57 protein-coding genes, 1 tRNA gene and 1 CRISPR repeat array (2 of these 59 running past the window's edge) are annotated in these 56473 nt (G+C 62.3%); of the genes, 47 read left to right on the forward strand and 11 right to left on the reverse strand.

Annotated elements, in window-relative coordinates:
• The 9 genes from secY to ACZ415_RS05885 all read left to right on the forward strand — a co-directional run.
• On the forward strand, positions 1-1157 hold the 3' portion of the coding sequence (gene secY / locus ACZ415_RS05845; protein WP_344704921.1) for a preprotein translocase subunit SecY. It extends 175 nt beyond the left edge of the window; only the last 1157 of its 1332 coding nucleotides appear in the window; its start codon lies beyond the left edge, outside the window; the stop codon is at positions 1155-1157.
• A 47-nt stretch (positions 1158-1204) separates the two neighbouring features.
• Positions 1205-1318, forward strand: coding sequence for a 50S ribosomal protein L36 (gene rpmJ / locus ACZ415_RS05850; protein WP_008959154.1), 114 nt, complete (start codon positions 1205-1207; stop codon positions 1316-1318).
• A gap of 134 nt (positions 1319-1452) precedes the next feature.
• The gene (gene rpsM / locus ACZ415_RS05855; RefSeq protein WP_344704922.1) at positions 1453-1809 is read left to right on the forward strand and encodes a 30S ribosomal protein S13; all 357 of its coding nucleotides are present in this window, start codon (positions 1453-1455) and stop codon (positions 1807-1809) included.
• A gap of 39 nt (positions 1810-1848) precedes the next feature.
• A complete protein-coding gene (gene rpsK / locus ACZ415_RS05860) occupies positions 1849-2235 on the forward strand; it encodes a 30S ribosomal protein S11 (RefSeq protein ID WP_344704923.1) in 387 nt (128 codons plus the stop codon).
• Positions 2236-2247: 12 nt separating this feature from the next.
• Entirely contained in the window at positions 2248-2868 is a 621-nt protein-coding gene (rpsD, locus tag ACZ415_RS05865; RefSeq protein ID WP_344704924.1) for a 30S ribosomal protein S4, read from the forward strand.
• A 97-nt stretch (positions 2869-2965) separates the two neighbouring features.
• Entirely contained in the window at positions 2966-3961 is a 996-nt protein-coding gene (locus ACZ415_RS05870) for a DNA-directed RNA polymerase subunit alpha (protein ID WP_344704925.1), read from the forward strand.
• A 39-nt stretch (positions 3962-4000) separates the two neighbouring features.
• A complete protein-coding gene (rplQ, locus tag ACZ415_RS05875) occupies positions 4001-4387 on the forward strand; it encodes a 50S ribosomal protein L17 (protein ID WP_344704926.1) in 387 nt (128 codons plus the stop codon).
• Between the two features lie 198 nt (positions 4388-4585).
• Positions 4586-5809: a serine hydrolase gene (locus ACZ415_RS05880; protein WP_344704941.1), complete on the forward strand. Its 1224-nt coding sequence runs from the start codon at positions 4586-4588 to the stop codon at positions 5807-5809.
• A 13-nt stretch (positions 5810-5822) separates the two neighbouring features.
• On the forward strand, positions 5823-6695 hold the full coding sequence (locus tag ACZ415_RS05885) for a DMT family transporter (protein WP_344704927.1): 873 nt from the start codon (positions 5823-5825) through the stop codon (positions 6693-6695).
• Between the two features lie 36 nt (positions 6696-6731).
• Here the strand turns inward: ACZ415_RS05885 and thiE are convergent, their stop codons facing one another.
• Positions 6732-7388 (reverse strand): thiamine phosphate synthase, encoded by a 657-nt coding sequence (thiE, locus tag ACZ415_RS05890; RefSeq protein WP_344704928.1) that lies wholly within the window; start codon positions 7386-7388, stop codon positions 6732-6734.
• The gene (gene thiM, locus ACZ415_RS05895) at positions 7378-8196 is read right to left on the reverse strand and encodes a hydroxyethylthiazole kinase (protein ID WP_344704929.1); all 819 of its coding nucleotides are present in this window, start codon (positions 8194-8196) and stop codon (positions 7378-7380) included. Before thiM ends, thiE begins: the two co-directional genes overlap by 11 nt.
• 119 nt (positions 8197-8315) lie before the next feature.
• Here thiM and gloA point away from each other — a divergent pair, with 119 nt between their 5' ends.
• The gene (gene gloA / locus ACZ415_RS05900; protein WP_344704930.1) at positions 8316-8849 is read left to right on the forward strand and encodes a lactoylglutathione lyase; all 534 of its coding nucleotides are present in this window, start codon (positions 8316-8318) and stop codon (positions 8847-8849) included.
• An 8-nt stretch (positions 8850-8857) separates the two neighbouring features.
• Here the strand turns inward: gloA and ACZ415_RS05905 are convergent, their stop codons facing one another.
• From ACZ415_RS05905 to ACZ415_RS05920, 4 genes are read right to left on the reverse strand one after another with little or no spacing between them, the layout of a single operon-like run.
• The gene (locus ACZ415_RS05905; RefSeq protein ID WP_344704931.1) at positions 8858-9796 is read right to left on the reverse strand and encodes a metal ABC transporter solute-binding protein, Zn/Mn family; all 939 of its coding nucleotides are present in this window, start codon (positions 9794-9796) and stop codon (positions 8858-8860) included.
• A gap of 24 nt (positions 9797-9820) precedes the next feature.
• Entirely contained in the window at positions 9821-10702 is an 882-nt protein-coding gene (locus tag ACZ415_RS05910; RefSeq protein WP_344704932.1) for a metal ABC transporter permease, read from the reverse strand.
• Positions 10695-11405, reverse strand: a complete 711-nt coding sequence (locus ACZ415_RS05915) for a metal ABC transporter ATP-binding protein (RefSeq protein WP_344704942.1) — start codon at positions 11403-11405, stop codon at positions 10695-10697. The genes ACZ415_RS05910 and ACZ415_RS05915 overlap by 8 nt, the downstream gene beginning before the upstream one ends.
• Entirely contained in the window at positions 11405-11572 is a 168-nt protein-coding gene (locus tag ACZ415_RS05920; RefSeq protein ID WP_344704933.1) for a hypothetical protein, read from the reverse strand. The genes ACZ415_RS05915 and ACZ415_RS05920 overlap by 1 nt, the downstream gene beginning before the upstream one ends.
• Before the next feature lie 234 nt (positions 11573-11806).
• Here ACZ415_RS05920 and cas1f point away from each other — a divergent pair, with 234 nt between their 5' ends.
• From cas1f to glnA, 9 genes are all read left to right on the forward strand, one after another.
• The gene (gene cas1f, locus ACZ415_RS05925; protein ID WP_344704934.1) at positions 11807-12784 is read left to right on the forward strand and encodes a type I-F CRISPR-associated endonuclease Cas1f; all 978 of its coding nucleotides are present in this window, start codon (positions 11807-11809) and stop codon (positions 12782-12784) included.
• Positions 12781-16179: a type I-F CRISPR-associated helicase Cas3f gene (gene cas3f / locus ACZ415_RS05930; RefSeq protein WP_344704935.1), complete on the forward strand. Its 3399-nt coding sequence runs from the start codon at positions 12781-12783 to the stop codon at positions 16177-16179. Before cas1f ends, cas3f begins: the two co-directional genes overlap by 4 nt.
• Positions 16180-16217: 38 nt before the next feature.
• Complete coding sequence (locus ACZ415_RS05935) at positions 16218-16574, forward strand: type I-F CRISPR-associated protein Csy1 (RefSeq protein ID WP_464387775.1); 357 nt, start codon at positions 16218-16220, stop codon at positions 16572-16574.
• 66 nt (positions 16575-16640) lie between these two features.
• Positions 16641-18083 (forward strand): IS66 family transposase, encoded by a 1443-nt coding sequence (tnpC, locus tag ACZ415_RS05940; protein ID WP_464387713.1) that lies wholly within the window; start codon positions 16641-16643, stop codon positions 18081-18083.
• 29 nt (positions 18084-18112) lie between these two features.
• On the forward strand, positions 18113-18445 hold the full coding sequence (locus tag ACZ415_RS05945; RefSeq protein ID WP_464387776.1) for a type I-F CRISPR-associated protein Csy2: 333 nt from the start codon (positions 18113-18115) through the stop codon (positions 18443-18445).
• A 15-nt stretch (positions 18446-18460) separates the two neighbouring features.
• Entirely contained in the window at positions 18461-19495 is a 1035-nt protein-coding gene (gene csy3 / locus ACZ415_RS05950; RefSeq protein WP_344703132.1) for a type I-F CRISPR-associated protein Csy3, read from the forward strand.
• 6 nt (positions 19496-19501) lie between these two features.
• The gene (gene cas6f / locus ACZ415_RS05955; protein ID WP_344703130.1) at positions 19502-20053 is read left to right on the forward strand and encodes a type I-F CRISPR-associated endoribonuclease Cas6/Csy4; all 552 of its coding nucleotides are present in this window, start codon (positions 19502-19504) and stop codon (positions 20051-20053) included.
• A gap of 82 nt (positions 20054-20135) precedes the next feature.
• Positions 20136-20885: an IS5 family transposase gene (locus ACZ415_RS05960; protein WP_344703115.1), complete on the forward strand. Its 750-nt coding sequence runs from the start codon at positions 20136-20138 to the stop codon at positions 20883-20885.
• Positions 20886-21059: 174 nt separating this feature from the next.
• Positions 21060-21987: a CRISPR direct-repeat array (repeat unit 28 nt; unit sequence GCTCGCTGCCGCCCAGGCAGCTCAGAAA).
• Between the two features lie 314 nt (positions 21988-22301).
• A complete protein-coding gene (glnA, locus tag ACZ415_RS05965; RefSeq protein ID WP_344704000.1) occupies positions 22302-23708 on the forward strand; it encodes a glutamate--ammonia ligase in 1407 nt (468 codons plus the stop codon).
• 161 nt (positions 23709-23869) lie between these two features.
• On the opposite strand, the gene ACZ415_RS05970 is transcribed toward glnA, so the two are convergent.
• Complete coding sequence (locus ACZ415_RS05970) at positions 23870-24748, reverse strand: ChaN family lipoprotein (protein ID WP_344704002.1); 879 nt, start codon at positions 24746-24748, stop codon at positions 23870-23872.
• Positions 24749-24816: 68 nt separating this feature from the next.
• Positions 24817-25344 (reverse strand): YqiA/YcfP family alpha/beta fold hydrolase, encoded by a 528-nt coding sequence (locus ACZ415_RS05975; RefSeq protein WP_344704004.1) that lies wholly within the window; start codon positions 25342-25344, stop codon positions 24817-24819.
• Between the two features lie 268 nt (positions 25345-25612).
• On the opposite strand from ACZ415_RS05975, the gene ACZ415_RS05980 reads away from it, so the two are divergent.
• Genes ACZ415_RS05980 through ACZ415_RS05990 form a run of 3 tightly spaced genes read left to right on the forward strand, consistent with a single transcriptional unit; the run spans position 25613 to position 28229 of the window.
• On the forward strand, positions 25613-25942 hold the full coding sequence (locus ACZ415_RS05980) for a hypothetical protein (RefSeq protein ID WP_344704006.1): 330 nt from the start codon (positions 25613-25615) through the stop codon (positions 25940-25942).
• Between the two features lie 58 nt (positions 25943-26000).
• The gene (gene pncB, locus ACZ415_RS05985; protein ID WP_344704008.1) at positions 26001-27203 is read left to right on the forward strand and encodes a nicotinate phosphoribosyltransferase; all 1203 of its coding nucleotides are present in this window, start codon (positions 26001-26003) and stop codon (positions 27201-27203) included.
• Positions 27204-27242: 39 nt separating this feature from the next.
• The gene (locus ACZ415_RS05990) at positions 27243-28229 is read left to right on the forward strand and encodes a diaminopimelate dehydrogenase (RefSeq protein WP_344704010.1); all 987 of its coding nucleotides are present in this window, start codon (positions 27243-27245) and stop codon (positions 28227-28229) included.
• 125 nt (positions 28230-28354) lie between these two features.
• Here ACZ415_RS05990 and ACZ415_RS05995 read toward each other — a convergent pair.
• Both ACZ415_RS05995 and ispB read right to left on the reverse strand, forming a co-directional pair.
• Positions 28355-28431 (reverse strand) — tRNA-Pro (locus ACZ415_RS05995).
• A 93-nt stretch (positions 28432-28524) separates the two neighbouring features.
• Positions 28525-29523 carry an octaprenyl diphosphate synthase gene (ispB, locus tag ACZ415_RS06000; RefSeq protein WP_344704012.1) on the reverse strand — a complete coding sequence of 333 codons (999 nt, stop codon included), beginning with the start codon at positions 29521-29523 and terminating at the stop codon, positions 28525-28527.
• A 320-nt stretch (positions 29524-29843) separates the two neighbouring features.
• On the opposite strand from ispB, the gene ACZ415_RS06005 reads away from it, so the two are divergent.
• From ACZ415_RS06005 to ACZ415_RS06060, 12 genes are all read left to right on the forward strand, one after another.
• Positions 29844-31328 carry a COG3014 family protein gene (locus ACZ415_RS06005; protein WP_344704014.1) on the forward strand — a complete coding sequence of 495 codons (1485 nt, stop codon included), beginning with the start codon at positions 29844-29846 and terminating at the stop codon, positions 31326-31328.
• Positions 31329-31423: 95 nt separating this feature from the next.
• Positions 31424-32023, forward strand: a complete 600-nt coding sequence (gene lpoB, locus ACZ415_RS06010) for a penicillin-binding protein activator LpoB (RefSeq protein ID WP_344704015.1) — start codon at positions 31424-31426, stop codon at positions 32021-32023.
• A 17-nt stretch (positions 32024-32040) separates the two neighbouring features.
• Positions 32041-33435, forward strand: a complete 1395-nt coding sequence (locus ACZ415_RS06015) for a DUF6844 domain-containing protein (protein WP_344704017.1) — start codon at positions 32041-32043, stop codon at positions 33433-33435.
• Complete coding sequence (locus tag ACZ415_RS06020; RefSeq protein ID WP_344704018.1) at positions 33435-34715, forward strand: CsgG/HfaB family protein; 1281 nt, start codon at positions 33435-33437, stop codon at positions 34713-34715. The genes ACZ415_RS06015 and ACZ415_RS06020 overlap by 1 nt, the downstream gene beginning before the upstream one ends.
• Before the next feature lie 235 nt (positions 34716-34950).
• Positions 34951-35262: a 50S ribosomal protein L21 gene (rplU, locus tag ACZ415_RS06025; protein ID WP_344704020.1), complete on the forward strand. Its 312-nt coding sequence runs from the start codon at positions 34951-34953 to the stop codon at positions 35260-35262.
• 29 nt (positions 35263-35291) lie between these two features.
• Positions 35292-35549, forward strand: coding sequence for a 50S ribosomal protein L27 (rpmA, locus tag ACZ415_RS06030; RefSeq protein WP_344704022.1), 258 nt, complete (start codon positions 35292-35294; stop codon positions 35547-35549).
• Between the two features lie 157 nt (positions 35550-35706).
• A complete protein-coding gene (gene cgtA, locus ACZ415_RS06035; protein WP_344704023.1) occupies positions 35707-36897 on the forward strand; it encodes an Obg family GTPase CgtA in 1191 nt (396 codons plus the stop codon).
• 42 nt (positions 36898-36939) lie between these two features.
• Entirely contained in the window at positions 36940-38085 is a 1146-nt protein-coding gene (proB, locus tag ACZ415_RS06040; RefSeq protein WP_344704025.1) for a glutamate 5-kinase, read from the forward strand.
• Positions 38086-38118: 33 nt separating this feature from the next.
• A complete protein-coding gene (locus ACZ415_RS06045; RefSeq protein ID WP_344704027.1) occupies positions 38119-39414 on the forward strand; it encodes a sensor domain-containing diguanylate cyclase in 1296 nt (431 codons plus the stop codon).
• A gap of 107 nt (positions 39415-39521) precedes the next feature.
• Positions 39522-41255 (forward strand): putative bifunctional diguanylate cyclase/phosphodiesterase, encoded by a 1734-nt coding sequence (locus tag ACZ415_RS06050; protein WP_344704029.1) that lies wholly within the window; start codon positions 39522-39524, stop codon positions 41253-41255.
• 28 nt (positions 41256-41283) lie between these two features.
• Entirely contained in the window at positions 41284-41511 is a 228-nt protein-coding gene (locus ACZ415_RS06055) for a DUF2835 family protein (RefSeq protein WP_344704031.1), read from the forward strand.
• Positions 41512-41550: 39 nt separating this feature from the next.
• On the forward strand, positions 41551-42216 hold the full coding sequence (locus tag ACZ415_RS06060; RefSeq protein WP_344704033.1) for a glutathione S-transferase: 666 nt from the start codon (positions 41551-41553) through the stop codon (positions 42214-42216).
• A gap of 13 nt (positions 42217-42229) precedes the next feature.
• Here ACZ415_RS06060 and nhaD read toward each other — a convergent pair whose 3' ends face one another.
• Positions 42230-43705, reverse strand: coding sequence for a sodium:proton antiporter NhaD (nhaD, locus tag ACZ415_RS06065; protein WP_344704035.1), 1476 nt, complete (start codon positions 43703-43705; stop codon positions 42230-42232).
• A gap of 453 nt (positions 43706-44158) precedes the next feature.
• Between nhaD and fliD the strand changes: the two genes are divergently transcribed.
• From fliD to ACZ415_RS06130, 13 genes are all read left to right on the forward strand, one after another.
• Complete coding sequence (fliD, locus tag ACZ415_RS06070; RefSeq protein ID WP_344704037.1) at positions 44159-45526, forward strand: flagellar filament capping protein FliD; 1368 nt, start codon at positions 44159-44161, stop codon at positions 45524-45526.
• A 262-nt stretch (positions 45527-45788) separates the two neighbouring features.
• Positions 45789-46055, forward strand: coding sequence for a 30S ribosomal protein S20 (gene rpsT / locus ACZ415_RS06075; protein ID WP_344704039.1), 267 nt, complete (start codon positions 45789-45791; stop codon positions 46053-46055).
• Between the two features lie 99 nt (positions 46056-46154).
• Entirely contained in the window at positions 46155-47726 is a 1572-nt protein-coding gene (gene murJ / locus ACZ415_RS06080; RefSeq protein ID WP_344704041.1) for a murein biosynthesis integral membrane protein MurJ, read from the forward strand.
• A gap of 85 nt (positions 47727-47811) precedes the next feature.
• Entirely contained in the window at positions 47812-48867 is a 1056-nt protein-coding gene (gene ribF / locus ACZ415_RS06085; RefSeq protein ID WP_344704044.1) for a bifunctional riboflavin kinase/FAD synthetase, read from the forward strand.
• A gap of 7 nt (positions 48868-48874) precedes the next feature.
• A complete protein-coding gene (ileS, locus tag ACZ415_RS06090) occupies positions 48875-51706 on the forward strand; it encodes an isoleucine--tRNA ligase (RefSeq protein WP_344704046.1) in 2832 nt (943 codons plus the stop codon).
• On the forward strand, positions 51699-52250 hold the full coding sequence (gene lspA, locus ACZ415_RS06095) for a signal peptidase II (RefSeq protein ID WP_344704048.1): 552 nt from the start codon (positions 51699-51701) through the stop codon (positions 52248-52250). Before ileS ends, lspA begins: the two co-directional genes overlap by 8 nt.
• Positions 52247-52717 carry an FKBP-type peptidyl-prolyl cis-trans isomerase gene (fkpB, locus tag ACZ415_RS06100; protein ID WP_344704050.1) on the forward strand — a complete coding sequence of 157 codons (471 nt, stop codon included), beginning with the start codon at positions 52247-52249 and terminating at the stop codon, positions 52715-52717. Before lspA ends, fkpB begins: the two co-directional genes overlap by 4 nt.
• Before the next feature lie 26 nt (positions 52718-52743).
• Entirely contained in the window at positions 52744-53757 is a 1014-nt protein-coding gene (gene ispH, locus ACZ415_RS06105; protein ID WP_344704052.1) for a 4-hydroxy-3-methylbut-2-enyl diphosphate reductase, read from the forward strand.
• 83 nt (positions 53758-53840) lie between these two features.
• Positions 53841-54263 carry a type IV pilin protein gene (locus tag ACZ415_RS06110; RefSeq protein WP_344704054.1) on the forward strand — a complete coding sequence of 141 codons (423 nt, stop codon included), beginning with the start codon at positions 53841-53843 and terminating at the stop codon, positions 54261-54263.
• The gene (locus ACZ415_RS06115; RefSeq protein WP_344704056.1) at positions 54264-54830 is read left to right on the forward strand and encodes a pilus assembly FimT family protein; all 567 of its coding nucleotides are present in this window, start codon (positions 54264-54266) and stop codon (positions 54828-54830) included.
• A complete protein-coding gene (locus ACZ415_RS06120; RefSeq protein ID WP_344704058.1) occupies positions 54827-55243 on the forward strand; it encodes a prepilin-type N-terminal cleavage/methylation domain-containing protein in 417 nt (138 codons plus the stop codon). The genes ACZ415_RS06115 and ACZ415_RS06120 overlap by 4 nt, the downstream gene beginning before the upstream one ends.
• Complete coding sequence (locus ACZ415_RS06125) at positions 55243-55851, forward strand: PilW family protein (RefSeq protein ID WP_344704060.1); 609 nt, start codon at positions 55243-55245, stop codon at positions 55849-55851. The genes ACZ415_RS06120 and ACZ415_RS06125 overlap by 1 nt, the downstream gene beginning before the upstream one ends.
• Positions 55848-56473 carry the 5' portion of a pilus assembly PilX family protein gene (locus ACZ415_RS06130; RefSeq protein WP_344704062.1) on the forward strand. The gene runs 877 nt beyond the window's last position, so 626 of the gene's 1503 nt are visible here — the first part of the coding sequence; its start codon is at positions 55848-55850; its stop codon lies off the right edge, out of view. Before ACZ415_RS06125 ends, ACZ415_RS06130 begins: the two co-directional genes overlap by 4 nt.

Consider the following 56473-nt stretch of genomic DNA (forward strand, 5'->3'; position numbering starts at 1 on the left):
TGGGCATGTTCAACATGTTTTCAGGCGGTGCGCTGGAGCGCATGAGTGTTCTCGCCCTGGGCATCATGCCCTATATATCGGCGTCGATCATCATGCAGCTGATGACTGCGGTTTCGCCCCATCTGGAGCAGCTCAAGAAGGAAGGCGAAGCCGGCCGCCGCAAAATCAGTCAGTACACCCGCTACGGCACGGTGATACTGGCTCTCGTCCAGGCCATCGGTATGTCCGTGGGTCTGGCGAGCCAAGGCATTGCCTACAGCGCCGACATTAGCTTTTATTTCACCGCGGTCATTACCTTTGTGGCCGGCGCGGTGTTTATGATGTGGCTTGGCGAACAGATTACCGAGAAAGGCATCGGCAACGGTATTTCGCTGCTGATTTTCTCGGGTATCGTCGCCGGGCTGCCCAGCGCCGTGGGGCAGGCGTTCGAACTCGCTCGCAACGAAGGAGCCTGGAACGTGCTGCCGCTGCTTGCGCTGTCGGCACTGGGTATTGCGACCGTGGCGTTCGTGGTGTTTATCGAGCGCGGCCAGCGCCGCCTCAAGGTGAACTACCCGCGGCGCCAGGTAGGTAACAAGATGTATGCGGGCCAGAGCAGCTATCTGCCGCTGAAAGTGAACATGGCCGGCGTTATTCCGGCGATCTTTGCGTCAAGCATCCTGCTTTTTCCGGCGTCCATCGGCCAGTGGGTCGGCGCCGGCGAAGGCATGGAATGGCTGCAGCGTGCGTCCCAGGCCCTGGGCCCGGGCCAGCCGCTTTACATCTTGCTTTTTGGCCTCGCGGTGGTATTCTTCTGCTTCTTTTACACAGCGCTGGTCTTCAACCCGAAGGATGTGGCTGACAATCTGAAAAAGTCAGGCGCTTTTCTGCCGGGTATTCGCCCCGGCGAGCAGACCGCTCGCTATATCGACAAGGTCATGACGCGTCTGACCCTGTTCGGTGCCTTGTATATCACTGCCGTTTCCCTGATGCCTCAGTTCCTCATCGTGGCGTGGAACGTACCGTTTTTCTTTGGCGGTACCTCGCTTCTGATCGTGGTCGTGGTCATCATGGACTTCATGGCTCAGGTGCAGTCGCATCTCATGTCGCATCAATATGACTCGGTGATGAAGAAGTCCAACCTGAAAGGCTACGGCAGCGGCGGCATCATGCGCTAAAGGCGCGTCGCAGCCGTTCTGGACGCAGCCGTATTGGAGAAAGAACGATGAAAGTTCGAGCTTCCGTCAAAAAAATGTGCCGTAACTGCAAGATTATTCGTCGTAACGGCGCCGTGCGCGTCATTTGCAGCGAACCGCGGCACAAGCAGCGCCAGGGCTAACCCTTGGGCTGAATTCAAGCGGGTGCCGGCATACCCCTTCGCCTCGTGGTTGCATGAAGGCGTATAAAAGGGGTATGCTTTCGCGCCTTTTAAGATGAACAACGAGCAAGCCGCTCACATTTCGGAGTAAGCTGATGGCCCGTATTGCAGGCGTCAATATCCCGGACAACAAGCATGCGGCGATCTCGCTGACCTATATCTTCGGGATCGGCCGGACTCGCGCGCAGGACATCTGTGCCGCCGCGGGTATCGCGCCGACTGCCAAGGTTCAGGAGCTGTCTTCTGAAGAAGTCGACACCCTGCGTGCCGAAGTTGGCAAGTACACCGTAGAAGGCGATCTTCGCCGTGATACGACGCTGAACATCAAGCGTCTCATGGACTTGGGTTGCTATCGTGGTCTGCGTCATCGTCGTAGTCTTCCGCTGCGTGGTCAGCGGACCAAGACGAACGCGCGTACCCGCAAGGGCCCGCGTAAGCCGATCCGCAAATAACACGCACGTTCTGGCGTAAAGACAGGAATAGACATCAACATGGCTAACCCGCGCAATAACCGCAAGAAGGTTAAAAAGCAGGTAGTGGATGCCACCGCGCATATCCACGCCTCTTTTAACAATACGATCGTGACGATCACAGACCGCCAGGGCAACGCTCTTTCCTGGGCAACTGCCGGTGGTTCGGGTTTTCGTGGTTCTCGCAAGAGCACCCCGTTCGCTGCTCAAGTAGCAAGTGAACGTGCAGCTAACGCTGCAGCCGAGTATGGTGTGAAAAACGTCGACGTGCTGGTCAAGGGGCCAGGACCCGGCCGTGAATCCGCCGTGCGCGCACTGAATGCCGCCGGCTTCCGCGTGCAAAGCATCACCGACGCGACGCCCATTCCCCACAATGGCTGCCGTCCGCCGAAGAAACGCCGCGTTTAAGGAGACAGATTCATGGCTCGTTATATTGGACCCAAGTGTAAACTGTCTCGTCGTGAAGGCACGGACCTCTTTCTTAAAAGTGGCGTGACTCCCTTCGAGAAGAAGTGTAAATCCGAGCAGATTCCGGGTGTGCACGGCCAGCGCCGTCAGCGTCTTTCCGACTACGGCTTGCAGCTTCGCGAGAAGCAGAAAGTGCGCCGCATGTACGGCGTACTCGAAAAGCAGTTCCGCAACTACTACAAGCACGCGGCGCGCGTCAAAGGCGCGACCGGTGAAGTACTGCTGCAGCTGCTGGAAACCCGACTGGACAACGTCGTCTACCGCATGGGCTTTGGCGCTACGCGCTCTGAAGCGCGCCAGCTGGTCAGCCACAAGGCGATTTCCGTTAACGGCAAGACCGTTAATATTGCTTCCTACCAGGTGAAGTCGGGCGATGTGGTTGCCGTTCGCGAGAAGGCGAAGAACCAGGCGCGTATTCAAAACGCGCTGGCGCTTGCGGCCAACCGCGGCGATGTGGCGTGGATCGAAACCGACGCCAAGAAGATGGAAGGCACTTTCAAGGCTCTGCCTGAACGCGGTGACCTGTCTGCCGACATCAACGAAAACCTGATCGTCGAGCTGTACTCCAAGTAAGCGCTGCGTCATCACCGCTTGCTTGTCGCCCGGGCGCTATCTGCCCGGGCGGTCGAGTACCACGTATCCGTTTGGCAGCCTGAAAGGTGTTCTTTTTATGCAGCGTTCAGTGACAGAGTTTCTCCGTCCTCGCGACATCAAGGTCGAAGAAATCAGCGCCCATCACGCCAAGATCGTGCTTGAACCGTTCGAGCGCGGCTTTGGCCACACCCTGGGGAATGCACTGCGTCGCATTCTGCTCTCGTCCATGCCCGGCGCTGCCGTGGTAGAGGCCGAGATCAAAGGCGTCGAGCACGAATACAGTGCGCTTGAAGGGGTGCAGGAAGATGTTATCGAGATCCTCCTGAACCTGAAAGATGTGGCGATCAAGATGCACAGCCGCGACGAGGCGGTGCTCTCGCTGAACAAGCAGGGCCCGGCCGTCGTTACCGCTGGCGATATCGCGCTCGATCACAGCGTGGATGTCGTTAATCCGGACCACGTCATTGCCCACGTCAACGAAGGCGCCGAGCTGAATATTCAGCTCAAGGTCGCGCTGGGGCGTGGCTATGAGCCGGCCGACGTGCGCGACTCTGACGAAGAGACCCGCGCCATTGGCCGCCTGCAGCTGGATGCCACCTTCAGCCCGGTGCGTCGCGTTTCCTATGCGGTCGAGGCCGCGCGTGTCGAGCAGCGTACCGATCTCGACAAGCTGATCATCGATCTGGAAACCGACGGCACCCTGGATCCGGAAGAGGCCATTCGCCGCAGTGCGACCATCCTGCAAGAGCAGCTGGCCGCCTTCGTCGACCTGGAAGCCGACAAAGAGCAGGAAGTCGAGGAAGAAGAGGATCAGGTCGATCCGACTCTTCTGCGCCCCGTAGACGATCTTGAGCTGACCGTCCGCAGCGCTAACTGCCTGAAAGCCGAAAATATCTACTACATCGGGGATCTGATTCAGCGTACCGAAGTAGAGCTGTTGAAAACACCCAACCTCGGCAAAAAGTCCTTGAACGAAATCAAGGATGTTCTAGCAGCGCGCGGCTTGTCGCTGGGCATGCGGCTGGAAAACTGGCCGCCCGCTAGCCTGAAGGACGACAAGACCTCCGCGTGAGCGTCGCCTCAAGTCCCAGTTTGGTAAGGAATCACAACCATGCGACATCGTAAGAGTGGCGGTAACCTGAACCGCACCAGCTCGCACCGCAAGGCCATGTTCAAGAACATGTCGGCCTCGCTGGTCGAGCACGAAATCATCAAGACAACCCTGCCCAAGGCCAAGGAGCTGCGTCGCGTCGTCGAGCCGCTGATTACCCTGGCCAAGCAGGACAGCGTCGCCAACCGCCGCTTGGCGTTTGCCCGCACCCGGTCCAACGCTACCGTCGGCAAGCTGTTTAGCGAGCTCGGCCCGCGCTACGCCGAGCGCCCGGGCGGCTATGTGCGTATTCTCAAGTGCGGTTTCCGCGCCGGCGATAACGCACCGATGGCCTACGTTGAGCTTGTTGATCGTCCCGTAGCAGACGAGGCGGCCGCAGACGACTAAGCGCTGTGCCTGTTCTGCCAACGGCGAAAACCGGCCGGACTTTCCCACGCGGATTGTCCGGCCGGTTTTTTTGCGTTTAGATACAGGCTCGGCTTGGCCGCTACCTCGCCCGTTTTCCTCCAGGGAGTTACCATGTCATACATGCCGTTTTTTACGCCGCCCGCCCGTCGCTTTCCCACGCTGGCACGCGGTGCGCTGATGCTGGCCGTGGTATGCGCCGTTTGGCTGGCAGCGACCGCGGCGGCGCAAGCTGCCAACCCGCGCTACGCCGGCATGGTGGTGGATATGGACAACGGTGAGGTGCTCTATGCGGAAAATGCCGACGCGCGCCGCTACCCGGCTTCGCTGACCAAGATGATGACGCTGTATCTGACGTTTGAGGCGCTTGCAGATGACGAGCTGGCGCTGGCGCAGCCGCTGGCGGTATCCAAGGCGGCGGCTGCCATGCCGGCCTCCAAGCTGTGGCTGGCCCAGGGCAGCAGCATCACCGTGGACAAGGCCATCCGCGCGCTGACGGTCAAGTCCGCCAACGACGTGGCGGTGGTATTGGCGGAAGCGCTGGGCGGCAGTGAAAGCGCCTTTGCCCGGCAGATGACGCAAAAAGCCCGAGAGCTGGGCATGCGTGACACCGTCTTTCGCAATGCCTCGGGCCTGCCCGATGATCGTCAAACGACCACGGCCCGAGACCTGGTGACCCTGGCCGTTCGCGTGATGCGCGACTTTCCCCAGTATTATCACTACTTCGGCCTGCAGCGTTTTACCTACCGCGGTACGACCCACACCAGCCATAATCGCCTGGTCAAAAACTATCCGGGTGCTGACGGCCTCAAGACCGGCTTTATTCGCGCCTCGGGCTTTAACGTGGCGACAACGGCCGTGCACGACGGGCGACGCATGGTCGGGGTCGTGATGGGCGGATTTACCTCTCGGTCTCGGGACAAGCACATGACCGACCTGCTCGATCGCAGCTTTGCCCGGGCCGCGCTGCGTGATCAGCACAGCTGGCTGGGGGATACGCAGTTCTCTCGGGAGTTCATGGCCTTTGGCGGAGGCGCTTTGCCGCCGGCCCCCGCAGAGACTTCCCGGCCGCTGCTTGCCGCTGTGAAAACGAAAGCGCCGGCCGATGTCGGCGATCCGCTTAAACCGCTGATGGACGGCGCTGCCCCCGCCATGGGGGATGCTGCCGGCGGCTGGGGCATTCAGGTGGGCGCGTTCAGCGAGCCGGCCAGCGCCCGCCGGCTGGCCCATCAGGCCGCGGGCCGGCTGCGCGTTAACGGACGGGTTTCGGTCGATCCGCTCAACGGGCCTCAGCAGGTCTTTCGCGCGCGGCTGGTAGCGCTGGGCGAGTCCCAGGCGCGCCGGGCCTGCCAGCAGCTAAAAGACAGCGGAATGGACTGCATGGTGGTCAACGCTCGTCTGTAGCGGGGAGAAGGCAATGACACCGTCGCTCAAGGGCATCGGCTATATGTGCATCGGCGTGCTGTTTTTGGCGCTGGGGGACGCCGTGGCCAAATGGCTGGGCGAGGTGCATTCGCCGTTTGAGATCATTTTCTTTCGCACGCTGGTGGCGCTGCCGCTGATCGCTGTACTGGCGCATTTTGGCGGCGGGCTGCGGACCCTGGGCACCCGGCGCCCCGGGGTTCACCTGCTGCGCGGGCTGATCTATACCGGCACCATGGGTTTTTTTGTGCTGGGACTTACGCTGCTGCCGCTGGCCGAGGCTACGGCGATTGCGTTTGTCGCGCCGCTGTTTGTGACGCTGCTGTCGGTGCCGCTGCTTGGCGAGCGCATTGCGCCGCCGGTGCTGGCAGCGTCAGCGGTGGGCTTTATCGGCGTAGTGATCGTGGTGCGCCCGGGGGGAGACGCTTTTAACGCCGGTGCGCTTTCCATGGTGGCCGCGGCGGTGTGCTACGCGCTGACCATGATTACCGCACGGCGCTACGGCGGGCGGGAAAGTTTTTGGGCGCTGGTGTTTTACATTGCTCTGGTGCCCGTGCTGGTCAGCGCGGCCACGCTGCCCTGGGTGTGGCAGCCGCCCGAGCCGTGGCACTGGCTGGGTTTTCTGGCCGCGGGCATCTTTGGCGTGGGCGCTACCGGCTTTATCACTCTGGCCTTTCGCTATGCGCCGGCGGCCATTGCCGCCCCGTTTGACTACACCGCACTGCTCTGGGCGGTACTGCTGGGCTGGTGGTTCTGGGATGAGCTGCCGGATATCTGGGTGCTGGCCGGCAGCGTGCTGATCATCTCAAGCGGGCTGGCCATTGCCTACCATGACCGCCGTACCAGCCTGAACCGCCGCCCCAGCTAGCGCATCGGTATCAGGCGCTATGTGAAGCCGGCCGCTTTATCCCCATGCAGGCGTTTGCAGCCAGGTGTCGGCCAGCTCGGCGGCTGCCTGGCGCGGAGAAGGCTGGCCACAAATCGCCGAGACCACGGCTACGCCTTGGGCGCCGCTTTTCTTGACTGTTTGAATATGTACGGGCTTGATGCCGCCAATGGCAACGCCGGGCAGCGGACAGGCTGTCGCCAACGCCATCAGGCCGTCGAAGCCCAGGGGCGCGGCGTGGTCTTTTTTGCTCTGGGTGGCAAACACCGGCCCCAGCCCTACGTAGTCGAGCACCTCAAGCGGTGCGCGCGCCAGCTGTTCGGCGCTGTTGAGTGAAAGCCCGATAATCGCCTCTTCGCCCATGGCGCGGCGGGCATCCCGGGCGGCGGTGTCGCTTTGGCCCACGTGCAGGCCGTCAGCTCCGCTTTCCAGCGCCACGTTCAGCCGGTCGTTGATGATCAACGGCACGCGCCGGCCGTGCAGCTCGGCGTAGTCGTCCAGCGCCTCTTTCAAGCGCCTTGCCTGTTCGATCATGACCTCGTCTGCGGCGTGCTTGTCGCGCAGCTGCACCACCGTCACACCGCCGGCCACGGCCTCTTCCACGGTGTGTTCAACGCCAACCTCGCCGCACAGCGCAGCGTCGGTCACCAAATAAACGGATAGATCAAAGTCCATGATGGACCTCCAGGGCAAGATGGGTGTTCAAAGCCTCAGGGCTTAGATGATATAGCGCATCGAGAAATGCCGGAATAAAGCTGCCGGGGCCGGCGGCGTGAGCGGCGGCGCGCTCGCCGGCCAAAGCAAAGCAGCCAAAGGCCGCCGTCACCGCGTCAAAGCGGCTTTCAGGGGTAGTGTCCGCCACGCCCAAAAACGCCGCCGCGGTCGCCGAGAGCCCGCAGCCCAGCGTGGTAATGCGCGGCATCATGGCATGCCCGCCGCGAATATAGGCAGTGCGCCGGCCGTCGGTGATCAGATCCACCTCGCCGCTTACGCCCACCAGGCAGCGCTGGCGGTCGGCAAGCGCCATGGCCGCGTCACGGGCTTCGTGGGGGCTTGCCGTGCTGTCGGCGCCGCGCCCGGGGCTTGCCATGCCGCTAAGGCACAAAATTTCGGAGGCGTTGGCGCGAATCAGCGTCGGCGCGTGCTCCAGCAGCTCGGCGCACAGGCGCCGGCGGTAGGCAGTAGCCCCCACGGCGACGGGGTCGAGCACCCAGGGCGTGTGATGTTTGCGGGCGATGCGTGCCGCGTCGTGCATGCCGACGGCGAAGTCGGGGCTTACCGTGCCGATATTGATGGACAGCGCATTTGCCAGCGCGGTGAATTCGCCGGCTTCTTCCCGGGCGTGGAGCATGGCCGGTGACGCGCCCAGGGCAAGCAAGATATTGGCGCTTGAATTCATCGCCACAAAATTGGTGATGCAGTGCACCAGCGGCGTTTGCGCCTGCAGGGTGTCAAGGCAGTGCCCGGGGGGCCGTAATGCCATGTGTATCTCCCGTTGGCTCAGCTGTTGTTGGCTTAGCGATTGTTGGCTTAGCGATTGTTGGCTCGGCTGTTAAAGTAGGATGAAAAGCCATACCCCCACAAGGCCAAAGGAGACAGCGTATGTCATTTCACGGTGAAGCACATCCGGGCATTATGCCCACACCGCCGGAGACCCAGGGCTTTCGTCTGAACCACACCATGCTGCGGATCAAGGATCCCGAGCGGTCGCTTTCGTTTTATTCGCGCGTGCTGGGCATGCAGGTCATGCGCCGGCTGGACTTCGCGGAGATGGGCTTTTCGCTGTATTTTCTCGCCCACGTGGACAAGGCGGGTAGCGTGCCGGAAGACGTTGAAGCGCGCACCGCCTGGACGTTTCAACAGACCGGGATTCTTGAGCTGACCCACAACTGGGGTACCGAGCGCCAAGAAGACTTTGCCTATCATGACGGCAACGCCGAGCCCCAGGGCTTTGGCCATATCTGTATCAGCGTTCCCCACCTGGAAACGGCTCAGGCCTGGTTCGACGCCCACGACGTTACCTTCGTCAAGCGCGCCGACCAGGGCAAGATGCAAGACGTGATCTTCATCAAAGACCCCGACGGCTACTGGATCGAGGTTGTCCAAGCGGACCGCATGGCGGCCAAGGGCGACTAGCCTGCAGCTCAGTTGCGCAGCGCCTCGTGCAGCACCCGGGCGTTGTGGCGCATCATGCCAAGATAGTGAGACGCCGGGCCCTGGTGTGCCAGGGTGCCGGCGTATAGCGTGCCGGCCACGCGCAGGCCGGTATCCTCGGCCAGCTGATCCACGGCGCTGGCGCTTGCCATGTGCTCGTAAAAAAGCGCCTGAACGTTGTCTGCCTTGATCTGCTCGATGAGTTCGGCCATGCGCGCCGCGCTCGGCGCGGCGGCGGTGGCAAGCCCTTCGGGCGCGAGAAAGCGCAGGCCGTAGGCATCGGCAAAGTAGCCAAACGAGGCATGGCCGGTAATCACGGCGGTATCCGCCGGGATGCCAGCCAGCCGGCGGCGGATATCAGCGTCGGCCTTGTCCAGCCGGGCGAGGTAGGCGTCCGCGTTGGCCCGATAGGCCGCCGCGCGCCCGGGGTCGGCCTTGATCAGCCCGTCGCGGATGTTGGCCACGTAGGTTTTCGCCCGGGTAATATCCTGCCAGGCGTGAGGGTCCACGTTGCCGGCGTGAGCGATGTCATCATGGCCGTGGCGGCCGGCGTGTCTTAGCGGGGCGATGCCGCGGGTAGCGGTAACGCGCGTGCCTTCGTAGCCGCTGGTGTCGAGCAGACGCTCCATCCAACCCTCGAAGTTCAAACCGTTAAACACCACCAGCCGAGCCCGGGAGAGCGTGCGCACATCGCCAGGGCTTGGCGAGTAGCTGTGGGCATCGCTGCCGGGGCCTATCAGCGAAGTGACCTGGACGTGCTCGCCGCCGACGTTTTTTACCATGTCGGCGAGAATGGCAAAGCTTGCCACCACCGACACCCGCTCGGCGGCCCGGGCAGAAGAGTGCGCGGTGACAGACAATAGAGCCAACAGCAGCGCGGCCGCCAGAGCCGTGCCGGCCGTTCGGTGAATACCCGTAGAAAAACGCATGTCATCTCCTGATCCGCGCCGGCGTTAATGCCGTTGAAGCGGCTCGGCCCGGCGGCGAAAAAGCGCGGCCAGGCTGTGATAGCGACCCAGTATCGCCGAGAAAAAATACCCCGCCCCGGCGAGCAGAATAATGCTCGGCCCCGAGGGCAAGTCCAGGTGAAACGAGAGCAAAAGCCCCCCGGTGCTGGCCAGCATCGCCAGCACCACGGCAATGCCTATCAGCCCTTCCAGCCGCTTGCTCCAAAAGCGCGCCGTGGTCGCCGGCAGCATCATTAGCCCCACCGCCATCAGCGTGCCCAGCGTTTGAAAGCCTGCCGTCAGATTCAGCACCAAAAGCCCCAGAAATATGCTGTGCACCCAGCCGCTGCGCCGGCTCTGGCCGCGTAGAAACAGCGGGTCCAGGCATTCCACGACCAGCGCGCGAAAAATGATCGCCAGGGTCACCACAATCACGCTGGTGATCGTGGCAATCAGCACAAGCGCGGTGGAATTGATCGCCAGAATCGAGCCGAACAGCACATGGGTCAAGTCCACGCTGCTGCCGCCCAGCGAGATCAGCATGACGCCGGCGGCCAGCGAGATAATAAAAAAGCTCGCCATGGCGGCGTCTTCACGCTGGCCGCCCAGCCGCGACACCGCCCCGGCCAGCAGTGCCACGGCCAGGCCAAACAGCGCGCCGCCCAAACTCATCGCCGGCAGCGAGAACCCTGCGAGCAAAAAGCCAAGCGCCACGCCGGGCAAAATGGCATGCGCCATGGCATCGCCGATCAGGCTCATGCCGCGCAGCACCAAAAACACCCCCAGCGGCGGTGCGGCAAGCGACAGCGCCAGCCCGCCGACTACCGCCCGGCGCATAAAGCCATAGTCGAACGGCGCAATCAGCCAGGCATGCAGGAGATCAAGCATGGGCACCTCCCGCGAAGCAGTGTGCCGCCGGCAGAGACGCTGCGACAGCGTCAGCAGAGCGCCATTGGCCGGTGCCGTTCTGCAGCAGCAGCACAGCATCGGCCAGGCGCTTTACATGCTCCATGTCGTGGAGCACCACAATGACCGTAGCGCCGTCGTCGGCCATCTGGCGGATAATCGGAATCAAAATATCCACCGTCTGAGCATCGACGTTGGCAAAGGGCTCATCGAGCAGTAAAAGCCTGGCCTGCTGCATCAGCGTACGGCCGAGCAGCGCGCGCTGGCGCTGGCCGCCGGAAAGCTCGCCCAGCGGGCGGTGGGCCACGTCGGAAATGCCCAGCCGCGCCATGATGTCCCGGCCCTGGCGGTAGTGCGCCGCGCAGTAGCCCTTCAGCGCTCCGTGAGTGGGCCAGGTGCCGGTCATCACCAGCTCTTCAACGCTCATGGGAAAGGACAGATCCAGCGCCAGCTGCTGAGGCAGCCACGCCCGCCGCGCCCGGGGTACTGCGCAGTGCACCTTGCCGGCAAGCGGGCGCAGCTCGCCCATCAGCGCCTTGATCAGCGTGCTTTTGCCCGCCCCGTTAGCGCCGATCAGCGCGGTCACCGCGCCGCTGGCTATTTCACCGCTGATGCCTTCCAGCACACTGCGCTGCCCCTGGGCCAGGTGCAGGTTTTCCAGCCGCAGCGTTGCGGCTTTTTGCATCAGACCCATGCCGCTGCCCACGCCACCAGCGCCCACAGCGCCACAAGCGGCAAAGCGCAGAGTGCTAGCCGCCGCACCGCCGACAGCGACATCAGCGAAAAATGGCACGGCCCCTCGCGGTTATGGCGATGGGCGAGCGGTGCAGAGCGGGAGCGGTGTGCAGGCATGGCGCCTCCTGTGGCGTGCATAAAGCGCGGTGAAGCGAGCAGAGTGAAAGCGTGAAAAGGGGCAACTGTTATAACATAACAAAATGTAGCGAGGGAATTGACGGCGCAATTTTTGTGTGGAGGCAAAAGCCGTATTGGGGGGTAGGAAAGCGAGCGGCGAAAGGGTGAGGCGAGTCAATAGCTGGGAAGATGCAGAAATGCTTAGATAGTCGGACATGCAAAGGGAGTCATATCATGGACGACGTAACCCCGGCGGATCTTAAAACGATCCTGCACTCCAAGAGGGCCAATCTTTACTATCTTCAACACTGCCGCGTGCTGGTCAACGGCGGGCGTGTGGAATATGTCACCGATGAGGGCAGCAAATCACGCTATTGGAATATCCCCATTGCCAATACCACGTCGCTACTGCTGGGCACCGGCACCTCGATTACCCAGGCCGCCATGCGCGAGCTGGCCAAAGCCGGCGTGCTGGTGGGATTTTGCGGCGGCGGCGGCACGCCGCTGTTTGCTGCCAACGAGGTAGATGTAGACGTTGCCTGGCTCACTCCGCAAAGTGAATACCGCCCCACCGAATATCTGCAGTATTGGGTGCATTTTTGGTTTGACGATAACAAGCGTCTGGAGGCCGCACGGCGCTTTCAACTGGCGCGCCTTGCGCGTATTGAACGGCAGTGGCTACACAGCCGTCCGCTGCGTGATGCCGGCTTTGTAATGTCTTCCGACACCCTGACCGGCGTGCTGGCGCAGCACCGCGCGGCTATTGCGCAGGCGCCCAGCACTATCGAGCTGTTAACGCTGGAGGCGCGGCTAACCAAAGTGCTATTCAAGCTTTCCGCTCAAGCCGTTAACTACGGTGACTTTACCCGCGCCAAGCGGGCCTCAGGCACTGACCCGGCCAACCGTTTTCTTGATCACGGCAACTATCTGGCCTATGGCCTCGCCGCGACCGCCACTTGGGTGCTGGGTATTCCTCACGGTCTTGCCGTGCTCCACGGCAAGACCCGCCGCGGCGGGCTGGTGTTTGATGTCGCTGATCTGGTCAAGGACGCAGTGATTCTGCCCCAAGCATTTATTTCTGCTATGCGCGGTGACGAAGAGCAAGCGTTTCGCCAGGCGTGCATCGAACGGCTGACCCGCACCGAGGCGCTGGACTTCATGATCGATACGCTAAAAGAAGTCGCCATCGATCTTGGGAGCGGTAACACATGAACGTGCTGATTGTTTCTCAGTGCAACAAAAATGCGCTCAAGGAAACCCGCAGGATTCTCGATCAGTTCGCTGAGCGCCGTGGCGAGCGCACTTGGCAAACGGCCATTACCCAAGACGGCCTTATTACGCTGCGCAAAATGCTGCGAAAAAGAGCGCGCAAAAATACCGCCGTGGCCTGCCACTGGATTCGCGGCCACGACCACAGTGAGCTGATGTGGATAGTGGGCGATGCCAGCCGCTTCAATAGCCAAGGCGCGGTGCCCACCAACACCACCCGCCGAGATATTTTGCGCCGCGCCGATGAAAACGATTGGCACAGCGGTGAAGATATAAAGCTGTTGGCACATTTGGCGGGGCTATTGCATGACCTGGGAAAAGCGTCCGAGGCATTTCAGGCTCGGCTGGCGGGGAAGTTGGAAGGTAAAAACCTATATCGTCACGAATGGCTGTCGCTGCGACTGTTTCAGGCGTTTGTAGGAAATGACGACGATGCCGGCTGGCTTGAGCGGCTGATACATCCGCCGGAAAACTTTGTTGCCAGCTGGACACAAAGTTTGGAGTGCGACGGGCTGGGAGCGGAAAGCGCCGCGCCCTTTAAAACGCTGCCGCCGCTGGCGCAGGCGGTGGGCTGGCTATTGCTGAGTCACCACCGTCTGCCCGTCAAGCCCGGCGATGACCCTGAGCGATTGGGTGGCAGGCTCACTGGACTGACTGCTGAGGCAATGACCGACTTGCCCGGAATGCTGACGCATCAATGGAATGAAGCCTGTCACGAAACAAATATCGAAGCGTTGTCACCCTACTGGAGATTGGCCGCTGGGCTGCCGGTCGCCACGCCCAAATGGCAGCAGCAGGCAGCCCGGGTAGCAGAAGGGTTGCGCAAGCGGCTGCCGAACTACAGCGAGCCGCTGTTGGATAACGCTTACGTGATGCATCTGGCCCGGCTGTGCCTGATGCTTTCCGATCACTATTACTCCAGCCTGCATGATCCAAAGCATAGTGACTGGGTGCGCGGTGCGCCGGACTATCCGCTGTATGCCAATACTCAGCGAAAGACGGGTGAGCCCAGCCAACCATTGGATGCGCATCTGCTGGGCGTGGCGCGTTTTGCCAAGCAAAATGCTCGCCACCTGGCAACGCTGAACGATCAGCTGCCGCGTCTTGCACGCCATAAAGGTTTTCGTAAGCGCAGTGCGAGCAAGCGCTTTCGTTGGCAGGATCGCGCCTTTGATCTAGCCGAAGGGCTGCGTGAAAAATCGCGTGAGCAGGGCTTTTTCGGTATCAACATGGCCTCAACCGGCTGCGGCAAAACGCTGGCGAACGGCCGCATCCTGTACGCTCTGTCAGATCCGGAAAAAGGCGCGCGTTTTTCCATTGCGCTGGGGCTGCGCACGCTGACGCTGCAAACCGGCCGCGATTACCGCCAGCAAATGCACCTGGGTGAGGACGAGCTGGCTATTCGCGTGGGCGGCAGCGCCAGCCGTGCACTGTTTGAACACTATGAAGCGCAGGCGGAGCGGACCGGTTCGGCGTCGGCGCAAGATTTACTCTCGGACGATTCCCACGTTCTGTTTGAAGGCAATTTTTCTGACCATCCGATTCTCAAGCGTATTGAGCACGACCCCACGGTAAAAAGCCTGCTGGCCGCTCCGGTACTTACCTGCACCGTAGATCATCTGATGCCGGCCACCGAAAGCCTGCGCGGCGGCGGGCAGATTGCTCCCATGCTGCGGCTGATGACGTCAGACCTGGTGCTCGATGAAATCGACGACTTTGATATCAGCGATCTCCCCGCGCTGATGCGGCTGGTCAACTGGGCCGGGCTGCTGGGGTCGCGCGTCCTGCTATCGTCTGCCACGCTGCCGCCTGCGCTGGTTGCCGGGCTGTTTGATGCTTACCGAGCGGGGCGTGCGGTTTATCAGCGTAATCGCGGTGAAACCGGAAAGCGCGCGCCGGCTATTTGCTGCGCATGGTTCGATGAAAACGGCACACTGGATGAGGCCTGCAGTGATCGCAACGGCTTTGCAGCAGCGCATCGCCAGTTTGTCCACAAGCGCTATCAGCGATTGGTCAAGGATGCGGTGCGTCGCAGAGCCGAAATAGCAGAATGGATGCCCGAATCGCGCCAGCCGGCCGCTATCCGCCAAGAGCTGGCAGGGCACTTGCGCGATAACGCCATCGCACTGCACCGGCAGAACCATACGCAGCTTGAAAGTGGCCGGCGCGTATCGTTCGGACTGATTCGCATGGCCAACATTGGACCACTGGTCGAAGTGGCACAGGCGCTTTATCGGCTTGGCGCGCCGGAAGACGTACAGATTCGTCTTTGCGTCTATCATTCGCAATATCCACTGCTGATGCGCTCCTCCATCGAGCAGCAGCTGGACCAAACGCTGCGGCGCAAAACGCCGCTGGCCGTCTTTGATCGCCCGGATATCCAACGGTATTTAGCCGCCTCTGATGCGCAAGATCATCTGTTTATAGTGCTGGGTTCGCCGGTCACCGAAGTGGGGCGAGATCACGACTATGACTGGGCCGTGGTTGAGCCGTCTTCTATGCGTTCACTCATTCAGCTGGCCGGTCGCGTGCGTCGCCATCGGCCGGAAATGTGGGAAGACACCAACATCCTGCTGCTCAACCGCAACGTAAAAGCCCTCGAATATCCGGATGGGCGGCGGCCGGTGTTTACCCGCCCTGGGTTTGAAACCGATGCCCATCGTTTGAACCATCACGCGCTCACGCAAGCGCTGACGCCGGCGCAGTTTGCCGTGATAGACGCGCGCCCGCGGATTGTTCCCCGCGAGCCGCTGGCCCCCCGCGACAACCTGGTAGACCTGGAACACGAGCGGCTGGAAGAGACGCTTATCGTACCGGAAACGCCTGATGCGGCGCCTGTTCCGGAGCTGAGCGAAGAAGACATTGCCAAGCTTTCAAAGCTGAAGCGTCAGCGCTATAGGGCAGCTAGAGAACAAGCAGCACCGGCACCCAGACTGGGCGCATACAGCTGGTTTGTGATGCCGCGTCTTCCCCTTACCGGGGTAATGAGCCAGTGGCGGCCGTTTCGTGACAGTACGGGCAACGAGGATGAGCTGGTGCTTTTGCCGGATGAAAACGGCGAGCAGACCTGCCTGTACCGTGTTCATAAAGAGCGCCCGCGCGCGCCAGAACTGCTGGTGCCCTGCGAGGAAAATCTTCGGCGCATCGAACTGGAATATGGCCCGGGAATTCAACCCTGGGGCACCGCCGACTATCTCGCAACGCTTGCCGAACTGGCCGAGGCGCAGGATATGGAGCTTGAGGACTGCGCACGTAAATTTGGCCGGCTAACGCTGCGTGAGCTAAGCGACGGTGCACAGTGGCAATATCACCCGGCACTGGGCTTTGCCAAACATTAGAGGAGATGCGTTTTATGGAGCAAAGGCTAGAAGGCAGAGTGGGCGACATTCGCCAGCTTATGCAAGAATTTATTGATGATCGTTTGGCGGGAAAGCTGGAAAAACTACCGGATGACGACCCAAAGCGTGACGCGCTGATGGAGCAGTTCAGGTCTGCCAACTGGCTGGAGGATGCCGCGCGGCGCGTTGGGCATCTGCAGGTCGTTACCCATGCGCTCAAGGCGACGCATCCCGATGCCAAGGGCTCAAGCCGATATGTTGAGCCCTCTGAGCTACCCAGCCTTCCTTGGGTGGGCAGCCATCTGCTGCCCACTGATTTCAGCGGCGACGTGGTGGGTAGCGCGGCGGCGCTGGATGTGTATAAATTTCGTAACTATTCAGGTGGCGTCGGGTGAGACTCGCCAACCCGCTGTTCCTTCAGGCATAGTACCGTCATTCGACTCCCCCACCCAGCAGGCAACATGACCATCAGAGATATCAACGTCGACGAGGCCCTCGAGCGGGTCCGGCAGCAGCTCAAGGAAGACCGCACGGTCTCTCCTTCGCTGCGCGCCGCGATCGACGTCCTGATGCTGCTGGTCAAGCTGATGGCGGACCGGCTGGCGACCAGCAGCCGCAATAGCAGCAAGCCGCCGTCACAGGACCTCAACCGCCAACGCCGCTCCCGGGCAAAGGGCGAGCGTCGCCCCGGCGGGCAACCGGGTCACGAAGGCAGGACGCTGGAGCCGGTTACCGACCCGGATGAGGTCGTATCGTTGCGCGTCGATCGCCGCACTCTGCCCAACAAGGGGAGAGCGTATCACTCGGTCGGCGTTGAGAAGCGTCAGGTCCAGGACATCGTGATCCAGTCGGTGGTGACCGAGTACCAGGCCGAGGTGCTGGAGGATGATCGGGGCCAACGCCATGTAGCGCCGTTTCCCGACGGCGTGACCCGCCCGATCCAGTATGGCCCGCGTCTCAAGGCGCATGCCGTCTATCTCTCCCAATACCAGCTGCTGCCTTATGCGCGCATTCGGGAGCTGCTGACGTCGCAGTATGGCCTGTCACTGAGCACCGGCACCCTGTTTGCCTTCAACCAGGAGGCCTGCCGACGAGCCGAGCCCTTTGCCGAGTGGGTGATCCCGGCGCTACGTGAAGCGGCTACCGTGCATGCCGATGAAACCGGGATGCAGGTCGGTGGCAAGCGCTACTGGCTGCACTGCGCCTCGAATGAAGCCTTGACCTACCTGGCGCCTCATGCAAAGCGCGGCCAGGAGGCCATGGACGCCATCGGCATCCTGCCTTACGTCCAGGGAGTACTGGTGCATGATCATTGGAAGCCCTATTACCGCTACCACGATTGCCGGCACGCGCTGTGCAATGCCCATCACCTTCGCGAACTGACCGGCGTCCGGGACAACGACCAGCAAACCTGGGCGACGTCGCTGCATGATCGGCTGTTGGCCATGAATCGCGCCGTCGATGAGGCGGGAGGCTGCCTCCCGGCAGACGAGGCGCAGCGCTGGCGAGTTCGCTACCGGGACTGCCTGGCGGAGGGTGAGGCCGAATGTCCGCCACCGGCCAGGCCACCCCCCGGAACCCGTGGGCGCACCAGGCGCACCAAAGCGCGCAACCTGCTCGAACGCCTCCGGGCGTATGAGGATGACGTGCTGCGCTTCCTCGAGGATCCTGCCGTTCCCTTCACCAACAACCAGGGAGAGCGCGACCTGCGGATGACAAAGGTCCAGCAGAAGATCTCGGGCTGTTTCCGCTCGTGGGAAGGGGCGGAGATCTTCTGTCGGATGCGCAGTTTCCTCTCGACGGCCGTTAAACAGGGCCTGGCGGCGCACACGGCGCTGGAGCAACTGTTTGCCGGTGAGGTGCCTGCCTTCATGCGAGAGGACGAGCTGGATCAGGCAGCATGAGCTAAATAGTTACGCTGGATCTTTCACGCTTGAACTGGGAGTGCCATCAAACTGTTACCGAGAGCACAGATGGCAAGGAAAAGGTTGAAGTGGAATGGCGAGTGCGTAAAAAGCCCGGCTGGCTGGTACCGCTGCCCGTAGGCTACGGCGCGTTGACCGAAGTTTTTGGGCCTGGAGAGGTCGTCAGCGCCCGAGATGAAACGACGCCATTTTGCTTTGTAGAAAGTCTGTATTCCATCGGCCAGTGGTGCAGCCCGCACCACTTGCAGTCACCGAGTGAACTGCTTTGGTATGTGGACAACGATATGGAAAAAGGCGTGTATCGCCTGAATAACGACTACCAGCGCAGTGCGTGCGCTTAACGCAAGGAGCTTATCATGGCTAAAAAAGACACGGCCCTCAAAACCGCCTCCGTTCTCGCTTTCGAACGTAAACTCGATCCGTCCGACGCGCTGATGTACGCCGTTCGCTGGGAGCAGCGCCATGACGCTGACGCACAGCCCATTGCCGTGCGCGAAAAATCGGTACGCGGCACCATTTCCAATCGCCTCAAAGCAAAAGAGCAAGACCCGGCCAAGCTGGATGCGCAAATAGAAAATCCCAACCTGCAAACGGTAGACGTAGCTACGCTGCCTCACGACGCCGATACGCTGAAAACATGCTTTACCCTGCGTGTACTGGGCGGCGCCGGTGTGCCATCGGCCTGCAACAACGCCGAATACCAGGATAAACTTAAAGAAGTTGTCGGCGGATACGTAGAGCAAAACGGTTTTGCCGAATTGGCGCGACGTTATGCCTACAACCTCGCTAACGGCCGCTTTTTGTGGCGCAGCCGTGTAGGAGCGGAAGCGGTTGAAGTTCAGGTGCGTAAATTGGAGCAGGGCAACACCGCCAAGACATGGACGTTTGACGCGCTAGCACTTTCACTGCGCGATTTTTCACCCAACGGCGCGGATCAAGAGCTTGGTGAACTGGCTGATAGCATCAGCCGTGGCCTGAACGATGAAGGGCTCGTATTGCTTGAGGTAACCGCGTACGCGCGAGTTGGCGCAGGCCAGGAAGTGTTTCCCTCGCAGGAGCTGATTTTGGACCGCGGTCGCGGCGATAAAAGCAAAACGCTCTATCAAATCGATAATATCGCCGGTATTCACTCGCAAAAACTGGGCAACGCCATCCGTACCGTTGATACCTGGTACCCGCAGGAAGCCAAAGACGATCTGGGCCCCATTGCCGTTGAGCCCTACGGCTCTGTGACTACTCAAGGCAAAGCCTATCGCCAACCCAAACAGAAAGTCGACTTCTATAACCTGTTGGATAACTGGCTACTCAAAGACCAAGTGCCGGAAACCGAGCAGCAGCATTTTGTCATGGCGACGCTGATTCGCGGCGGCGTGTTTGGCGAGGCGGGGTAACACGGTATGACCCACTACATGGATATACGCCTGCGACCGGATCCAGAGTTCCCCGAGGTGTTTTTACTAAGGGCCCTGTACAGCAAGCTGCACCGTGTCCTGTTCGATCTGGATGCCAATGATATTGGCGTCAGTTTCCCGCAGCACCGTGTCGGTGTGAAAGCGCGCACGATGGGCAACCACCTGCGGCTGCACGGCTCACGTGAACGGCTGGAAAAGCTTGCGCAGACCGGCTGGCTCAATGGAATGCGCGATCACGTTATGGTCAGTGATATCGCGCAGGTGCCTGAAAGTGCGCGCCATGTCGTCGTCAGGCGACGCCAGTTTAATACCGGCAGTGAAAGCCGCGCCAAACGCTATGCCAAGCGGCATGGTATTAGCATGGAAGAAGCGCGCACGTTGTATCAAAAGCCCGCTGCCCGTCGCATTGAACTGCCATACGTGCAGTTTAATAGCCGTTCAACCCAAGAGCAGTTTTGCCTGTTTATCGAGCACGGCAAGCCCAAAGAAACATCCGTTGAAGGAACATTCAATCACTATGGCCTTAGGGCCTGTTGACGTTTGATGACAGGAAGATTTGGCAGGATAGAGGCAAGCTCGCAGAATAAAGGTTCCTACGCCAACAAACTGCAAGCCTGCCATGCCCCGACAAATGCTCACGGATGAACACTGGTCGAAGCTAAAACCTATCCTGCTTCAACAAGGTATTTATGACAAGGCCGACCTGCGTACCACGGTGGAAGGCATCCTGTATCGGATGCGCACCGGCTGTCCGTGGCGGGACCTACCGGAGGCGTTTGGCCTCTGGAATACGGTCTACAAGCGCTTCAACGCCTGGTCAGCGAGTGGAAAGTTGATGAGGATTTTCAGCTCTCTGGTGGAAGATCCTGATGTCGAGTGGCTGTTCATTGATGGCTCTTACGTCAAGGCACACCAGGACAGCACGGGGGCTGCCACGGAAGACGCCGAAGCCATTGGTAAAAGTCGTGCAGGCAATACCAGCAAAATCCATCTGACCGTTGATGCCTATGGGCTGCCGATTGCCTTCAGGATAACGGGCGGTGAGGTGCATGACAGCAGGGAAGCGTCGGCGTTGATTGACGACTTGCCGGCGGGTGATGCGTTGGTGGCTGACAAGGGCTATGACAGCGAGCGTATCCGTGAGCAGGTCGAAGCCAAGGGCATGGCTGCCGTGATTCCGCGCAAACGCAACTCGAACAAAGGAAATGCCAACCTGGACAGAGGATTATATCGCTACCGGCATCTGGTTGAGAATGCCTTTGCTCGATTGAAGCCGTATCGTGCTATCGCGACGCGTTACGATAAGCTCAAGCGAAACTACGAAAGCATAGTGGCCTTGGCGTGCAGCTTTTTATGGCTGCCAATGTGAAACGTCAACAGGCCCTAGTAGGGAAGCGACAGTGCCGTGGTTTAACCCTTTTTTCGGACGTGAACAGGAATAACTAAAAATCAGCAGCTTAGCGGCACTATTCAAAAAAGGGTAGTGCCGCTTTTTGGCGCATTAGCTCTTTAATAATCAATCAATTACGATTATCATGCTCTAGCTCGCTGCCGCCCAGGCAGCTCAGAAAGATGGAATACGACGGCAGCGACTTGCAGCTGGGCTCGCTGCCGCCCAGGCAGCTCAGAAAACGTATTCAAGGCCGCGCTCCTGAACCGGAAGGCTCGCTGCCGCCCAGGCAGCTCAGAAAAACAGCGCCCCGCTTCGGCGGGGCCATGGAGAGCTCGCTGCCGCCCAGGCAGCTCAGAAAAGAGTGGGTGCAGGATGCGATGGGTATCGGCCGCTCGCTGCCGCCCAGGCAGCTCAGAAATACACCGGCAAGGCCGCGCTGGTCATGCGGCAGCTCGCTGCCGCCCAGGCAGCTCAGAAAGTTACGCTCCTGCTACGCTTTTTGTGGCGACCGCTCGCTGCCGCCCAGGCAGCTCAGAAATATATGCCGATGGTCGCCGGCATCCTGAAAAAGCTCGCTGCCGCCCAGGCAGCTCAGAAATCGAAAAGAAAAATATCATCACGCCGGGGCGTGCTCGCTGCCGCCCAGGCAGCTCAGAAATTCGATCTGCGCGATAGTCTCGGCATCGGTGAGCTCGCTGCCGCCCAGGCAGCTCAGAAATGCCCGTCCTGCGGGCTGGCGCTGACCAAAAAGCTCGCTGCCGCCCAGGTAGCTCAGAAAAATATCATTATTGTGGACGAGGCCCACCTGTCGCTCGCTGCCGCCCAGGCAGCTCAGAAAAACAACATCGCAGCATTCGCCCGTGCCATGACGCTCGCTGCCGCCCAGGCAGCTCAGAAAGAGCAGGTGACGACGATCCCCCGGGGCTCGCAGCTCGCTGCCGCCCAGGCAGCTCAGAAAATGCCGCCGCTCTCGTCCGGCAGGTGGGCCAGGCTCGCTGCCGCCCAGGTAGCTCAGAAATCCCTGGCTAAACGCCTGACTCCATTTGCGTTGCTCGCTGCCGCCCAGGCAGCTCAGAAACGATCTCCGCACCCGCGGGGGTGGTCCGCTACGTTCGTTGCCGAACAGGCAGCTTATGCAGGGCACTATCCGGCAGGCCTCCGGCCTGCTTTGCCCGGTAAAGCCGGCTTCTTGCGGAAATGGGTGCGCTGCCCCCGGGCACTGTTAACCCTCCCGCGTGCAATTTTTTCAAGCACCTGAAACAATACGTGGGTTTTCGCAGCCGTACGCGCGCGGCTGCGATATGCTACAACGGTAGCCAGATTTTGCTCGGGCGGGGCCGCCCGCCGGCACTTATTTCACGTTTAGCGACGACGCTTATCCCGGAGACCTGCATGTCAGCCAAGACGCTCGCCCTGATCGAAGAACACGATGTGAAATGGATCGACCTGCGCTTTACAGACACCATCGGCAAGGAGCAGCACGTCACGATCCCGGCGCGGGACGTGGACGAGGATTTTTTTGAAGACGGCCAGATGTTCGACGGCTCTTCGATGCTGGGTTGGAAGGGCATCAACGAGTCGGACATGGTGCTGCGCCCGGAAGACGGCACGGCCTACCTCGACCCGTTCACCGAGGATGCCACTCTGGTGCTGCGCTGCGACATCATCGAGCCGGCGACCATGCAGGGCTACGACCGCGACCCGCGCTCGATCGCCAAGCGCGCCGAGGCGTTCTTGCAGTCCACGGGCCTGGGCGATACGGCGTTTTTCGGCCCGGAGCCGGAGTTTTTCATCTTCGACGAGGTGCACTGGAAGACCGACATTCAGGGCTCCATGTACAAGATCACCTCGGAAGAGGGCGCCTGGTCGTCCGATCACTCCATCGAAGGCGGCAACCTGGCCCACCGCCCCCGAGTGAAGGGCGGCTATTTTCCGGTGCCGCCGGTGGACAGCTTCCACGATATTCGCGGGGCGATGTGCAACACCCTGGAGGCCATCGGTCAGAGCGTTGAAGTCCACCACCATGAGGTGGGCACCGCCGGCCAGAACGAGATCGGGGTCAAGTTCAACACCCTGGTCAAAAAGGCCGACGAAGTGCAGGAAATGAAGTACGTGATCCATAACGTGGCCCACGCCTACGGCAAGACCGCGACTTTCATGCCCAAGCCGCTGGTGGGCGACAACGGCTCCGGCATGCACGTGCACCAGTCGTTCTGGAAGGACGGCGAGAACCAGTTTGCCGGTGACGAATACGCCGGGCTTTCGGAAATGGCGCTGTACTACATCGGCGGCATCATCAAGCACGCCCGGGCGCTGAACGCGTTCACCAACGCCTCGACCAACTCCTACAAGCGCCTGGTGCCGGGCTTTGAAGCGCCGGTGATGCTGGCCTACAGCGCGCGCAACCGCTCGGCCTCGATCCGTATTCCCTACACCGCAAGCCCCAAGGGCAAGCGGGTGGAGCTGCGCTTCCCCGACCCCACGGCCAACCCCTACCTGTGCTTTGCGGCGATGCTGATGGCGGGGATCGACGGCATCAAACACCAGATTCATCCGGGTGATGCCATGGACAAAAACCTCTACGACCTGCCGCCGGAAGAGGGCAAGGAAGTGCCTACCGTGGCGAGCAGCCTGGAGCAGGCGCTGGACGCGCTGGACGAAGACCGCACTTTCCTGACCGAAGGCGGGGTGTTCAGCGACGAGATGATCGATGCCTACATCGCGCTGAAAAGAAGCGATGTGGATGCGCTGCGCATGACCACGCACCCGGTCGAGTTTGAGCTGTATTACAGCTGTTAAAGGCCGGGTACACTGCCGGAAAAGGCGGAATCGGAAAAGTTGAACGGGAAACAGTTGAACCGAAAAAAGCGGCGTCAGGAAAAGCGAGCCTAACCGCGCCATGGCCGATGATGGGTACTCCCGCTTGGTGAGCGGGAGTCGCCGTCGCGCGTGGCCGACGGTCAGTCGACGCCCAGCCGCTCCATAAAGTCGGGCGCGGGTGCGGCCTCCAGCAGATACACGGCGTCGGCCGGGGCCGGCGTGTTCGGGCGGCAGGTGGCAGCCGGCAGCGGCATAAGCGTCATCTGTGCCTGCACGCTGCGCTCGGCAAGCTGATGGGCCACGCCGTCGTTGTACTGCATGTGCCCTGTGCCCATGAGCCCCACGGCGAGGCGGCCGCCGGCGCTGGCTCGGGCCAGGGCATCGGCCATGGCGGCGTCCCAGGCCAGCTGGGCGCGCAGGAATGTGGCAAACGGCTGCTCCAGCGGGTGGGCGTCGTATACCCGGCGCAGGCGCTGGCGGTAGGCCGGCGTTGGCGCGGCGGGCGGGGCAATGTCGTGGCGCTCGGCGGCGGGCACGGCGTCAAAGCCGTCGTCGGCCAGCCGGCGGCGCAGCTCAGGGGCGATGTTGAGCGCTATCAGCGGAAGGCGGTTCATCCGCGCGAAGTGGAAAATCGGCAGGTACATGGCCGCCTCAAAGCCCCACACCTCGTCCCAGCGGCTTTGGCGTAGCAGGGCGGCTTCGCTGAGTTTGCCGGCGACCCAGGCGTCAAGCACCGGCTGGGCGCTGCGGGGCAGCATTTCCAGGCCGATCACCATGTCGTCGCGGTGGGCGGCAAGGCCGGCTAGGGTGGCAAGTTCGAAGCGGTGATGGGCGATTTGGTCGTGGTGCTCGCCGATCAATACCACGTCCTGGGCGGCGGCCTGGGCCATGACGCGGGAGGCCGGTGTGACGGCCTCGTGCTGCCACCAGTCGCCCGGGGTCAGGCAGTCATCGGCGGGGCTGGGTGCGGCGAAGGCGGTAAGCATCAGCCCGAGCGGTAAAAGGCGTGATCGGCGCATGGCAATCCTTGACGATGTTGGTGAAGGCGAGAAAGCGAGAAGGCGAAGTGAAGCAGCGCAAAGCCGGCTCAGGCGCGGTTGGCAAGGGTCTGGCAGTGGCGCAGAAAGCGTGCGAAGTCATCGCCGATGAGGGCCAGGCTTGCGTGCAGGCGGTGGTCGTCGTCGACCAGGCGCAGCGACAGGCGCTGCTCTCGGGCGTAGTCGATCACCGCGCCGGGGGCGATCACGTCGTCCTGCCAGCCGTGAATGATGTGCGTCGTCTGAGCGCTGAGCAGCGGCGAGGTCTCCGGGTAGTCGACCAGCCCCAGCGCCGGGGCCAGCAGAAAACAGCCCAGCACGGCATGTTCGGCACCCAGCATGGCGCTGAGCCAACCGCCGAGGCTGGAGCCGGCCATGATGCAGCGGGCCGGGTCGTCGCCGCGGGCAAGGCGCGTGTGGCGCAAATGCAAAAGCCGTTCGCGAGGGTCGGGCAGGGTGCGATAGTCCATCACCACGGCTTCTATGTCGTCAATCTGCTCGGCGATGCCCTTGAGCGCTTGCATCTTGAGCGCGCCGGGGCCGCTTTCCAGGCCGTGAGAGAGGTAAACGGTAATCATGATTGCCCCGCGGTTGCGTGCCGATGAGCCGGATGCCGCAAGTGCGCCGCCGACGTGTAATGAAACCCTAGCGGGTTCGCCGGCGGCTGCCAAGCGAGGCGTTCGGTGCCCTGTATGACGTTTTGCAGTGAACGGGCCACATCCTTGGCGGCGAAGGTGACAGCCATGCCGGTTTCGGGCACGCTAGGAGGATGCGGGCGGTAGTCGGCGGCGCAGGCCGACGTTGGCTTGAACACAGGATAAAAACACGGCAAAGGAGAGCGCTCAGGTGGCAGTTTACGGCGGCATACGGGCCCATGAGCTGGGCTATTGGCTGAATGCGCTGACCCATGCAGCGTATGACCCGCGTCGCCCGCTGACCGGCGTTCACGGCGGCTCTGCCCGGGCGCGCACTGCCCGGCAGGATCTGCTGGATATCGCCTGCTGCTACCGCAGCAATCGATACAGCGCGGAAGAGGGCGCCGCTGCACTTTCCCGCTGGTGTCTGCACTATCTGGACGAAGCCGAATGGTACCGCCTGACCGGTGAGCGATGCGCCCCGGCCGCCGACAGCCGCAAAGCGCCCGCTGAGCCGCTGCCGCGCCATCGTGCCGGCTAGCTGTCCCGCCCCACTTTGTTATCGCAAGATCAATCGTTACGCTCAGGGAGTTATTTGTATGGCGGCTACCTACCGCGCGCCGGGGCAGGTCATCACCTCACTTCTGGATACCGACTGGTACAAGCTCACCATGATGCAGGGGGTGCATCATAAATACGCCAACGCCAGCGTGGTCTGGGAGTTTCGCTGCCGTAATGCTGAAGACCTGAGCCCTTATCTGGACCAGATCCGCGAGCAGGTGGAAAGCCTGCGCTCGCTGTCGCTGTCGCCGGCCGAGTCTGACTATCTGGGCGGCTTTGCCTATATGTCGCCGGATTTCATTCGCTTTCTTGAGCTTTACCGCTTCTGCCCTGACTACGTATCCATGCACATGGAAGGCACCGACCTGTGCATCGTCATCGACGGCCCCTGGACCCACAGCATTCTGTTTGAGATTGTGATTCTGGCGATTATCAGCGAGGTGCGTAACCGGGTGCTTTACCCCGGCGCCACCGTGGATCAGGCCGTTGGCCAGCTGCGCGACAAGTTTGCCGCGCTGCGCCGCGACTATGCCCCGTCGCAGCTGGCAGACCTGCGCCTTGCCGACTTCGGCACGCGCCGGCGGCTGTCTCAGCCGGTTCAAGAGGCCGTGATCGAGGTGCTGGCGGACGAGTTTCCCGGCCAGTTCGTGGGCACCAGCAACGTGGATCTGGCCCGGCGTTATAACCTGGCCCCCATGGGCACCATGGCCCATGAATGGGTCATGGCGCATCAGCAGCTGGGTAGCCGGCTGGTAGACAGCCAGCGTGCGGCGCTGGAAGCCTGGGTGCAGGAATACCGCGGCCATCTGGGCATCGCGCTCACTGACACCGTGACGCTTGACGCCTTTCTCGGTGATTTCGATTTGTACTTTGCCAAGCTGTTTGACGGGCTGCGCCACGACAGCGGCGACCCTTTGGTTTTTGCCGAAAAGTGCATTCGCCACTACGAAAAGCTGGGGATTGATCCGCAAACCAAAACGCTGATCTTCAGCGACGGGCTTACCTTCGACACCGCCATGAGCATCAGAAAGGCGCTTGCCGGGCGCATTCGCACCAGCTTTGGCATCGGCACCAACCTGACCTGTGATCTGCCCGGGGTGAAACCCATGAATATCGTGATCAAGATGGTCTCGTGCAACGGCCAGCCGGTGGCCAAGATCACCGACGAGCCGGGCAAGGCCGCCACCCACGATCCGGAATACGTGCACTACCTGAAAAGCGTGTTCAACGTGGCAGACTAATTTCACCCTTTCATTCATCGACAAAAGGCAACGTGTTACATGGCCGATCAAATTCGAGTCGCCATTGCCGGCTACGGCAATCTCGGGCGCGGCGTGGAAGCTGCGCTCCGGCAAAATCCTGACATGCAGCTGGTGGGCGTATTCAGCCGCCGGGACCCGGAAAGCGTCACGCTTCTGGACCCAAGCGTGCCGGTGTACGCCATGAGTGAGGTGGAAACGTTCAAAGATGAGGTCGACGTGATGGTGCTGTGCGGCGGCTCCAAGACCGATTTGCCCGAGCAGGGGCCGCATCTGGCGCAGTTTTTCACCACCGTGGACAGCTTCGACACCCACGCCACGGTCAACGACTACTACGCTGCGCTGGACGCACCGGCGAAAAAGGCCGGCACCGTGGCCATGATGTCCATCGGCTGGGACCCGGGCCTGTTTTCGCTCAACCGCGCCTTCGGTGAAGCCGTGCTGGCCGAGGGCGAGACCTATTCGTTCTGGGGCAAGGGCTTAAGCCAGGGGCACTCCCAGGCCGTGCGCAGCGTTGAGGGCGTGAAAAAGGGCGTGCAGTACACGCTGCCCTCTGAAGACGCCATTGCCCGGGTACGCAGCGGCGAGCAGCCCACGCTGAGCACCCGGGAAAAGCACGTGCGCGAATGCTACGTGGTGCTGGAAGACGGGGCCGACGCTGACGCCGTGCGCGAGGCCATCGTCACCATGCCGCACTACTTCGCCGAGTACGACAGCGTGGTGCACTTCATCGACGACGATACCTTTGCCCGGGAACATACGGCCATGCCCCACGGCGGCTTCGTGATCCGCAGCGGCGTGACCGGTGACGGCAACCGGCAGTCGATTGAATACTCGCTCAAGCTCGACAGCAACCCCGAGTTCACCGCCAGCGCGCTGGTGGCCTACGCCCGTGCCGCCTACCGCATGGCCAAACGCGGCGAGTCCGGCGCCCGCACGGTGTTTGATGTCGCCCCGGGCCTGCTTTCACCCAAAGATCCGGCCCAGCTGCGTAAAGAGCTGCTCTAGACGCTGAGCTGGCACCGGCACCGGGACGCGCGGTATCGGTGCCGGCGATCGAGGGAACATCGCAGTGCAGGAAAGGCAGCCACAAAAAAGGGCTTACGCCGTAGCGTAAGCCCTTTTTCTGATGTTGGTCGGAATAGCAGGATTCGAACCTACGACCTCTGCCTCCCGAAGGCAGCGCTCTACCAAGCTGAGCTATATTCCGAAATGCTGCCGGCCGTTACGGCCAACTGGTGGGCTACTATACGCCGCTCGCAGCGCTTTATCAAGCGTTTGTTGTCACGCGGCGACGATCCCTTTATGCCGTGCGCTCTACTGCGGTACGGGCCAGCGTGGCCATGGTGTCGCGAAATTCGCTTGCCGGCAAAACGTCCAGCTGAGCCAGTGCCTTGGCGGCCATGTCTTCTGCCCGGGCGCGGGTATCGTCCAGCGCGCCGGTGGCGTGGACAATTTCAAGCACCGCGTCGAGCCGGTCAAGCCCGCCCTTGCGGATGGCCTGGCGGATCAGCTTGGCCTGTTCCGGCGTGCCTTTGGCCATGGCACGCAAAAGCGGCAGCGTCGGCTTGCCTTCGGCCAGATCATCGCCGACGTTTTTGCCCATCGCCCCGGCGTCGCCCTGATAGTCGAGCAGATCATCCATCAGCTGAAAAGCCAGCCCCAGGTAGCGGCCGTAGCGCGTAAGCGCCTCTTCCTGTTCCGGGGTGGCCCCGGCGATGACGGCGCCGGTTTGGGTGGCCGCCTCGAACAGCTGGGCGGTCTTGCCTTGAATGGTGGCGAAGTAGTCGTCTTCGCTGATCGACGGGTTGCCGATGTTGGTCAGCTGGCGCACTTCGCCTTCGGCGATGATGCAGGTCGCAGCGGAGAGGATTTCCATGATGCGCATGGAGCCTACGTCGACCATCATCTGAAACGAGCGCGAGTAGAGAAAATCCCCCACCAGCACCGAAGGCGCGTTGCCCCAGGCGTCGTTGGCGGTTTGCTTGCCCCGGCGCAGGTGCGACTCGTCCACCACGTCGTCGTGCAAAAGCGTGGAGGTGTGCATGAACTCGATCAGCGTGGCAAGGGTTACGTGCTTGTCGCCGCCGTAGCCCAGCGCGCGCGCGGCCAGCAGCACCAGCAGCGGGCGCAGGCGCTTGCCGCCGCTGTCAATGATGTAGCCGCTGATGGCCTCGACCAGCGGCACCCGTGAGCTTAGCTGCTGGGTAATGGTGCGGTTGACCGCGGCAAAGTCATCGGCCACCGCCGCGTGCAGCGGGGAGGAACTGGCAGGCGTACAGGCGGAGGTGTCGGTGGTCATGGATTGTATTCATCGCGGCAGGTGAAGACGGCAAAGCCGCCGGGTGATGTGTGGCTTATGCTATGGGGCCGCCTGCCGGGCGTCAAGGCAGTACCGGCGCGTTCCGGAGGAGGTTTTTTTTGATCGGCCGATGCGTTTGCGCCGTGGCAGCGTGCCAAGGGCGTGGTAGGCTCACAGCGGCTGGGTGGCAGCGGCGCATGGACAGCGCGCCGGTCCCGCCGGCCCACAAGCGTATTGAAGTGCCCTTCTGGAGAAGGGCGGTAACGATGCGGGTGCAGAAAACGAGCGTTGAAGCGCCTGCCAGGGAAACATGAGGGAACATGATGCAAGGAGCTATAAAGGCCGTTGCTTTGGCGGCAGCCGTCACCGCGCTGGCGGGCTGTTCTTCCTACCAGCAGCGCAGCCAGATGGAGGCGTTCAACGCCTCCTGGGTGCAAGGGGATTATCAGGCAGCCGCTGAGGCAATGAAGGCCAAACCCGGATTTGGCGGCGCGAAAAAGGCAGAAGACAAGCGCCTTCTGCAAGTGCTCCACCAGGCCGAAGCCAAGCGAATGCTGGGCGCCCACGCCGAGGCCGTTGCGCTTTACGATGAAGCCGAGGCGGGCATGAAACTCGATGACACCTCGGGGGTGGCGTCCAATCTGCTGGAAGGCGGTATGTCCGTGCTGATCAACGACGCGGAGCGTGACTACACCCCGATGCTTGCCGAGACCGTGCTGGTCAATACCTACAAGGGGCTGTCTTTTTTGCAGCAAGGCCAGCGTGATCTGGCCCGCATCGAGTTCAATCGCGCTGACGACCGCACCCGGCGGGCAGTCGCCTCGTTTGCCGATGAGATTGCCGCGCAGCAGGCCGCACTGAAAGACGGTGACAGCGCCGAGCAGGCATCCATCAGCGACAGCCTGGAAAGTGACGCCCTGCAGCAAAGCGTGGCTCAGCACTACGGCAGCACCTCGCAGTGGAACGTCTATTCGCAGTTTATCGTGCCGGCGTCTACCTACCTTCACGGCCTCTTCTTTCTGGCCAGCCGGGACAGCGGCGACCTGGACAAGGCCAGCGTGTCGCTTTCGCGCGTCGCCGATATGGCGCCGGGCAATAAGGCACTGCGCGCCGATGCCGAGCTGGCCGAGGCGCTTGCCTCCGGCAGGCAGTCGCGGCAACGCCTGACGCCGCAGGTCTGGGTGCTGTACGAAAACGGCCTGGGCCCGGTGGCCAAGGAGACGCGCTTTGATGTGCCGCTGCTGCTTTTCCACGGCAACAGCTCCGTTCCCGCCTATACCGGCATTGCCCTGCCGCGCTACAGCAATCGCACGGCCAACCGCGACACGCTGGCGGTGCAGGCCGACGGCAGCCCGATTGCGCTGGAAGCGTTCTCGCCGATGAGCAAAGTGATCAAAACCGAAATGCAGTCGCGCTTTCCTGCCGTGCTGGGCCGGGCGGTTGCCTCGGCGGCAGTCAAGGCGCTGGTGCAGAAAACCGCAGCCGACGAGATGGGGGCCGTGGGCCAGCTAGGCTCTGCGCTGTTTGCAGCCACCACCACGCGGGCGGATTTGCGCAGCTGGCAGGCAACGCCGGCGCACTGGGAGGCGACGCGTTTTGACCGCCCGGCCTCCGGTGCGCTTGCGCTGAGCACCGAGGCCGGCCCGCTCGGCGAGCTTACCTTGCCCGACTGGCCGTATACGCTTGTCTACATCAAGCGCCCAAGCCAGCAGGGGCCGGCGCAGGTATCGCTTATTGACCTGCAGGGCGAGCAGCCCGGCGAGCAGCTGACTCTGGGCGCCGTGCCCGCCGTGGCCAGCCGCTAAGCGTTTTTCCATACCGCGGCTGTTACCTGGCCGCGCTGCTGCGCTGCCTTTTAGCGTGTAGCGCAAACGCATCATCGCAATAGGGAAGTGACGTCATGAAGTATCTGTTAATGGTGGCCGGCCTGGCGCTGGCGCTAAGCGGCTGTGCCACGCAAACGCACTATGTCGACACGGACAACGACCAGGGAAGCGTCAGCATGTCGCTTGACTACCGCGACTTTGAACGTGCCGCGGCGGCCTCGGTGGACTCCATGCTGGCAAGCGGCGCGGTGGATAACCCCAACGGCGGGCGCTACGTCATGGTGGTCAGCCGCATCGTCAACGACACCATGCAGCGCCTGGACACCGACCAGCTGGTCAAAAAGATCCGCGTGGATCTGCTGCGCTCCGGCCGGGTGGTAACCACCACGGCCGTGGGCATTGACGGCGCCGAGGACGAAATGAACATGCTGGCGCGCACGCTGCGCGATTCGGAAGAGTTTGATCAGCGTGGGGTGCAGCGCAAAGGCACGCTGCAGGCGCCGGATTTGAGCCTGTCCGGGAAGATTCTGCAGCGCAACCGCCAAGTCGGCGGCGATCAGCAGGTGGAATACTACGTGCAGCTGTCGCTGACGGATCTGGCCTCGGGGCTGGCATTCTGGGAAGACGAAACCCAGGTCATCAAACGCGGCTCGGCGGCCTCGGTTAGCTGGTAAGCATCAAAGGGACGATTATGAAACGTGTTATACAAAGTGTCGCGTTGACCTGCTGGGTGCTGGCGCTGCCGGCGGCGTGGGCGCAGGACCAAGCGGTAGCCGAGCAGGCCAGCGCGTCGCAGCAGCGTGCGGCCAGCACCCCGCCGTCGCCGTTCATGGCGGTAGGCGAGGTGTCCAGAAGCGACGAAAAAATCCAGGCGTTTCTCAACGAAAGGGGCTGGGTGCAGGGCGAGTCTCCCAATAACCCCGCCGGCGGCACCCTGGTAGTCGCCAGTCAGGATATCGCCGTCGACCCGACGAGCATTGATTTTAGCCAAGCGCGGCTGATTGCCACCGAAGAAGCGTTTTTGCAGGCAATGGGCGAGCTTGTCGCCCAGGACTCGGTACGCGTGGGCAAGACCATGGCCGACCGCTTCATGCAAAACGGCCTGCCGCAGGAAGTGGAAGACACCACCAGCCTCAAAGCCCTGGGGAAGGCCCTGTCGAGCCGTCTGGCCGAGGCCTCGGTGCAAACGCTCAACCGCGTGATCGAGGAGCTGGGCGGCGATACCGGCAACCTGCCGCAGCTCAACATAGCCGAGCGTGAGCAGCTGCTTTTCGACGAGTTCGTCACGCAAACCACCTGGCAGGCCATGGGCGAGCTGTCCGGTATCGGCATCTTCGGGGTGATCGAAGAAGTCGGCGGAGACGGCCCCGTCAACAACGGCCGCGTGACGGTTGTCGTGGTGAAGTCTGACCGCTTCAGCGAGTTTGGTCGCCAGCTGCGCACCGGTGACGTCGCACCCGGCCAGGCCATTCCGGTAGATCAGATCCAGCAGCGCCTAAAGCCGCAGATCGAAGCCGGCGAGCCGATGCTGGGCTACTTTGGCGTGCAGCCCATTGCCGATGCTCAGGGGCGCTACGGGCTGATGGCCTTTGGCACCGGCGCACCGGCCCTGGTGCGCGGCGCCATGGATGAGTTCGAGATCAGCGCCGAGCTTGAAGCGGCACGTTCCAGCGCGCAGCTGATGGCGGACGGCTGGCTGGCGCAGTTTGCCACCATGACCGTGCAGGGCCAAAAGAAAAGCTCCCGGCGCAAACTGCGTGAGCGCGTGCAGGAAACGCGGGCCGACGGCACCGCGCGTGAGTTCAGCGCGTCAAACGTCGGCCGCATGGTCAACAACGTGCTGCGCTCGGAAGCCCAGGCGCACCTGCAGGGCGTGCAGACCGTTGGCCAGTGGAACGCCACGGATCCGACTACCGGCCATCCTTATCTGGGGTATGTAAAGTACTGGTCGCCCGCCACCTCAGCCAAGGCGCAAGGGCTGGGCGCTGCCAAGGCGTCGCAAGAGCAGCCGGATAGCGCCGGCGGGAAAGACGCCGGCGGCGTGGCGGAAAGCTCGCGCGCTACCGGCGCTTTCGGAGAGTGGTAATGCGTGCCGCTGTTTTGCTGCTGCTGGGCTGGCTGATGCTCGGCCTTGGCGTATCGGCGCACGCCGGCGTACAAACGCGCACCGTGAGCGCCGAGAGCACCGGCGCCACCCGGGAAGAAGCCATCTTCAACGCCCTGGGGGAAGCGGTGCGCCAGGTGCACGGCGGTCAGGTGAACGCAAGCCGTGAGCTGCGCCGCTCCATGGAGCGGCTGTCGGTTCGCGATGGCAGCGGGCGTGAAGCGAGCGTGACGCACCGGCAACAAACCGCCAGCGCCACACAGGTAAAAAGCGACGGGCTGATCAGCGGCTATCGCGTGGTCAGCGTCTCCCCGGCCGCCGGCGGCGGGCAGCGGGCGCGGCTGAAGGTGCAGCTGCCGGTGTACCGTGTGCCCGGCAGCGGCGCCCAGGCCAATCGGCGCCGGCTGGCGGTTTATCCGGTGGAGGTGGATGCAGCGTCGCTGCGGCTCAACGGGCAGGTGCAAAGCGCCGGCGACGTGTCACGCCGTTTGACCCAGTCGCTGGTGCGTGCATTGGTGAGCGCGCGGCGCTTTAACGTGCTCGACCGGGACATGCGCAGAGCCATCGCCGCCGAGCAGCGCTTTGTGGCATCCGGGCGTGCCGGGCTTGCCCAAAAAGCCATGCTCGGCCGCGAGCTGGGAGCTGACTATCTGCTGACGGCCCGTTTGACCGGGTTCGATATGGCGATGAAAGAGATCAGCAATCCGATTACCGGCGAGCGCTCCCGGCAGGGCGAAGGCGTCGCCACTCTGGAAGCGCGGGTGGTGATTCCCGCTACCGGGCAGGTGATGTGGAGCCATACGCTGACCGCCTCACCGGCGGCGCTGGGCGTGGATGCGCCGGCCGGCGGCGGGTTCGCGCAGCAGGTCTACGACCGCCTGGGCGATGAGCTGACGTTTCAGGCCCTTAACGTCATCTATCCGCTGCGCGTAGTGGAAAGCGAGCCCGGCCGGCTGGTCGTCAACCAGGGGCAGGGCATGGTTCGGCCGGGCCAGCGCTGGGCCGTTTACGATATTGGCAAAGCCTATAAGGATCCGTATCACGGCGAAACGCTTGGCGCAAACGAAACCTGGCAGGCCGAGGTGGAAGTGACCCGCGTCGCACCGAAGGTGGCCTATGCCCGCGTGGTGAAAGGCAGCGTTTCGGGCAACGGGCAGGTGCTGCGCCGCGTGGATGCCACCGGCCACGCCACGCGTGAAGCCGAGCGCGCGGCACAGCGCGGCACGCGCAAGCGGGTGTGTCTGCCCATGGACCCGTGCTAGACGCACAGCGGCAAGTGCCAAAGGGCAAGGGGCCAAAGAGCGGAAGGCAAAAGGCAAAGCGTTTGTGGTGGCCGTGCCAGTTCGCTATAATGCGCGCCCGCTTGTCATGCTCCCTGTCAGATGGCTGCCAAAAGAGGCGCCACTCGCCGCAGGTCGATTGTGCGCGTATCGAACAAGAGCCAGGCGCGATGAGCCGGGCGGTACGCCGCCATTAAAATCCGTTTCGGAGACAGACATGTACGCAGTAATCAAAAGCGGTGGCAAACAGTACCGCGTTCAGGAAGGCCAGACGCTCAAGCTGGAAAAGCTGGAGCTGCCCACCGGTGACGCCATCGAGTTTGACCAGGTGCTGCTGGTAGACGACGGCAACGAAGTGAAAGTGGGCACGCCGCTGGTCGGCGGTGCCAAGGTTACCGCCGAAGTGGTCGACCACGGCCGCGGTGACAAGGTCAAAATCATCAAGTTCCGCCGCCGCAAGCACAGCATGACCCGCCAGGGCCATCGCCAGTGGTATACCGAAGTCAAAATCACCGGAATTTCCGCGTAAAGGCAATTCCCCAAAGGAGGATTTGATCCATGGCACATAAGAAAGCCGCCGGTTCCACGCGTAACGGTCGCGACAGTGAATCCAAACGCCTCGGCGTGAAACTCTTTGGTGGCCAGGCGGTAACGCCGGGCAACATCATCGTGCGCCAGCGCGGCACCAAGTTCCACGCCGGCACAGGCGTTGGCATCGGCAAGGACCACACCCTGTTCGCCCTGGGCGAAGGCGTGGTCAAGTTCGAGACCAAAGGCCCGAAGAACCGCAAGTTCGTCAGCGTCGTTTCCGCCTGAGCGAAAGCGCTGCCTGCGAAGACAAAGCCCCGCCACGGCGGGGCTTTTTTGTCTGCGTCTGCCTTGTTGAACTCAGGCGCAGGCCGCAAAATGCCAGAGATGCCGGCCAGGCATCCTTTGCGACAACCGGCGGCGAGAGCGGCCAGGAGCAACAACCATGCAGTTTCTCGATGAAGCCTCGGTCATTGTCGAGGCGGGAAATGGCGGCAACGGCTGTTTGAGCTTTCGCCGCGAAAAATACGTGCCCAAGGGCGGGCCGGACGGCGGCGACGGCGGCCACGGCGGCAGCGTGCAGCTGATCGGCGACGACTCGCTCAATACCCTGATCGATTTCAAATATCAGCGCTTTTACAAGGCGGAAAACGGCCGCCCCGGCCAGGGCCGCCAGATGAGCGGCCGCGCCGGCGATGACCTGCACGTCAAGGTGCCGGTGGGCACCACGGTGATCGACGAAGACACCCTGGAGGTGATTGCCGACGTCACCGAGGCCGGCCAGGTGGTGCTGGTGGCTCAGGGCGGCCGCCGTGGGCTGGGCAACATCCATTTCAAATCGTCGACCAATCGCGCCCCGCGGCGCACCACGCCCGGCACCGACGGCGAGCGGCGCAACCTGCGCTTTGAAATGAAGGTGATGGCCGACGTGGGGCTTCTGGGCCTGCCCAACGCCGGCAAGTCGACGCTGATTCGCGCGGTCTCGGCGGCCAAGCCCAAGGTCGCCAACTACCCGTTCACCACGCTTGTGCCCAACCTCGGCGTGGTCAAGCTTGGCCTGCACGAGCACTTCGTGATGGCCGACATTCCCGGGCTGATCGAAGGCGCCTCGGAAGGCGCGGGGCTGGGGCTGCGCTTTTTGAAGCACCTCACGCGCACCCGTCTGCTGCTGCACGTGGTTGACGTCGCGCCGTTTGACGAAACCGACCCGGTTGAATCCGCCCGGGCCATTGCCCGAGAGCTTGAGCAGTTCTCCCCGGCGCTGGCCGAGCGCCCGCGCTGGCTGGTGCTCAACAAGTTTGACCTGCTGGCCGAGGACGAGCGCGACGCCCGCGCCAAAGAAATCGTCGAGGCGCTGGGCTGGGAAGGCCCGGTATTCTGCCTTTCGGCCATCAGCCAGGACGGCACCCGGCCGCTGGTGCAGGCGGCCTACCGCTGGCTTGACGAGCAGCAGCGCCTGGAGTACGAAGACGAAACCGCCCGCGCCCGCGAGCAGGATATGCGCCGGCGTATGGAAGAAGAGGCCGTGGCGCGCACCGAAGCCCGGCTGGGCCGCAAACGCAAGCCCCGGGACGAAGACGATGATGACGACTTTGACGACGACGATTACGACGTGGAAGTGGAATACGCGCCCTGACGGCGCCGCCTTGTGCGGGGCGACAGGCGAAGGAGGGGTGCTGTGAGCCATGAACAGCCCGGGCGCGAGGCGCTCTCCCGGGGGCGCCGGGTGGTGGTGAAGATCGGCAGCGCGCTTTTGACCAATGACGGTCGCGGGCTGGATGACGTGGCCATCGGCCGCTGGGTTGATCAGATCGCCGCGCTGCACCGGCGCGGCGTGGAGGTTGTGCTGGTGTCGTCCGGCGCGGTGGCGGCGGGCATGCTGCGGCTGGGCTGGCAGGCGCGCCCCAGCGAAGTGCACGAACTGCAGGCCGCCGCCGCCGTGGGGCAAAACGGCCTGACCCAGAGCTACGAGCTGCACTTTGCCCGCCACGCGATTCTCACCGCGCAGATTCTGCTGACCCATGACGATCTTTCCAACCGCAAGCGCTACCTGAACGCGCTATCGGCCTTGCGCACCCTGGTGGACATGCGCGTGGTGCCGGTGGTCAACGAAAACGATACCGTGGTCACCGACGAAATCCGCTTTGGCGACAACGACACCCTGGGCGCGCTGGTGGCCAACCTGCTGGAAGCCGACGCGCTGCTGCTGCTGACCGATCAGGAAGGGCTGTTTGACGCCGACCCGCGCCACGACCCGAGCGCCAAATTAATTGCCGAAGGCCGCGCCGACGATCCGCGGCTGGCGGCGGTGGCCGGCGACGGCGGGGCGCTTGGGCGCGGCGGCATGAGCACCAAGGTGCGCGCGGCCAGGCTGGCTGCGCGCTCCGGCGCGGTGACGGTGATTGCCAGCGGCCGCGAGCCGGATATCCTCACCCGGCTGATGGACGGCGAGACGCAGGGCACGCTTTTGCGCCCGGTGCAGGCGCCGCTGGCCGCGCGCAAGCGCTGGCTGGCCGGCCAGCTCAAGGTGCGCGGCACGCTCGTTTTGGACGCCGGCGCGGTGAAAGTGCTGCGCGAGCGCGGCTCCAGCCTGCTGGCGGTCGGCGTGCGCCGGGTGCAGGGCACCTTTCGCCGTGGCGATATGGTAGCTTGCGTAGACGAGCAGGGCGCGCTGGTAGCCAAGGGCCTGGCCAACTACGGCGCCGACGAGGCGCGCCGTATTGCCGGAAAGCCCAGCCACCAGATCGAGGCGCTTTTGGGCTACGTGGAAGCGCGCTCGCTGGTGCACCGCGATAACCTGGTGGTCGTGCGCGCGGCGGAGTAGTCTGGCCTTGGGACGAACAGGAGAGTGACAGCGATGACGGAACCATCTCTGCAGCAGGTCTTGGGGGAAGACGTCGCCGATCTGCGCCGGCGTTTTAACCAGCTTTATATTGCCGTGGAGCAGAGCCCGGCCGCCACAGCGATTACCGATGCCAACGGCTATATCGAGTTTGTCAATCAGCGTTTTTTGCAGATCACCGGCTACCGCCGCGATGAGCTGCTGGGGCAAACGCCGGCGCTGATTCAGTCAGGGCAGACGCCCAATGACGTATACGACACGCTGTGGGCCACGCTGCGCGCGGGCAACGTGTGGCAGGGTGAGCTGCTCAACCGGCGCAAGAGCGGCGAGCTTTACTGGGAGGCCCAGACCATCACCCCGGTAAAAGACGCCGCCGGCAAGGTTGTAAGTTTCGTTACCGTAAAGGAAGACATCACCCTGCGCCGCGAACAGGAGCGTGAGCTGCGCCTGATGGCGGCGGCGTTTGATACCGGCCAGGCCACTTTCATTACCGATGCCGATATGATCATTCGCCGCGCTAACCGCGCGTTTACCGAGATCACCGGCTACCGTGACCACGAAGTTATCGGTAAAACACCGCGGCTGTTCAAATCCGGCCGGCATGACCGCGCTTTTTACCGGCAGCTATGGCAAAGCCTGCGGGATACCGGCCACTGGCAGGGAGAGATCTGGAATCGCAACAAAAACGGCGATATCTATCCGCTCTGGCAGTCGATCACCGCAGTACCCGACGATCCCAGCCAAGTGCGCCACTACGTCTCCGTGTTTCATGATATTGCCGAGCGCAAGCGCCTGGAGCGCGAGCTGAAAGCCCGGGCCATGCATGATCACTTGACCGGCGCGTACAACCGCCGTGCCTTTGACGATGCGCTGGCGCGTTACGTAGCGGAAAGCGCCCGGGACCGCGGCGTATTTTCCCTGCTGATGTTTGATATTGATCACTTCAAACAGATCAACGATATCTACGGGCACGCCCAGGGCGACGTGGTGCTCCAGCAGCTGGCCGGACGCATCGAGGGCTGCCTGCGCGCCAGCGACGTGTTTGCCCGCTGGGGCGGCGAAGAGTTTGCAGTGCTGCTGCACGCAACGGACCGCAGCGGCGCCTGGCGGCTTGCCGAACGCATCCTGAATGCCGTGCGCCAGCGGCCTCTGGGCCAGCACAGCATTACCGTCAGCATCGGCGTGGCCGAGTACATTCCCGGAGAAACCCGCCGGGCGCTGGTAAGCCGTGCCGACCAGGCGCTGTATGCGGCCAAGCGTCGCGGGCGCGATATGGCCGTTGCCTCTTCGTTTGTGCCGGTACGATACTGACGGGCCAGCAATATCGCCCTGCCAACAACAACGTTCCGGAACCGGCTGCCCGCGCTGATGGGTACCGGGCCGGATGGAGATAAGGAGCCTGCGGCATGTGCCGGTCAATGCCAGAATGCACAAAGCCGAAAAGCACTTCCCCCAGCAGCGACGAGGCGACGGCAAACGTATTCGCCCAGGCAAACGAAGCGCTGATCATCACCGACGCCGATAACCGCATTACCCACGTCAATCCTGCGTTTATCGAACTGACCGGTCTATCGCTTGAAGACGTCTACGCCACAACGCCGAACGCCTTTCTCCTGTTTTCCCGGGACGCAGGCGACGGGGCGGCGCTGGTCGAAGACGAGGTGCGCCGGTACGGCACGTCTCGCTGCCGGGTGACCTACCGCCGCCGCGACGGCGAGCGCTATCCGGGCGTGATGTCGGTGAAAGGCGTGCGCAATGCCCTGGGCACGCTGGTGCGACACGTGATCGTACTGGCTGATCTGTCCCTGGTTTCCCAGATGCGACCGCCCAGCTGCGATGTCGACTACGATGCGCTTACCGGGCTGCCCGGCTTAAAGCTGCTTACCCGGCTCATTCAGGACGCCATCGAGCATGCCGACCGCAGCGGCCAGGCGCTTGCCGTTTGCACGCTGGATATCGATTTTTTCAGCCGGGTCAACGAAACGTTCAGCCGCCGAGTGGGCGATGGGCTGCTGACCGATTTCGCCCGGCGCATCGGCCAGCTGCTGTGCGATGATGACGTGCTGGCCCGCGTAGGCGGCGATGAGTTTGTTCTGCTGGTGCGCCAAAACGCCGACGAGGCGTTTTTTCAGCGGCTGCTGGCGGTTATTCGCAAGCCGCTGATGGTCGAAGGGAAACGCTTGTATCTGTCCGCCAGCATGGGTGTGACCCGATACCCGGCGGACAAAGCCCAGGGCGATGTGCTGCTGCGCCACGCCAACCAGGCCATGTATCGGGCCAAGCAGCGCGGCCGGGACAGCTTTCATATATTCGACTCAGAGCACGACCGTTGGCTGCAGGTGCGTAACGAGCAGCGCCAGCGGTTTTTTGATGCGCTGGAAAACAACGAGCTGCGCCTGCACTACCAGCCCCAGGTGGATCTGCAAAGCGGCCGCGTGATCGGCGTGGAAGCGCTGATACGCTGGCAGCATCCTGACCGCGGCCTGCTGTCGCCGGCGGCATTTTTACCGATCATTGACGGCACCCTGCTTGAAGTGGATCTTGGCGAATGGGTGCTTGACGCTGCGCTGCGCCAGCTCGCCGACTGGCATCAGGCAAACAAAGCGCTTGCGATCAGCGTCAACATCAGCCCCACGCACCTGCTCACCCAGCGCTTTACCGAGCGGCTTGGCGAGCTGCTGGCGCGCTATCCGCAGGTATCGCCTGCGCTGCTCAAGCTGGAAGTGCTGGAAAGCGCTGCCCTGCACGACATTCAAACGGCGCTGGATACCATGGCCCGCTGCCGAGCGCTGGGTGTGAGCTTCGCCGTGGACGACTTCGGCACCGGGTTTTCCTCGCTGACCCATCTGCGAAAGCTGCCGGTCAACCTGATCAAAGTGGATCAAAGCTTTGTGCGCGATATGCTGGTTGATCCTGACGACATGGCGATTGTAGAAAGCGTTATTTACATGGCCAACCGTTTTTGCCACCCCATGATGGCAGAAGGCGTGGAAACGCTGGACCACGCCCGGGCGCTGATGTCGCTTGGCTGCATGCTGGCGCAGGGATACGGCATTGCCCGGCCCATGCCCCCGGAAGCGCTGCCCGAATGGCTGCTGCAGTGGCCGCTGCGCCGTGAATGGCGTGATATCACCGCAGCGCCCGTAGCGTAGATGACACCCGAGCACGGTAGCCGTTGACATGCCAAGCATTGACGTGGTGGTTCATCTGACCTATGAGGAATGCTTGGGGTATTACCACGGCGGCTTTGCCAACGTGCGCACCCGCAGCCTGGACGGCCGGCGAGTGGTGTTCCCTGCCGATGCGCTGCGCCGTGTGGTCCGCCGCGACGGTGTACACGGCGTTTTTCGCCTGACGTTTTCACCCGGCGGACGATTTCAGCGCATTCAGCGGCTGACGCGCGCCTGAGGCCGGGCATTCCGCCGGGCCGTCAACCGGAGCTGTACGATGATTCAACTGCACCATCTGGAAAAATCCCGCTCCCACCGCATTGTGTGGCTGCTGGAAACCCTGCAGCTGGACTACGCGCTGGTGGAATATCGGCGTACGGCCGACGGCCTGGCGCCCGAGGCGCTCAAACGGGTGCATCCGCTGGGCAAGTCGCCGGTGATCACCGACGGCGAGCAAACCGTGGCCGAATCCGGCGCGATTATCGAGTACCTGCTGGCGCGCTACGGCGAGGGCCGCTGCCAGCCGGAAGCGGACGATGCCGCCGGCTGGGTGAACTATCGTTACTGGCTGCACTACGCGGAGGGCTCACTGATGCCGCTGCTGGTCATGCAGCTGGTCTTTGGCCAGCTGCCCAAGCAGTCGCCGTGGCCGGTGCGGCCCGTGGCCAAGGGCATCGACAAGGCCGTCAATCAGCGCTTTCTGACGCCGCAGATCAAACAGCACCTGGCGATGATCGAAGCGCACCTGGCACGCCACGGTGCGTTTGCGCCGGGCTGGCCCAGCGGGGCGGATATCCAGATGAGTTTCCCGCTGCAGGCCCTGGCGCTGACGCATGCGCTGGGCGATTATCCGGCCATTGATGCGTTTTTGCAGCGCATTGACGCTGAAGTCGCCTGGCAGCGGGTGGTGGAACGTGTCGGGCCGGTCAGCCTGCCCGGCTGACCGGCTTTGCGCTTCAGGCGCCGGCAAAGCTGCCGGCGTTGAGCCACATGTGCACCGCGATACTGGCGATGTAGCCCAGCAGAATAACCGGCATCCAGCGCAGATGGCCCATGAAAGTGTAGGCCCCGCGCGCCTGGCCCATAACGGCCACACCCGCCGCCGAGCCGATGGACAGCAGGCTGCCACCGACGCCTGCGGTCAGGGTGATCAGCAGCCAGTGGCCCTGGGACATATCCGGCTCCATGGTCAGCACGGCAAACATGACCGGAATGTTATCCACCAGCGATGACACCGCACCCAGCGTGATGTTGGCCCAGGTGGCGCTCCAGCCGCCGTAGAGGGTTTCTGACAGCAGGCCCAGATAGCCCATAAAGCCAAGCCCGCCGACGCACATCACCACGCCGTAGAAAAACAGCAGCGTATCCCACTCGGCCCGGGCGACCCGGCTGAACACGTCAAACGGCACCACGCTGCCCAGCTGGGTCAGTTTTTTGTTGTCGCCCCGGCGGCTGTAGCGCTCGCGCTTGCGCTCAAGCGAGCGCGGCAGGCTGCGGCGCAGGTAATAGCCGAAAAACTGCAGATAGCCAAGGCCTGTCATCATGCCCAGCACCGGCGGCAGATGCAGCAGCGTATGGCACAGCACCGCGGTGGTAATGGTCAACAAAAACAGCAGCACGATGCGCCGGGCCCCGCGCTTGAGCCATACGTCTTCGTAGACGCTGCCGGGCTTTTCGCGCTTGATAAACAGGCTCATGATGATCGCCGGCACCAAAAAGTTGACCAGCGACGGCACAAACAGAATAAAAAACTGCTGGAATTCCACCAGCCCTGCCTGCCACACCATCAGCGTGGTGATATCGCCAAACGGGCTGAACGCACCGCCGGCGTTGGCGGCCACTACAATGTTGATGCACGCCAGGTTGATAAAGCGCTTGTCGTTTTCCGCGACCTTGGTGACCACCGCGCACATCAGCAGTGCGGTGGTCAGGTTGTCGGCAATGGGCGAGAGCACAAAGGCCAGCCCGCCGGTCAGCCAGAACAGCGAGCGATAGTTAAAGCCCTTGCGCAGCATCCACGAGCGCAGGGTATCGAAAACGCGCCGCTCTTCCATGGCGTTGATGTAGGTCATCGCCACCAGCAAAAACAGCATCAGCTCGGTAAATTCCAGCAGCGTCTCGCGAAAGGCGCTCTCTGACTCGGCGGACATGCCGTTTTGCACGTAGACCCAGCCGATCAGCCCCCAGATGATGCCCGCCGCCACCAGCACCGGCTTTGACTTGCGCATATGGATTTTTTCTTCGGCAATGACCAGCAGATAGGCAAGCACGAAGATAGCGACGGCCAACAGCCCGATGCCTGAGCCGGTCAGGTCAAGCTCGCCGCTGATGGCCTGAGCGGGCAGGCTGGTGAGCAGCAAAGGCACAAGCAACAGAAAAAGCCAGCGGCGCGATAGACGCGGCTGGCGCAGAAGCGAAAACGGCTGAGACATGACGACGTTTTTCCTTACGGTCGGACATCGGGAGGGGTGTAGAAACGTTCCTGATGTTAGCAGCCGGGGAGCCAATAAGATATGTTAGAAAAGCGAACGATAAGCGGCATGGAACGCGCCCGTTCGGTGATTTTTTAAGAAGTTAGCCCTTTTGGGTATAGTTATTTCACAGCTGATGGCGTAGATCTGGACGGCCGCGCCGAAGAAAGCGCGCGGATTTCCGGCGGTTACAAAATAAAACAATAAAGCGGGCCGGCAGCGTCAAGTTTTCCAGTCCCGTGCCGATGTACTACCCTAGACAGCCATCAGGCGCCGCAAGCCTGGGTAATGAACACGCACAAGCATCCTGCTGATTCAAGCGGGGCGGCCATAACGGGCAGAGGCGCGCGGCGCAAGACAGCAAACATGTTGCGCGCGGTGCTTCACCGCGCCGCAAAAAGGAAGGCTTGAACTATGGGTACGATTTCATCGCTAGGCATTGGCTCGGGCCTCGACCTTAACGGCCTTTTGGATCAGCTCAAGGACGCAGAGCGCGAAAAACTCAAGCCCGTCGAGCGCCAAATCGCCAACCAGGACGCCAAAATATCGGCCTTTGGCAAGCTTGAAGGCGCGCTTTCCAAGCTGCAAGACGCCGCCGAAACGCTTGGAGAAAGCGAGCTTTACTCCAGCCTCTCTGCCAGCGTCAGCGGCGATTCCGCAGGCGCGGCGGCGGGCAAGGAAGCCATGCCCGGCAGCTACCGGATCAACGTCGAGACGCTTGCCTCGCGCGGCACGCTGGCTTCCAAGAGCGTTGATAGCGTCGAGACGCCGTTGACCGGTAACGCCGAGGAAACGCTGTCGCTGAGCTTTGGCAAGAGCGCCAACGATACGACGATGAAAATCGCTGCGGGAAGCTCGCTTGAAGATATTCGCGACGCCATCAACGCCAACGAAGACGCCGGCGTTGATGCTTCCGTCATTAACGACGGTACCGGCTATCGTTTGGCGCTAAGCTCGCGGGAAGCCGGCGCGGACGCCTCCATCACCAACTTTACCCTGAGCGGGCTAACGGCCGATAGCAACCCGGTCGAGGATGGCGGCACGCTGCAGGCCGGCACCGACGCCAAGCTGAATGTCAACGGCATCAGCATCACCAGCCCCAACAACCAGGTTGAAGATGCCATCCAGGGCGTTACGCTCAACCTCAAAGAGACCGGCGAAACTACGGTAACCATTGAGCAGGATACTCTGGCCGTGCGCGAGGCTGTAAACGGTTTTGTAAAGGCCTACAACAGCCTCAAGGAAACCACCGCCAGCCTGACTTCGTTCAACGCCGAAACCGGCCAGGCCGGCGAGCTCAACGGCGACAGCACCGTGCGCATGGTGGAATCCCGCCTGCGAGGGCTGGTCGGCGGCGCCGGGCAGTCCGGCGGTGACTTCTCTTTGCTCAGCGATATCGGCATAGCGCTGGACAAGGACGGCACGCTCTCGGTTGAAAGCGACAAGCTCGACGACGTTATTGCCAACAACCAGCAGGCGCTGGCCGACTTTTTCTCCGGTACCGACGGCGCTGAAGGATTTGCCACCCGGCTTGGCGGCTCGGTAGGTCAGATGCTGGGCGACAACGGCGCAGTACAGGGCGCTATCAGCGGCGCCGAAAGCCGGGTGGACTCGCTGGGCAACCGCTACGAGCGCATGGAACAGTCGGTAGACCGTACCATCTCGCGCTATCGCTCCCAGTTCAGCCAGCTGGACGGGATGATCGCCGAGATGAACCAGACCAGCTCTTATCTGACCCAGCAGTTCAATGCGCTGGATGCGCAGATGAAGGCCGGCGGTTAACCCGACCCGCCAGCCCAGGACAAGCCCCGCCGGCGGGCGCTGGTCAGTGTGAAAAGTGCGTGCTAGACTACGCCATCCTCTCAGACATGCCCGTATAGCAGGCGGCCAAGCGTCGACCTGTTACGCTGTTGGTGAGCGGCAGCGCTGTGCTTTGGCAGCGCTATTTTTCCAACAGCCCTAATTTCAACAGCTCCATTTTTTAACAGCTTTATTTTTTTAACAGCTCTATTTTGAGCAACTCTATTCTCCAAGGAGATACCCTGTGGCGAACACCAAGCAAGCCCGTAAGCGCGCCCGTCAGGCCGAACAGCGTCGTGCCCTGAAATCCAGCCAGCGCAGCATGGTGCGTACCTACGTCAAGCGTGTGCTCAAGGCCGTTGAAACCGGCGATCACGCCAAGTCCATGGAGGCGTTCCAGCAGGCGCAGCCGGTGATCGACCGCATTGCCGACAAGGACGTGCTGTCCAAGAAAAAGGCCGCGCGCCTGAAAAGCCGCCTGAACAAGCGCATCAAGGCGCTGGCAGCGTAAGCCGGCAGACGCCTGCGAAAAAACCGGCTGCGGCCGGTTTTTTTGTGCCTGAAACAGCCATCCCTTCGACCGGCAAAACGCCAAGCCAAAAGGCATGCCATGAGCACAGATACCTCGGCTAACGCCGCCCCTTCGCGCAAAGGGCTAATGGGCTCGGGGCTGGTGGTCAGTACCATGACGATGCTGTCGCGGGTCATGGGGCTTTTGCGCGACGTAGTGATCGCCGCGCTGCTGGGCGCCGGCAGCGGGGCGGATGCGTTTTTCGTCGCCTTCAAGATTCCCAATTTTTTGCGCCGCCTGTTCGCCGAAGGGGCGTTTAACCAGGCGTTTGTGCCGGTGCTGTCGGAATATTCCGCCCGGCGCACCCGGGAAGAGGTGCGTGAGCTGTTAAACGCCACCGCCGGCAGCCTGGGCGCGGTGCTGGCGCTGTTGACGGCGCTGGCCATGCTGGCCGCGCCCTGGCTGGCGTGGATCTTTGCCCCGGGCTTTGGCCGCGACCCCGAAAAGCTTGCGCTGACGGCGGACATGCTGCAGCTGACGTTTCCCTACCTGCTGCTGATTTCGCTGACAGCGTTCGCCGGCAGCGTGCTCAATACATGGGGCCGTTTTGCCGTGCCGGCGTTTACCCCGGTGCTGCTTAACCTGTCGCTGATTGGCGCGGCGCTGTTGCTCACTCCGCTGATGGACGTGCCGGCTATGAGCCTGGCCTGGGGCGTGCTGATCGCCGGGGCGGCGCAGCTGGCGTTTCAGGTGCCGTTTCTGGCGCGGCTGGGGCTTTTGCCGGTGCCCTGGCCGAACTTTGCCCATGCCGGCGTCAGGCGTATTCTGCGCCTGATGGCGCCGGCGCTGTTCGGCGTGTCGGTGTCTCAGATCAACCTGCTGCTGGATACCGTGCTGGCCTCGCTTTTGGCCGCCGGCAGCGTGTCGTGGCTGTACTATTCGGATCGCCTGGTGGAGCTGCCGCTGGGCGTGTTCGGCGTTGCCATTGGTACGGTGATTCTACCGGCGCTGTCTCGTCGCCATGCCGAACAGTCAGCCGCGCACTTTTCCGCGATGCTCGACTGGGCCGTGCGCATGGTGCTGCTGCTGGGCCTGCCGGCGGCGCTGGCGCTGGCGGTGCTGGCCGAGCCGCTGCTGATTACGCTTTTCCACTACGGCGCGATGACCGATCAGGACATCCACATGGCCGCGGTGAGCCTGCGCGCCTATGCGCTGGGCCTGCCGGCGTTCATGCTGATCAAGGTGCTGGCTCCGGGCTTTTTTGCCCGTCAGGACACCAAAACGCCGGTAAAAGTAGGTATTGTGGCCATGGTGGCCAACATGGCGTTTAACCTTGTGCTGATCTGGCCGCTGGCCCATGCCGGGCTGGCGCTGGCCACGGCGCTGTCGGCCTTTTTGAACGCGGGCCTGCTGGCGTTTTTGCTGCGCCGCTGCGGTGTGCTGGTGTTTCAGCCCGGCTGGGGGCGCTTTGCCGTGCAGCTGCTGGGCGGCTGTACGCTGATGGTCGCAGTGCTTGGCTTGCTGGTGCCCGGGGTGCCGGCCTGGTTTGATGCCGGGCTTACCTGGCGGGCGGCCTGGGTGGCGCTGCTGGTTGCCGCTGGCATGGGGGTATATTTTGCCTGGCTTACGCTGCTGGGCCTGCGTTTTCGGCATTTGCGGATGCACGGCTAGCGCCGGCCAAACGCTGGAACGCAGCGTGCGGTGGGGTATAATCGACGGTTTCACGTCGCGATAAATCATCAAAGGCTTGAGTGGCATGCGCGTCCTACGAGGTTTGCACAATATAACGGCGTCCCATCGGGGTTGCGTGGCAACCATCGGCAATTTTGACGGCGTGCACCGCGGCCATCAGGCGATTTTGCAGCAGTGTCGCGAGCACGCCGCACGGCTTGGCGCGCCGCTTGCCGTCGTCGTGTTTGAGCCCCAGCCCCGGGAGTTTTTCGCCGGCGACCAGGCCCCGCCGCGCCTGACCCGGCTGCGTGAGAAAGTCCGCCTGCTGCGTCGCCAGGGCGTGGACCAGGTGCTGTGCCTGCCGTTCAACGAGGCCCTGCGCAGCCTGACCGGGCGCGAGTTTATCGATAGGGTGCTGCTTGCCGGCCTTGGCGTAAAGCACCTGGTGGTGGGTGACGATTTTCGTTTTGGCTGCGACCGCCAGGGCGATTTTGCGCTGCTGGAAAGCGTCGGCCGGGAGTGCGGCTTTGGCGTTGAGCACACCCGCAGCTTTGAGATAGAAAACCAGCGCGTCTCCAGCACCCGGGTGCGCACGCTGCTTGCCAGCGGCAACTTTTGCGCCGCCGCTCGGCTGCTGGGCCGCCCCTACAGCCTGGACGGCCGGGTGGTGCGCGACCAGCAGCTGGGCCGTACCATCGGCGCGCCTACGGCCAACCTGCCGCTTTTGCCGCGCCCGCTGGCCCTGCGCGGGGTGTTTGCCGTGGTAGCCGAGCGCGAAGACGGCGCGCGCTATGCAGGCGTGGCCAACGTCGGCTTTCGCCCCACGGTGGGCGGCACCAAGCGGCCCACGCTGGAAGTGCACCTGTTTGATTTTGACGGCGATCTGTACGGCCGGCGGATGACGGTGATCCCCTGTGCGCGGCTGCGCGGCGAGGTCAAGTTTGCCGATTTCCAGGCGCTGAAAAACCAGATTGCCCGGGACCAGGCCGCTGCGCGGCGTTATCTGGCCGCGACCTCTCTGAACACAGACAGCGCGCTACCGCTGGCGTCGGCGCCGCTTGAGGGGCAGGCTGCGCTGTCCGATCCTTTTTCCCTTGATTCTTCCTCGGCGGGTAATGCCGCCGACGCTAACGACGGCTGACCGGACTATGGACTATAAGCACACGCTGAACCTGCCTGAAACCGATTTTCCCATGCGCGGCATGCTGCCCAAGCGCGAGCCGGGGCGCGTGTCGCAGTGGCAGGACCTGGGCATCTACCAGCGTCTGCGCGATGCGCGCGCGGGCAAGCCGCTGTTTGTGCTCCACGACGGCCCTCCCTACGCCAACGGCAGCATCCATATCGGCCACGCCGTCAACAAGATTTTGAAAGACATTATCGTCAAGTCGAAAAACCTGGCCGGTTTTGATGCGCCCTACGTGCCGGGCTGGGACTGCCACGGCCTGCCCATCGAGCACAAGGTGGAAACCACCCACGGCAAGCAGCTCGCGCCTGCACACGCGCGTACGCTGTGCCGCGAGTATGCGGCCTCCCAGATTGAAACCCAGCGAGCGGAGTTTGTCCGCCTGGGCGTGGTCGGCGACTGGGACAACCCCTACCGCTCCATGGACTACGCCAACGAAGCCGGCGAGATCCGCGCGCTGGGCGCCATGGTCGAGGCCGGCTACGTGTTCAAGGGCTTAAAACCCGTCAACTGGTGCTTTGACTGCGGCTCGGCGCTGGCCGAGGCCGAGGTCGAATACGCTGACAAGAAATCCGACGCCATCGACGTGGCCTTCCCCGTTGAAGACGCCGCCAAGCTGGCGGCGGCGTTCGGCTTAAGCGAGCTTGCCAAGCCCGCCGCCGTGGCCATCTGGACCACCACGCCCTGGACCATTCCCGCCAACCAGGCGCTCAACGTGCATCCGGACTTCACCTATGCGCTGGTGGACGTGGGCGAGCGCCTTTTGATGGTCGCCGAGGAGCTGGTAGACAGCTGCCTGGAGCGCTTTGGCCTTGCGGGCAGCGTGGTCGCCACCGCCCAGGGCAAGGCGCTGGAGCTGATCCGCTTTCGTCATCCGCTCTACGCGCGCTCGTCGCCGGTGTATCTGGCCGACTACGTTGAGTGCGAAGTGGGCAGCACCGGCATCGTCCACTCGGCGCCGTCCTACGGGGTGGACGACTTCAACACCTGCCGCGACTACGGCATGAGCTTTGACGACATGCTCAACCCCGTGCAGGGCAACGGCGTGTACGCGGATGATCTGGGCTACTTCGGCGGCCAGATGATCTGGAAGGCCAATCCCCACATCGTGGAAAAGCTGCGCGACGAAGGCGCGCTGCTGGCCCACATCCCCATTACCCACAGCTACATGCACTGCTGGCGGCACAAGACGCCGGTGATCTACCGCGCCACCGCCCAGTGGTTTGTGGGCATGGATCTGGCCGGCAAGGACGGCAAGACCCTGCGCGAGCGGGCGCTGGAAGGCGTGGACGCCACGGCATTCACTCCGGGCTGGGGCCAGGCGCGGCTGCACGCCATGATCGCCAACCGCCCGGACTGGTGCATCTCCCGCCAGCGCAACTGGGGCGTGCCGCTGCCGCTGTTTTTGCACCGGCAGACCGGCGAGCTGCACCCGCGCACCGTAGGGCTGATCGAAGAAGCTGCCCGGCGGGTCGAGCAGGGCGGCATCGACGCCTGGTTCAACCTTGAGCCGGCGGAGCTTCTGGGCGCCGAAGCTGAGGATTACGAAAAGGTCACCGATACCCTGGACGTGTGGTTTGACTCCGGCACCACCCACCGCCACGTGCTGCGCGGCTCGCACCCCCACGGCCATGAGACCGGCCCCCGGGCGGATCTGTATCTGGAAGGCTCGGACCAGCACCGCGGCTGGTTCCATTCGTCGCTGCTCACCGGCTGCGCCATCGACGGCCGGCCGCCGTACCGCGAGCTTCTGACCCACGGCTTCACCGTGGATGCCAAGGGCCGCAAGATGTCCAAGTCCACGGGCAACGTGGTCGCCCCCCAGCAGGTGATGGACAAGCTGGGCGCGGATATTCTGCGCCTGTGGGTGGCGTCTACCGACTACTCCGGTGAAATGGCGGTCTCCGACGAGATCCTCAAGCGCACCGCCGACGTTTATCGCCGCATTCGCAACACCTCGCGCTTTCTGCTTGCCAACCTCACCGGCTTTGACCCGGCGAAGGACGCCGTGGCCTTTGACGACATGCTGGCGCTGGACCGCTGGGTGATCGACCGCGCCGCCCAGCTGCAGGCGCGTATCGAGACGGCCTATGACGAATATCGCTTTCTTGACGTCTACCAGCAGGTGCACAACTTCTGCGCCGGCGAGCTGGGCGGCTTTTACCTCGACGTGATCAAGGACCGCCAGTACACCACCCAGACCGACTCGCTCGCCCGGCGCAGCGCGCAAACCGCGCTGTACCACGTGGTCGAGGCGCTTGCGCGCTGGGTCGCGCCGATTCTGTCGTTCACCGCCGAGGAAATCTTTGAGCACATCCCCGGCAAGCGCGGCGACAGCGTGCTGCTGGAAGAGTATTACGCCGGCCTTTCCACGCTTGCTGAAGACGCCGAGATGGGCCGCGCGTTCTGGGCGCAGCTGCTTGAGGTCAAAAACGCGGTGAACAAGTGCCTGGAAGACGCGCGCAACGCCAAGGTGATCAAGGGCAGCCTCGCCGCCGAGGTGACGCTGTACGTAGACGACGCGCTCAAGGCCACGCTTGAGCGGCTGGGCAACGAGCTGCGCTTTGTGATGCTCACCAGCGAAGTGCATCTGGCTCCGCTGATTGATGCCGGCGACGCCGAAGCCACCGAGCTTGACGGGCTGAAAGTCGCGGTCAGCGCAAGCGAACACGCCAAGTGCGAGCGCTGCTGGCACCACCGCCCGGACGTGGGCCGGCACGCCGAACACGCCGACCTCTGCGGGCGCTGCATTGCCAACCTGCCCGAGGGCGAAGGCGAGACGCGCCGCTATGCCTGATCCGCAGACCACGCAGAGTCCGCGGGCCGGCCAGGCGCCCATTCAGCCGATGCAGCGCCCCCTGCGCTGGCTGTGGCTGGCGCTGGCCGTGGCGGGGCTGGATCTGGCGACCAAGTACGCCGCCAGCCATTTTCTGGGCTACGCTCAGCCGGTAGAGGTGACGGCGTTTTTCAACCTCACGCTTTTGCACAACACCGGCGCGGCGTTCAGCTTTTTAGCCGACCACCCGGGCTGGCAGCGCTGGCTGTTTGCCGGCATTGCGGTTGCGGCCTGCGCGGGGCTGGGCGTGTGGCTGACCCGCCTGAAGGCGGACGAAAAGCGCCTGGCCGCAGCGTTGGCGCTGATTATCGGCGGGGCGCTGGGCAACCTTTACGACCGCGTGGTGTACGGCTACGTGGTGGATTTTCTTTCGTTTCACGCCGCCGGCTGGTATTACCCGGCGTTCAACGTCGCCGACATCGGCATTACCCTTGGGGCCTTCGGCCTGATCTGGGAATCCATCGTCGGCGAGCGGCGGCGCGCCAAGCATGCGAGGCAGTCATGACCGATAGCACCCGCTCTGAAACCGCCAATCACGTGATTGGTGAAGGCATGGAAATTACCCTGCACTTCACCCTGAAGCTTGAGGACGGCACCGTGGTGGATTCCACCAAGGACAAAGCGCCGGCCACTTTCGAATTCGGCGATGGCAACCTGCCGCCGGGGTTTGAGCATCCGCTCAAGGGCCTTGCGCCCGGCGCCCACGAGCGCTTTAGCATTGCGCCAGAGCACGGCTTTGGCCAGCACAACGAGCACAATATCCAGTTTCTCAAGCGCGAAGACTTCGGCGAGGAGGTGCCTGAGCCCGGTATGGTCATGTCGTTTGCCGACAAGGCAGGCACCGAGCTGCCCGGCGTGGTCAAACAGATCGACGGCGAGCGCGTTGAGGTGGACTTCAACCACCCGCTGGCCGGGCATACCTTGACCTTCGAGGTGGAAGTCATCACGGTAACGCCCGCCGTCACCCATTAACGATGCACAGGCATCAAGGCGAGACCATGCAAACTGATTCCGTGCAGATTCATCCTGCCCAGACCGGCGCGGCAGAGGCGCAGCCGGTAGCCATCAAGCTGGCCAACCCGCGCGGCTTTTGCGCCGGCGTGGATCGTGCCATTGACATCGTCAACCGCGCGCTGGACGTGTTCGGCCCGCCCATCTACGTGCGTCACGAAGTCGTGCACAACCGCTTTGTGGTGGATACCCTGCGCGAGCGCGGCGCGGTGTTCGTCGAAGAGCTCGACGAGGTGCCTGACGATGTGATCGTGATTTTTTCCGCTCACGGGGTCTCCCGCGCGGTGCAGGAAGACGCCGAGCGCCGGGGGCTGAAAGTCTTCGACGCCACCTGCCCGCTGGTCACCAAGGTCCACATGGAAGTGCTGCGCTACGCCAAGCGCGGCCACGAGTGCATTTTGATCGGCCACCACGGCCACCCCGAAGTGGAAGGCACCATGGGCCGCTACGACACCAGCCACGGCGGGCGCATCTACCTGGTGGAAGACGAAGCCGACGTGGCAAATCTGGAGGTCAAAAATCCGCAAAAGCTGGCCTTTGTCACCCAGACCACGCTGTCCATGGACGATACCGCCCGGGTTATTGATGCGCTGCGCGAGCGCTTTCCCGACATTCAAGGGCCGCGCAAAAACGACATCTGCTACGCCACGCAAAACCGTCAGGATGCCGTGCGCGAGCTGGCCGATGAGAGTGACCTGGTGCTGGTGGTGGGCAGCCCCAACAGCTCCAACTCCAACCGCCTGCGCGAGCTTGCCGAGCGCATGGGGGCGCCGGCCTACCTGATTGATAACGCCGAACAGGTTGACGCCGGCTGGCTTGACGGCATCGGCAAGGTGGGCGTGACCGCCGGCGCCAGTGCCCCGGAAGTGCTGGTCCGCGGCGTCATCGAGCGGCTGCGCGCGCTGGGTGCAAGCCTGCCCGAAGAGCTGGCCGGACAACAAGAAGACATCACGTTTTCCATGCCGCGGGAGCTTCGCGAAGACGTGATTGCCAAGGGCTGATGGCCAAGGCTAAAGCAACGCGTAACGGTTTGTGACATACTCAAAACGTAGGAGCCGACCGCCGACCGCAAGGAGTTTTTGCCGTGCCTTACCCTTTCCTCTTGCTGCGTGCGGATCGCCCGTTCGGCCGCCAGCGCGGCTTCACCCTGATTGAGCTGCTGGTTGTCGTGGTTATCCTCGGCATACTGGCGGCCATCGCCTACCCCGCCTATACCCAATACGTCGAGCGTAGCCAGCGCGCCGATGCCCAGGCCGTTATGCTGGAGATCGCCGGAAAGCTTGAGCGCTGCTATACCAAAAACTACAGCTATAAAGACTGCGAAGCGGCCAAAGACAAGAGGGATGACGCCACAAGCGAGCTGTATACCGACGGGTTTAGGTTTCGCCTGGACCTTGGCAGCGGCGCCTACAAGATCGTGGCTGAAGGCGGCAAACGCGCCAAAGACGGCTGTGAAACACTTACCCTGAAAGACAGCGGCGCGCAACTCCCCGAAGGCTGCTGGTAAATGCGGAGGATGCGCGGCTTTACGCTGGTCGAACTATTGGTAACCCTGGCGATAGCGGCCATTCTGGCAGCGCTGGTGGCGCCGGCGTGGTCTACCTTGTTGGCGCGACAGCGGCTGAATGCCGACGCTAACGCCGCCGTTTCGGCGCTGGCGCTGGCGCGCAGCGATGCTATCCGGCTGCATCGCAACGTTGAGGTCGAGTTTATGCCGCCGGCGGTAAACCGGGCCGAACGCCGCCCGGAGGGCTGCCGCGATGGCGAAACGAGCCTCACGGATGTCACGAATGAAGAAAAAGAGCGCTACGGCTACGCCTCGTGGTGCTATCGGCTCGCTTGGCAGGGCAGTAATGAACTTATCCGTGCGGGCCAGCTGAAGTACCTGAGCAAGCCGAGCAAAAATTTTTCGCTGGTTTTTGAGCCGCTGGGCACTGCCAATATCGATGACTGCCCGACAATAACCCCGGACGGCTGCCGGCTGGTGTTCTCTCCGCCTGAAGATATCAGCGGCGTGAATGACGAGAAGCGCCTTGTTAACGTAACGGGCAGCGTTCGCAGGGAGGCGCGATGATTCGCCAACGTGGTTTTACCCTGATTGAGGCGCTGGTGGCGCTGGTTGTGCTCTCACTGGGGTTGATGGGCGCGGCCGCCATGCAGCTCAACGCCCTGCACAGCGCCACCCGCAGCTATCAGCACTCGCTCGCCACGCTGGCCGCCGTGGATGCTCAGGAACGGCTGTGGGAACAGCTTGAAAAGGGGGCGGGAAACTGCAAAGAGCTCCACAGCGAGATAGAGCCCGACTGGAAAAATGACTGGCAACGCGATAAGCCATCCAATCCTTTGCGTAGTGCCATAGCGATGGATATCAAGCCAGAAGGCTGCACCTATACGATTACAGTAACGCTGGATAACGCCGGAGACGACGACGGCTACGGCACCGTAACGTATACCGTGCGCCTGCCCGAGCAACCAGAGGAAGACTGATGATGCCCGCATCCCGCCAGGCCGGTTTTACCCTCGTTGAGCTGATGGTGGCGCTGCTCATCGGCAGCCTGGTGGTGCTGGGCGCCGGCTCGCTGTTTCTCACCACCCTGCAAACCTTCAACAAGGTGGACGAGCTGAGCCGTAAGCAGGAAGCGGTGATTTTTGCCGCCCACACCCTGAGCGAAAGCATCCGCAGCGGTGATGGCGAATACAAATTGAAGTGCCAGATAAATAAGGACAAGGACGACCAGTGTGAATGCACATTGAGTGATGACGCCAGACAAGGCCAGCCGCTGCTTACGTTTCAGCGTCCGCTGAAAAGCGCCGAACTATCGCCCGAGAGCTGCGCGCTGGAAAATCCTCCTGACTTTAGCCAGAACGTCGTCAGGATTTCCCTGCCGCTGGAAAAAGGCGGTAAGGCTATCAAATTCCGGGTAGCCAAACGCCAGCCGGTGCTGAATGCGTACCTTGACGACGATGGCGATGGCAAATCTCCTGATCCTGATAATGAGGGTTTCTATAAAGACGGCACAAGAATGTATAACGATAGGTGTTACAACGGTAGCGGAAAATTTAAACCCAATAGGGGAGGTTGTGACGCACCATGAGAAATAAACAACAAGGTGCTGCCCTCGTTATCGTACTGGCGTTTTTAACCGGCGCTATGATCGTCGGCGTTTCCGGAATGCAGAGCTCGCTAATCGACGAGCGCCTGGCCGGCAACTACCGCGCCTCCGCCCAGGCGCAGATGAATGCCGAGCAGGCGGCTTCTCTAGCTGTGAAGAAGGTTCGTGAATACAAGGAAAGCGCAGGAAAGAATAATCTAGATATTCTTGATCTGACTCAAGACAGCGCTGTCGAAGATGTAAAAATGCTGGACTACGCCGACGTTGATGCCGATGATAAAAGATTGCAAGGTAAAAAATACGGTGATTGTGCCAAAGAAGGCGAAGATAAAGATAGATGTTTTTATTTCCCTCTTGCTATAGCAAACAGTAACCACTGGGTAGCATTTGGTGCGGTTGTAGGCAATAGCGGAAAAAATGAAAAAGTAATTAGTCAAAGTGTCGCTTTGGTCTCTTTTACTTCTGCAACATCATCTGCCGATGAAATTGCCGACAAGTTCAACGACTATGGCATACTGTCGGATGAAGAGGCTGAAGTTGAAGCAGAGGAAAAAAATATACCGTTCTATGGCATAATTCGCAGCAACGACAATGATGAAGAGGA

Source organism: Halomonas cibimaris, from assembly GCF_055379665.1.

Bases quoted from the DNA above. Each gene is read 5' to 3' on its own strand.
- murJ (WP_344704041.1), top strand. From the start codon at position 46,155: ATGAGCACAGATACCTCGGCTAACGCCGCCCCTTCGCGCAAAGGGCTA.
- cas6f (WP_344703130.1), top strand. From the start codon at position 19,502: ATGACCCACTACATGGATATACGCCTGCGACCGGATCCAGAGTTCCCC.
- ACZ415_RS05970 (WP_344704002.1), bottom strand. From the start codon at position 24,748: ATGCGCCGATCACGCCTTTTACCGCTCGGGCTGATGCTTACCGCCTTC.
- ACZ415_RS05975 (WP_344704004.1), bottom strand. From the start codon at position 25,344: ATGATTACCGTTTACCTCTCTCACGGCCTGGAAAGCGGCCCCGGCGCG.
- ACZ415_RS06125 (WP_344704060.1), top strand. From the start codon at position 55,243: ATGATGCCCGCATCCCGCCAGGCCGGTTTTACCCTCGTTGAGCTGATG.
- tnpC (WP_464387713.1), top strand. From the start codon at position 16,641: ATGACCATCAGAGATATCAACGTCGACGAGGCCCTCGAGCGGGTCCGG.
- cas1f (WP_344704934.1), top strand. From the start codon at position 11,807: ATGGACGACGTAACCCCGGCGGATCTTAAAACGATCCTGCACTCCAAG.
- ACZ415_RS05915 (WP_344704942.1), bottom strand. From the start codon at position 11,405: ATGCAAAAAGCCGCAACGCTGCGGCTGGAAAACCTGCACCTGGCCCAG.
- fliD (WP_344704037.1), top strand. From the start codon at position 44,159: ATGGGTACGATTTCATCGCTAGGCATTGGCTCGGGCCTCGACCTTAAC.
- ribF (WP_344704044.1), top strand. From the start codon at position 47,812: ATGCGCGTCCTACGAGGTTTGCACAATATAACGGCGTCCCATCGGGGT.
- ACZ415_RS06045 (WP_344704027.1), top strand. From the start codon at position 38,119: ATGACGGAACCATCTCTGCAGCAGGTCTTGGGGGAAGACGTCGCCGAT.
- cgtA (WP_344704023.1), top strand. From the start codon at position 35,707: ATGCAGTTTCTCGATGAAGCCTCGGTCATTGTCGAGGCGGGAAATGGC.
- glnA (WP_344704000.1), top strand. From the start codon at position 22,302: ATGTCAGCCAAGACGCTCGCCCTGATCGAAGAACACGATGTGAAATGG.
- ACZ415_RS06050 (WP_344704029.1), top strand. From the start codon at position 39,522: ATGCCAGAATGCACAAAGCCGAAAAGCACTTCCCCCAGCAGCGACGAG.
- fkpB (WP_344704050.1), top strand. From the start codon at position 52,247: ATGACCGATAGCACCCGCTCTGAAACCGCCAATCACGTGATTGGTGAA.
- nhaD (WP_344704035.1), bottom strand. From the start codon at position 43,705: ATGTCTCAGCCGTTTTCGCTTCTGCGCCAGCCGCGTCTATCGCGCCGC.
- ACZ415_RS05885 (WP_344704927.1), top strand. From the start codon at position 5,823: ATGACACCGTCGCTCAAGGGCATCGGCTATATGTGCATCGGCGTGCTG.
- pncB (WP_344704008.1), top strand. From the start codon at position 26,001: ATGGCGGCTACCTACCGCGCGCCGGGGCAGGTCATCACCTCACTTCTG.
- ACZ415_RS05960 (WP_344703115.1), top strand. From the start codon at position 20,136: ATGCCCCGACAAATGCTCACGGATGAACACTGGTCGAAGCTAAAACCT.
- cas3f (WP_344704935.1), top strand. From the start codon at position 12,781: ATGAACGTGCTGATTGTTTCTCAGTGCAACAAAAATGCGCTCAAGGAA.
- rplQ (WP_344704926.1), top strand. From the start codon at position 4,001: ATGCGACATCGTAAGAGTGGCGGTAACCTGAACCGCACCAGCTCGCAC.
- rplU (WP_344704020.1), top strand. From the start codon at position 34,951: ATGTACGCAGTAATCAAAAGCGGTGGCAAACAGTACCGCGTTCAGGAA.
- ACZ415_RS06120 (WP_344704058.1), top strand. From the start codon at position 54,827: ATGATTCGCCAACGTGGTTTTACCCTGATTGAGGCGCTGGTGGCGCTG.
- ACZ415_RS06005 (WP_344704014.1), top strand. From the start codon at position 29,844: ATGATGCAAGGAGCTATAAAGGCCGTTGCTTTGGCGGCAGCCGTCACC.
- ACZ415_RS05880 (WP_344704941.1), top strand. From the start codon at position 4,586: ATGCTGGCCGTGGTATGCGCCGTTTGGCTGGCAGCGACCGCGGCGGCG.
- gloA (WP_344704930.1), top strand. From the start codon at position 8,316: ATGTCATTTCACGGTGAAGCACATCCGGGCATTATGCCCACACCGCCG.
- ACZ415_RS05920 (WP_344704933.1), bottom strand. From the start codon at position 11,572: ATGCCTGCACACCGCTCCCGCTCTGCACCGCTCGCCCATCGCCATAAC.
- ACZ415_RS05910 (WP_344704932.1), bottom strand. From the start codon at position 10,702: ATGCTTGATCTCCTGCATGCCTGGCTGATTGCGCCGTTCGACTATGGC.
- lpoB (WP_344704015.1), top strand. From the start codon at position 31,424: ATGAAGTATCTGTTAATGGTGGCCGGCCTGGCGCTGGCGCTAAGCGGC.
- ispB (WP_344704012.1), bottom strand. From the start codon at position 29,523: ATGACCACCGACACCTCCGCCTGTACGCCTGCCAGTTCCTCCCCGCTG.
- ispH (WP_344704052.1), top strand. From the start codon at position 52,744: ATGCAAACTGATTCCGTGCAGATTCATCCTGCCCAGACCGGCGCGGCA.
- ACZ415_RS05870 (WP_344704925.1), top strand. From the start codon at position 2,966: ATGCAGCGTTCAGTGACAGAGTTTCTCCGTCCTCGCGACATCAAGGTC.
- rpsM (WP_344704922.1), top strand. From the start codon at position 1,453: ATGGCCCGTATTGCAGGCGTCAATATCCCGGACAACAAGCATGCGGCG.
- rpmJ (WP_008959154.1), top strand. From the start codon at position 1,205: ATGAAAGTTCGAGCTTCCGTCAAAAAAATGTGCCGTAACTGCAAGATT.
- ileS (WP_344704046.1), top strand. From the start codon at position 48,875: ATGGACTATAAGCACACGCTGAACCTGCCTGAAACCGATTTTCCCATG.
- thiE (WP_344704928.1), bottom strand. From the start codon at position 7,388: ATGGACTTTGATCTATCCGTTTATTTGGTGACCGACGCTGCGCTGTGC.
- ACZ415_RS06020 (WP_344704018.1), top strand. From the start codon at position 33,435: ATGCGTGCCGCTGTTTTGCTGCTGCTGGGCTGGCTGATGCTCGGCCTT.
- thiM (WP_344704929.1), bottom strand. From the start codon at position 8,196: ATGGCATTACGGCCCCCCGGGCACTGCCTTGACACCCTGCAGGCGCAA.
- ACZ415_RS05990 (WP_344704010.1), top strand. From the start codon at position 27,243: ATGGCCGATCAAATTCGAGTCGCCATTGCCGGCTACGGCAATCTCGGG.
- ACZ415_RS06055 (WP_344704031.1), top strand. From the start codon at position 41,284: ATGCCAAGCATTGACGTGGTGGTTCATCTGACCTATGAGGAATGCTTG.
- ACZ415_RS06060 (WP_344704033.1), top strand. From the start codon at position 41,551: ATGATTCAACTGCACCATCTGGAAAAATCCCGCTCCCACCGCATTGTG.
- ACZ415_RS06015 (WP_344704017.1), top strand. From the start codon at position 32,041: ATGAAACGTGTTATACAAAGTGTCGCGTTGACCTGCTGGGTGCTGGCG.
- lspA (WP_344704048.1), top strand. From the start codon at position 51,699: ATGCCTGATCCGCAGACCACGCAGAGTCCGCGGGCCGGCCAGGCGCCC.
- ACZ415_RS06115 (WP_344704056.1), top strand. From the start codon at position 54,264: ATGCGGAGGATGCGCGGCTTTACGCTGGTCGAACTATTGGTAACCCTG.
- rpsD (WP_344704924.1), top strand. From the start codon at position 2,248: ATGGCTCGTTATATTGGACCCAAGTGTAAACTGTCTCGTCGTGAAGGC.
- rpsK (WP_344704923.1), top strand. From the start codon at position 1,849: ATGGCTAACCCGCGCAATAACCGCAAGAAGGTTAAAAAGCAGGTAGTG.
- csy3 (WP_344703132.1), top strand. From the start codon at position 18,461: ATGGCTAAAAAAGACACGGCCCTCAAAACCGCCTCCGTTCTCGCTTTC.
- ACZ415_RS05905 (WP_344704931.1), bottom strand. From the start codon at position 9,796: ATGCGTTTTTCTACGGGTATTCACCGAACGGCCGGCACGGCTCTGGCG.
- rpmA (WP_344704022.1), top strand. From the start codon at position 35,292: ATGGCACATAAGAAAGCCGCCGGTTCCACGCGTAACGGTCGCGACAGT.